47 protein-coding genes and 2 pseudogenes (1 of these 49 only partly in view) are annotated in these 56,370 nt (G+C 67.9%); 18 read left to right on the plus strand and 31 right to left on the minus strand.

Translation table 11 applies throughout. The annotated features are described in order from the left end of the window. The 8 genes and pseudogenes from tnpC to BLT64_RS17705 all read right to left on the minus strand — a co-directional run. Positions 1 to 1,043 (minus strand): annotated as a pseudogene (tnpC, locus tag BLT64_RS17670) (IS66 family transposase); the annotation flags it as partial. Between the two features lie 85 nt (positions 1,044 to 1,128). Beyond that, the gene (tnpB, locus tag BLT64_RS27740) at positions 1,129 to 1,293 is read right to left on the minus strand and encodes an IS66 family insertion sequence element accessory protein TnpB (RefSeq protein ID WP_081465046.1); all 165 of its coding nucleotides are present in this window, start codon (positions 1,291 to 1,293) and stop codon (positions 1,129 to 1,131) included. Between the two features lie 12 nt (positions 1,294 to 1,305). Then, positions 1,306 to 1,620, minus strand: a pseudogene (locus BLT64_RS17680) (transposase); the annotation flags it as partial. A gap of 223 nt (positions 1,621 to 1,843) precedes the next feature. Continuing rightward, on the minus strand, positions 1,844 to 2,944 hold the full coding sequence (locus tag BLT64_RS17685; protein ID WP_011748979.1) for a flagellar basal body P-ring protein FlgI: 1,101 nt from the start codon (positions 2,942 to 2,944) through the stop codon (positions 1,844 to 1,846). Continuing rightward, positions 2,941 to 3,960, minus strand: a complete 1,020-nt coding sequence (locus BLT64_RS17690; protein WP_011748978.1) for a flagellin N-terminal helical domain-containing protein — start codon at positions 3,958 to 3,960, stop codon at positions 2,941 to 2,943. Before BLT64_RS17690 ends, BLT64_RS17685 begins: the two co-directional genes overlap by 4 nt. After that, the gene (gene flgK, locus BLT64_RS17695) at positions 3,957 to 5,417 is read right to left on the minus strand and encodes a flagellar hook-associated protein FlgK (protein WP_011748977.1); all 1,461 of its coding nucleotides are present in this window, start codon (positions 5,415 to 5,417) and stop codon (positions 3,957 to 3,959) included. The genes BLT64_RS17690 and flgK overlap by 4 nt, the downstream gene beginning before the upstream one ends. 55 nt (positions 5,418 to 5,472) lie before the next feature. Next, the gene (locus BLT64_RS17700; protein ID WP_011748976.1) at positions 5,473 to 6,813 is read right to left on the minus strand and encodes a flagellar hook protein FlgE; all 1,341 of its coding nucleotides are present in this window, start codon (positions 6,811 to 6,813) and stop codon (positions 5,473 to 5,475) included. Positions 6,814 to 6,900: 87 nt separating this feature from the next. Further along, the gene (locus BLT64_RS17705) at positions 6,901 to 7,701 is read right to left on the minus strand and encodes a flagellar motor protein MotB (protein WP_011748975.1); all 801 of its coding nucleotides are present in this window, start codon (positions 7,699 to 7,701) and stop codon (positions 6,901 to 6,903) included. Positions 7,702 to 7,963: 262 nt separating this feature from the next. Here BLT64_RS17705 and BLT64_RS17710 point away from each other — a divergent pair, with 262 nt between their 5' ends. The 5 genes from BLT64_RS17710 (at position 7,964) to BLT64_RS17730 (ending at position 12,570) form a co-directional block, all read left to right on the plus strand. Next, positions 7,964 to 8,644, plus strand: coding sequence for a paraquat-inducible protein A (locus BLT64_RS17710; protein WP_011748974.1), 681 nt, complete (start codon positions 7,964 to 7,966; stop codon positions 8,642 to 8,644). Then, positions 8,641 to 9,300 (plus strand): paraquat-inducible protein A, encoded by a 660-nt coding sequence (locus BLT64_RS17715; protein ID WP_011748973.1) that lies wholly within the window; start codon positions 8,641 to 8,643, stop codon positions 9,298 to 9,300. The genes BLT64_RS17710 and BLT64_RS17715 overlap by 4 nt, the downstream gene beginning before the upstream one ends. Continuing rightward, a complete protein-coding gene (locus BLT64_RS17720; protein ID WP_011748972.1) occupies positions 9,297 to 11,363 on the plus strand; it encodes a PqiB family protein in 2,067 nt (688 codons plus the stop codon). The genes BLT64_RS17715 and BLT64_RS17720 overlap by 4 nt, the downstream gene beginning before the upstream one ends. 1 nt (position 11,364) lies before the next feature. Further along, complete coding sequence (locus BLT64_RS17725; RefSeq protein WP_011748971.1) at positions 11,365 to 12,015, plus strand: PqiC family protein; 651 nt, start codon at positions 11,365 to 11,367, stop codon at positions 12,013 to 12,015. Positions 12,016 to 12,093: 78 nt separating this feature from the next. Beyond that, a complete protein-coding gene (locus BLT64_RS17730; protein ID WP_011748970.1) occupies positions 12,094 to 12,570 on the plus strand; it encodes a DUF2867 domain-containing protein in 477 nt (158 codons plus the stop codon). 6 nt (positions 12,571 to 12,576) lie between these two features. Here the strand turns inward: BLT64_RS17730 and ferA are convergent, their stop codons facing one another. From ferA to BLT64_RS17750, 4 genes are all read right to left on the minus strand, one after another. Continuing rightward, on the minus strand, positions 12,577 to 13,122 hold the full coding sequence (ferA, locus tag BLT64_RS17735; RefSeq protein WP_011748969.1) for a flavin reductase FerA: 546 nt from the start codon (positions 13,120 to 13,122) through the stop codon (positions 12,577 to 12,579). A 60-nt stretch (positions 13,123 to 13,182) separates the two neighbouring features. Further along, positions 13,183 to 14,004: a 3'(2'),5'-bisphosphate nucleotidase CysQ gene (locus tag BLT64_RS17740; protein WP_011748968.1), complete on the minus strand. Its 822-nt coding sequence runs from the start codon at positions 14,002 to 14,004 to the stop codon at positions 13,183 to 13,185. Further along, positions 13,991 to 15,343: a TldD/PmbA family protein gene (locus tag BLT64_RS17745; protein ID WP_011748967.1), complete on the minus strand. Its 1,353-nt coding sequence runs from the start codon at positions 15,341 to 15,343 to the stop codon at positions 13,991 to 13,993. The genes BLT64_RS17740 and BLT64_RS17745 overlap by 14 nt, the downstream gene beginning before the upstream one ends. A 95-nt stretch (positions 15,344 to 15,438) precedes the next feature. Continuing rightward, positions 15,439 to 16,989 (minus strand): DUF2125 domain-containing protein, encoded by a 1,551-nt coding sequence (locus BLT64_RS17750; protein ID WP_011748966.1) that lies wholly within the window; start codon positions 16,987 to 16,989, stop codon positions 15,439 to 15,441. An 86-nt stretch (positions 16,990 to 17,075) separates the two neighbouring features. Here BLT64_RS17750 and BLT64_RS17755 point away from each other — a divergent pair, with 86 nt between their 5' ends. After that, positions 17,076 to 17,693, plus strand: a complete 618-nt coding sequence (locus tag BLT64_RS17755; RefSeq protein WP_041530297.1) for an enoyl-CoA hydratase/isomerase family protein — start codon at positions 17,076 to 17,078, stop codon at positions 17,691 to 17,693. Positions 17,694 to 17,778: 85 nt separating this feature from the next. On the opposite strand, the gene BLT64_RS17760 is transcribed toward BLT64_RS17755, so the two are convergent. From BLT64_RS17760 to BLT64_RS17775, 4 genes are all read right to left on the minus strand, one after another. Continuing rightward, on the minus strand, positions 17,779 to 18,120 hold the full coding sequence (locus BLT64_RS17760) for a DUF2853 family protein (RefSeq protein WP_011748964.1): 342 nt from the start codon (positions 18,118 to 18,120) through the stop codon (positions 17,779 to 17,781). 77 nt (positions 18,121 to 18,197) lie between these two features. Further along, complete coding sequence (locus tag BLT64_RS17765) at positions 18,198 to 18,647, minus strand: HIT family protein (protein ID WP_011748963.1); 450 nt, start codon at positions 18,645 to 18,647, stop codon at positions 18,198 to 18,200. Between the two features lie 62 nt (positions 18,648 to 18,709). Further along, positions 18,710 to 20,101: an adenosylhomocysteinase gene (ahcY, locus tag BLT64_RS17770; protein WP_011748962.1), complete on the minus strand. Its 1,392-nt coding sequence runs from the start codon at positions 20,099 to 20,101 to the stop codon at positions 18,710 to 18,712. A gap of 69 nt (positions 20,102 to 20,170) precedes the next feature. Further along, entirely contained in the window at positions 20,171 to 20,614 is a 444-nt protein-coding gene (locus BLT64_RS17775) for a hypothetical protein (protein ID WP_011748961.1), read from the minus strand. A 165-nt stretch (positions 20,615 to 20,779) separates the two neighbouring features. On the opposite strand from BLT64_RS17775, the gene BLT64_RS17780 reads away from it, so the two are divergent. The 7 genes from BLT64_RS17780 (at position 20,780) to BLT64_RS17810 (ending at position 32,474) form a co-directional block, all read left to right on the plus strand. Further along, complete coding sequence (locus BLT64_RS17780; RefSeq protein ID WP_011748960.1) at positions 20,780 to 21,703, plus strand: glucokinase; 924 nt, start codon at positions 20,780 to 20,782, stop codon at positions 21,701 to 21,703. A gap of 91 nt (positions 21,704 to 21,794) precedes the next feature. Further along, positions 21,795 to 23,678 (plus strand): autotransporter assembly complex protein TamA, encoded by a 1,884-nt coding sequence (locus tag BLT64_RS17785; RefSeq protein ID WP_011748959.1) that lies wholly within the window; start codon positions 21,795 to 21,797, stop codon positions 23,676 to 23,678. Continuing rightward, the gene (locus tag BLT64_RS17790) at positions 23,678 to 28,183 is read left to right on the plus strand and encodes a translocation/assembly module TamB domain-containing protein (RefSeq protein WP_011748958.1); all 4,506 of its coding nucleotides are present in this window, start codon (positions 23,678 to 23,680) and stop codon (positions 28,181 to 28,183) included. The genes BLT64_RS17785 and BLT64_RS17790 overlap by 1 nt, the downstream gene beginning before the upstream one ends. A gap of 120 nt (positions 28,184 to 28,303) precedes the next feature. Next, positions 28,304 to 28,735, plus strand: coding sequence for a MarR family winged helix-turn-helix transcriptional regulator (locus BLT64_RS17795; protein ID WP_041529991.1), 432 nt, complete (start codon positions 28,304 to 28,306; stop codon positions 28,733 to 28,735). Beyond that, a complete protein-coding gene (locus BLT64_RS17800) occupies positions 28,732 to 30,393 on the plus strand; it encodes an efflux MFS transporter permease (RefSeq protein ID WP_011748956.1) in 1,662 nt (553 codons plus the stop codon). The genes BLT64_RS17795 and BLT64_RS17800 overlap by 4 nt, the downstream gene beginning before the upstream one ends. Further along, positions 30,390 to 31,472, plus strand: a complete 1,083-nt coding sequence (locus tag BLT64_RS17805) for an HlyD family secretion protein (RefSeq protein WP_011748955.1) — start codon at positions 30,390 to 30,392, stop codon at positions 31,470 to 31,472. The genes BLT64_RS17800 and BLT64_RS17805 overlap by 4 nt, the downstream gene beginning before the upstream one ends. 105 nt (positions 31,473 to 31,577) lie before the next feature. Further along, the gene (locus BLT64_RS17810) at positions 31,578 to 32,474 is read left to right on the plus strand and encodes an alpha/beta hydrolase (protein ID WP_011748954.1); all 897 of its coding nucleotides are present in this window, start codon (positions 31,578 to 31,580) and stop codon (positions 32,472 to 32,474) included. 69 nt (positions 32,475 to 32,543) lie between these two features. Here the strand turns inward: BLT64_RS17810 and BLT64_RS17815 are convergent, their stop codons facing one another. The 3 genes from BLT64_RS17815 to BLT64_RS17825 all read right to left on the minus strand — a co-directional run bounded on the left by BLT64_RS17815 (position 32,544) and on the right by BLT64_RS17825 (position 37,879). Then, positions 32,544 to 35,228 (minus strand): DNA translocase FtsK, encoded by a 2,685-nt coding sequence (locus tag BLT64_RS17815; RefSeq protein WP_011748953.1) that lies wholly within the window; start codon positions 35,226 to 35,228, stop codon positions 32,544 to 32,546. A 3-nt stretch (positions 35,229 to 35,231) separates the two neighbouring features. Further along, positions 35,232 to 36,425, minus strand: a complete 1,194-nt coding sequence (locus tag BLT64_RS17820; RefSeq protein WP_011748952.1) for an aminotransferase class I/II-fold pyridoxal phosphate-dependent enzyme — start codon at positions 36,423 to 36,425, stop codon at positions 35,232 to 35,234. A 128-nt stretch (positions 36,426 to 36,553) separates the two neighbouring features. After that, on the minus strand, positions 36,554 to 37,879 hold the full coding sequence (locus tag BLT64_RS17825; protein ID WP_011748951.1) for an amidase: 1,326 nt from the start codon (positions 37,877 to 37,879) through the stop codon (positions 36,554 to 36,556). Positions 37,880 to 37,972: 93 nt separating this feature from the next. On the opposite strand from BLT64_RS17825, the gene BLT64_RS17830 reads away from it, so the two are divergent. After that, positions 37,973 to 39,232: a UbiH/UbiF/VisC/COQ6 family ubiquinone biosynthesis hydroxylase gene (locus tag BLT64_RS17830; RefSeq protein ID WP_011748950.1), complete on the plus strand. Its 1,260-nt coding sequence runs from the start codon at positions 37,973 to 37,975 to the stop codon at positions 39,230 to 39,232. A gap of 89 nt (positions 39,233 to 39,321) precedes the next feature. Continuing rightward, positions 39,322 to 39,918: a LolA family protein gene (locus BLT64_RS17835; RefSeq protein WP_011748949.1), complete on the plus strand. Its 597-nt coding sequence runs from the start codon at positions 39,322 to 39,324 to the stop codon at positions 39,916 to 39,918. Between the two features lie 14 nt (positions 39,919 to 39,932). Here the strand turns inward: BLT64_RS17835 and BLT64_RS17840 are convergent, their stop codons facing one another. The 5 genes from BLT64_RS17840 to BLT64_RS17860 form a co-directional block, all read right to left on the minus strand. Continuing rightward, positions 39,933 to 40,511 (minus strand): transglycosylase SLT domain-containing protein, encoded by a 579-nt coding sequence (locus BLT64_RS17840; RefSeq protein WP_011748948.1) that lies wholly within the window; start codon positions 40,509 to 40,511, stop codon positions 39,933 to 39,935. Positions 40,512 to 40,585: 74 nt separating this feature from the next. Further along, complete coding sequence (gene modC / locus BLT64_RS17845) at positions 40,586 to 41,641, minus strand: molybdenum ABC transporter ATP-binding protein (protein WP_011748947.1); 1,056 nt, start codon at positions 41,639 to 41,641, stop codon at positions 40,586 to 40,588. After that, entirely contained in the window at positions 41,641 to 42,345 is a 705-nt protein-coding gene (gene modB / locus BLT64_RS17850; RefSeq protein WP_011748946.1) for a molybdate ABC transporter permease subunit, read from the minus strand. The genes modC and modB overlap by 1 nt, the downstream gene beginning before the upstream one ends. Further along, entirely contained in the window at positions 42,342 to 43,082 is a 741-nt protein-coding gene (modA, locus tag BLT64_RS17855) for a molybdate ABC transporter substrate-binding protein (protein ID WP_011748945.1), read from the minus strand. Before modA ends, modB begins: the two co-directional genes overlap by 4 nt. A 66-nt stretch (positions 43,083 to 43,148) precedes the next feature. Continuing rightward, positions 43,149 to 43,505, minus strand: a complete 357-nt coding sequence (locus BLT64_RS17860) for a winged helix-turn-helix domain-containing protein (protein ID WP_011748944.1) — start codon at positions 43,503 to 43,505, stop codon at positions 43,149 to 43,151. Positions 43,506 to 43,609: 104 nt separating this feature from the next. On the opposite strand from BLT64_RS17860, the gene BLT64_RS17865 reads away from it, so the two are divergent. Then, a complete protein-coding gene (locus tag BLT64_RS17865; RefSeq protein ID WP_011748943.1) occupies positions 43,610 to 44,791 on the plus strand; it encodes an acetyl-CoA C-acyltransferase family protein in 1,182 nt (393 codons plus the stop codon). A gap of 404 nt (positions 44,792 to 45,195) precedes the next feature. Here BLT64_RS17865 and BLT64_RS17870 read toward each other — a convergent pair whose 3' ends face one another. From BLT64_RS17870 to BLT64_RS17895, 6 genes are all read right to left on the minus strand, one after another. After that, positions 45,196 to 45,810 carry a queuosine precursor transporter gene (locus BLT64_RS17870; protein WP_011748942.1) on the minus strand — a complete coding sequence of 205 codons (615 nt, stop codon included), beginning with the start codon at positions 45,808 to 45,810 and terminating at the stop codon, positions 45,196 to 45,198. A 98-nt stretch (positions 45,811 to 45,908) separates the two neighbouring features. Next, a complete protein-coding gene (locus BLT64_RS17875) occupies positions 45,909 to 47,042 on the minus strand; it encodes a serine hydrolase domain-containing protein (protein WP_011748941.1) in 1,134 nt (377 codons plus the stop codon). Continuing rightward, the gene (locus tag BLT64_RS17880) at positions 47,039 to 48,007 is read right to left on the minus strand and encodes an esterase-like activity of phytase family protein (RefSeq protein WP_011748940.1); all 969 of its coding nucleotides are present in this window, start codon (positions 48,005 to 48,007) and stop codon (positions 47,039 to 47,041) included. The genes BLT64_RS17875 and BLT64_RS17880 overlap by 4 nt, the downstream gene beginning before the upstream one ends. Beyond that, entirely contained in the window at positions 47,980 to 48,852 is an 873-nt protein-coding gene (gene mepA / locus BLT64_RS17885; protein WP_011748939.1) for a penicillin-insensitive murein endopeptidase, read from the minus strand. The genes BLT64_RS17880 and mepA overlap by 28 nt, the downstream gene beginning before the upstream one ends. After that, on the minus strand, positions 48,849 to 50,207 hold the full coding sequence (locus BLT64_RS17890; protein ID WP_041530294.1) for an MFS transporter: 1,359 nt from the start codon (positions 50,205 to 50,207) through the stop codon (positions 48,849 to 48,851). The genes mepA and BLT64_RS17890 overlap by 4 nt, the downstream gene beginning before the upstream one ends. 66 nt (positions 50,208 to 50,273) lie before the next feature. After that, positions 50,274 to 50,846: an acyl-CoA thioesterase gene (locus BLT64_RS17895; RefSeq protein ID WP_011748937.1), complete on the minus strand. Its 573-nt coding sequence runs from the start codon at positions 50,844 to 50,846 to the stop codon at positions 50,274 to 50,276. Between the two features lie 142 nt (positions 50,847 to 50,988). Here BLT64_RS17895 and BLT64_RS17900 point away from each other — a divergent pair, with 142 nt between their 5' ends. Together BLT64_RS17900 and recQ are read left to right on the plus strand one after the other, a co-directional pair. Continuing rightward, the gene (locus tag BLT64_RS17900; RefSeq protein WP_024842699.1) at positions 50,989 to 51,282 is read left to right on the plus strand and encodes a YggT family protein; all 294 of its coding nucleotides are present in this window, start codon (positions 50,989 to 50,991) and stop codon (positions 51,280 to 51,282) included. Between the two features lie 2 nt (positions 51,283 to 51,284). Continuing rightward, positions 51,285 to 53,318, plus strand: coding sequence for a DNA helicase RecQ (gene recQ / locus BLT64_RS17905; RefSeq protein WP_041529990.1), 2,034 nt, complete (start codon positions 51,285 to 51,287; stop codon positions 53,316 to 53,318). A gap of 107 nt (positions 53,319 to 53,425) precedes the next feature. Here recQ and BLT64_RS17910 read toward each other — a convergent pair whose 3' ends face one another. After that, positions 53,426 to 56,370, minus strand: the 3' portion of a protein-coding gene (locus tag BLT64_RS17910; protein WP_011748935.1) for an efflux RND transporter permease subunit. 151 nt of this gene lie beyond the right edge of the window; 2,945 of the gene's 3,096 nt are visible here — the last part of the coding sequence; its start codon lies off the right edge, out of view; the stop codon is at positions 53,426 to 53,428.

Here is a 56,370-nt window from a genome sequence, read left to right on the forward strand (position 1 = left end):
CGGCAAGGCTCGGGCCAGCATTGCCCCCGTCCTTGCGGACGAGTTGGTTGTAGGCGGCGTAGCCGTCCACCTGGAGGATGCCGCCATAGCCGCCGAGATGCCGGCGCACGCATTCTCCGGATCGGCTGTCCTCAAACCGATAGGGCACCATGGGCGGTCCGCTGCCGCCGAAGGTGCTGTCGTCGCGGGCATAGGCCCAGAGCCAGGCCTTGTTCACGGTGCCGGTTCCGGGCGCGAGGGTCGGAAGGCCGGTCTCATCGGCGAAGACGCGCGGACCCTTCAGAATTTCGCCCACCACATGCGCAGCGAGGATCTCCAGCTCGAAGCTGACCCTGCCTATCCACTGCGCCATCAGCCGCCGGTCGATCTCCACCTGGTCGCGAGCATAGATCCCTTCCTGCCGGAACAGCGGCAGGCCATCGGCGTATCTGGAGACCGCAATCTGCGCCAGCAGCGCCTCGGTCGGCAGGCCGCTTTCGATGATGTGGGCCGGGGGCGCGCGCTTGGATGACGCCATCCGCGCCGTTGAACGCATATTTCGGGCGGCGGGTAACGATTACACAGAACCTGGCCGGGGTGACGTCCAGCCGCTCCGAGATGTCTTCGCCGATCAGCACCTTCTGCTTGCCCGCATGTTCCGGCTGGACCTCGGGTTCGATTACCACCTCGACCCGCTCGAGATGGGGCGGAAAGCCCTTGCGCGGCCGCGGAGCCCGCTTCTCGCCCGAGGCCCGGTCTTGGCCTGTCTGCGCCTTCAGCACCGCGATGCCGGTCTCGATTTCCTCGAAGACGAAAGCGTGCTGCGCCTCTTCGTCAGCACCGACCCCGACGACGCCCAGCTTCTCGGAGCGCCGCCCGAACCGGGCGCGGTCATAGGCTTTCAGGATCTGCATCAGCCGCTTGATCCGCGCGTCGGCATCGAGGCTGCGGGCCTTCAGGGCCGCATTCTCTTCCTCCAGCACGGTCGTCTTGTCCGCCATGGCGCGGACCATGGCCTTGAGCAGGTCCATGTCATTGGGCAGGGAAAGATCATCGGTGCGCATGCTGCACAGGATAGCACATCCCGCCTTGCCGCACCTCGGGTGATCCACGTTCGGAGCGGGGGTGATTTACTTTGCCGCAGTCTGGTTATCCAGCAAATACAGGCGCTTTCACCACCACTGGACGCACCCGCTTCCAGTCCAGGCCCTCCAGCAGCGCCATCAGTTGGGCGTGGTTGAGCTGCACCCGGACAGGCCCGATCCGCGGCCAGCAGAACGAGGATTGCTCGAGCCGCTTGGCAAAGAGGCAGATCCCGCTGCCATCCTACCAGACAATCTTGACCCGGTCCGCCCGCTTCGCCCGGAACACGTAAAGCGCCCCGCTGAACGGATCAGCACGCCAATCCGGTGGCATGGCTGGATGAATTGCGCATAAGTTTGCGGATAGCCGGCCGCTATCGCGCCGGACATCGACAACGGTCTTGTGGGCGGGCGTCAGCCTGCCGATCAGCCACATCACTTCGACATTCCCGCTGATCTTACGCTCCGGTCCGCGATTGGACGGGATCCGGTTCAGGTGGCCATAGATGAGCAGCTTGAGCAGCACTGCCGGGCGATAACCGAGCTGACCGGTTTTGGCAGAGCTGACTGCATGAAACCCTGCAGATCCAGTTCACGTGCGAGCAGATCGACCATCCGAACCGGATGATCATCGCCAATCCAGTCCTCCACCCGATCCGGTAACAGTGCCATTTGGTCGCGCCGAGCGACATCGAAGAAACGACCATGGCACCCCTCCTGATTTCGCGGAATCGTAGTATGGCAACAAGTCTTGATACCCCTCCTGCCGCTCCGTTTTGGTTTCAGTTCACGATGAATTCGGCATGCAGCGCCCCGGCGGCATGCACTGCCTTCAGGATATCGATCATATCACGGGGTCTGATGCCTAGCGCATTGAGCCCCGCGACCACGTCCGACAAAGATGATTCGCCGGTTATTTCGGCAAAGCCGATTCCTGGCTCCTGCGTGATTTCGGCCTGCGTCCTAGGCAGGGTTACGGTCTCTCCCGGTGCGAAGGGGTTGGGCTGTGACACGACGGGAGTTTCGCGGACCCGCAGCGTCAGGTTGCCCTGTGAGACGGCCACGCGCGAGATGCGCACGTCCTCGCCCATGACGATCGTGCCGGATTTATGGTCGATGACGACTCGTGCGGCCATCTCGGGCTCGACAGTAATATTCTCGATTTGCCCCATCAGACGTGCCGGATTCACCCGGCCCAGAACGGTGGAGTCGATCACGATGGTTCCCGAATCGACAAGTTCGGCCAGTCCACGCCCCAGCTTGCGGTTTATCGCGGCCTCCACACGTGCAGCGGTGGTGAAGTCGGGGTTTCTCAGCGCCAGGCGCAGATTCGTCATCTGGGAGAAATCGAAGGCGACCTCTCGTTCTATCCTGGCGCCAGAAGGAATCGCACCGGTCGTGGGAACGCCCTGAACGACCGAAGCGGCTTTGCCAGAAGCCTCGGCGCCCCCCGCCAGAACCGAACCCTGCGCAACGGCGTATATTTCACCGTCCGCCGCGTTCAGCGGCGTCATGACCAGCGTGCCGCCCAACAGGCTTTTTGCGTCGCCTATCGCCGCGACGCTGACATCAATCTGCGAACCGGAGCGTGCAAATGGCGGCAGGGTTGCGGTGACGATCACTGCCGCGACGTTCTTGGGACGAAATGCTTCGTCGGTGACGTTCACGCCCAGCCTCTCGAGCAAGCCGGCCATGATTTCTTCGGTAAAGGGCGAGTTCCGCAGGCTGTCGCCCGAGCCGTTGAGCCCGACCACCAGACCATAACCGACCAGGTCGTTGCCCCGAACACCGTCGATATTGGCAAGATCCTTGATGCGCACCGGGGCGGTAAGACCCGGACTGGCAAGGCTGAACAGTATCAGGATAAGGCAGAGAAACCTCATGACAGGTAATCCGTCAGGTTAAGGCGGGAAAGCCGGGCCGTGATGGCATACAGGCTTTGAATTTTTGCTTCGGTCTCCTCCAGGGTGGTCACGGTTTCAAAAGGATCGGCGCCGATCAGGTTCGTACGTGCGATCGAAAGCGCCGCCGTTTCTGCTGAGTTTCTGGTTTGCGCTTGGGTGACGATCGCTTGCTGTCGGCCCAGGTCGGCCTGGGCGCTGATCAACCCGGCGGCACCCTTGAGCAGCCGTGTTCCGGCCTCGGAAAAGAGATCCCGCAAGGTTGCCGTGTCGATTGCCGCGCCTGCTTCGGATGCATAGGCGATGATCGCCATTCCCTTCAGCGTATCGCGCAGTGCCGTCGAATTCGCTGTCAGGGATTTGTCGATCTGGCGATCCGGTGAGATCGAAAACCGGGTGCTGCCATTGTCGTCGCCTTGATAGATCCTGTCGGCAAAACCTCCCATCCCGGCGGGTGCGTCGAACCACGCATCAATGCGATCTGCGATATCTGCAGCCGTAGTGACACCTGCGACCGTGCTGGTCAGTTCCGCGAGCATCACGTCGAAACTGCCAAGCGGTGCACTGTCGGTTCGGCTGCCTGCAAACAGATATTGCCCACCGATACTGGTGTTCAAGACGCTGAACATCGACCGGAAATCCTGCTTGGTACTGTCGGCGCGCGCTCTCAGATCGTGCTCGCCAGAGATGTTGGGCTCACTCAGCAGTCGAGGGCCCAAATCGTCCACGACGCCATACACCTGCTCAAGTGCCGCCTGCATCGTGGTGAGCCGGTTCTGTGCTTCCGACGCGTTTTGCTGGAAGGTGGTCAGAAGCTGCAATCGCGATTCAATATGCGAAATTCCAGCCAAATCGCCGCCAAGTGCCTTGGGAATATCCGATTTGACCCCGGAGATCATCTCTTGGGTCAAGCGGTCCAGCTTGGTCCTGAGCCCGTTCTGGCCAAGCCGGAGTTGATAGGAGCGGGACAGATCGCCGATGGAATGAAACGAAGTCATGTCAGCCTCAGAATAGCGTCGAGCATATCGTTTGCGGTCTGAAAGACCTTGGCATTGGCGGCATAGGCGCGCTCCAGGGCGAGCAGGCTTTCCATTTCCTTGTCGCTGTCGACCCCTTCTGCGAGGAGGGCCGCCTTGAGACCGGACTGGTGCGAGCTGCTTTGCAGCGCGCTGGCTTCGGAACGAATGCGATTCGTGGCTGCGCCCGAAGACAGCTCTGCGGAAAGTGTCTGCAAGCTACGCGGTGCGTTGGAAAGATGGGCGGAAGCCGGAAAGCGCGAGGCCGAGATTGCCGAGCTTAGACGGTCAAGCAATGCGCTTTCCCCCGAATTGCCGGGGTCGGGCGCGTTGATACCGGCGCGAATCCGCCACAGCTGTCCGCCCGTCTCAGGGCTCACCAGGAAAGTTACGGCGATACGGCCAGCGAAACCGGATTCGTTGGCGGGGTCGAAGGCGCCTTGTGCATCCGTGAACAGTCCCGGGCCGCCGGTATTCAGGGAAGAGTCGATCATGGGATCGGACAGCCGGTCATACAAATCGCGGGCGAAAGCGTCGATCTGCTGCTGATAGGCAGGAGCGATCTGGTCGCGAATGGCGAAATTCGCACCCAGGCTTCCGCCGCTCAGCATGGTCTGCTGCTGCGGGCCGGTAAGCGGCTTGCCGTTGAGGGTCAACGCAGAAAGGGCACTGCTGCCGATGGACATCTCGGCGGTGATGCCAGGGACGGCGCTGAACTCGATCCTCGCCGGCTCGGTTCCGTCCAGCAGAATGGCTCCGTCGGGTGTGAACAGGGCGATCCTGCCGTTCTCGCGCGGCACCTCCTTGATCGGCAGGATATCCGAGATACCGTCTATCGCCGCCTGGCGGGCATCGACCAGCGAGGAAGCATCCTTGCTCTGCGCTGTGATCGTAACGATCTGTGCATTCAGTTTCGCCACCTGCTGCAACGCCGCATTGAGCCGTGAAACGTCGCTTTCGATGGCCTGTTCGGCCTTGCTGCGCTCCGCCTGGATCGTTGTGGATATGTCGTTGATCTTCTTTGCCAAGGCGGTGGCGGTGTCGAGCACATTCGATAGGCGCATATCGCTGTCGGGTCGTGATGCCGCACTGGTCAGGGCGGATTCGAAATCCGTCAGGCTTTGCCCGAGCGAGGAGATCCCGGTCCCGGTGCCGAAGGCTTTTTCCATGGCCGCGTGGAATGCGGCGACGGTTCGGGACGAGCCGACACCCGCCTCGGCCAGCCGATTGTCTGCAATCAGTCCGGCGGTGAATATCCGGCTGACACCATCGATGTTTACGCCGCCACCGTGCTCGGACGGGCGCGACGACAGGTCGAGTTCCCGGCGCGCATGGCCGGGCGTCAGGGCGTTTGCGATATTGGAGGATACGATCTCGATGCCCCGCGAGGCTGCGGTCAGGCCCGAAACGGCGTTGGAGATGGCGGACGAAATGCTCATGGACAAGCTCCGGTTTCTGGGCGCGGGGTGCGGTCTGGATCAACCCCGATCAAGGTCAGCGTTTGAGATTGGCCGTTTCCTGCAGCATCTCATCGACGGTCTGGATGACCTTGGCGTTTGACGTATAGGCGCGCTGGGTCTGGATGAGGTCGGTCAGCTCGGCCGCGACATCGGTCGTCGATGCTTCGCGTGCATAGCCCGCGACGGCTCCGGTGGGGCCATCGCCGGCATTCCAGAGATAGAACGCGCCGGATCGGGGCGAGATCTTGTAGGTCTGGTTGTCCATTGCGATCAGGCCGTTCGGATTGGGAACATCCACCAGCGGCACCTGATACAGGGTCCGTGTGAAGCCCGTGTCGTAGGTGGCCTGGAGATAGCCGTTCTCGTCGATCTCAAGCGCGGTCAGGTTGCCGACGGGTGAGCCGTTCTTGCTGACATTGGTGGGGGAAAAGCTGGCGCTGAGCTGCGTGATCCCCTGGTTGTCGCCATATCGGCCCAGATTGATGGTCATGGGGCCGTTCGCGCCGGGAACCGTCAGCAGGCCTGTTGCCGCGCTATAGGCGCCACCGGCCGCCGTCGTGACATTCGCAAGGGTGCCGCCGCCGGCCTGGCTGTTGTCGAATTCCAGCGTATAGATGCCAATCAGGGATTCGTCGGCGGGCGTGGCCGGATCGTTGATGATCGCCGAGTCGCGGATTTCCATCGTCCAGCGATTCGTCTGAGCCCCGGCAGCGCCGGTGATGTCCGGCCTGAAGGTGACGGTCATTCTTTCGGAATTGCCGAGATTGCCGAAATATTCGACCTCCATCTCGCGTTCGGTGCCGGTGGCACCGCCGACCGCTTCGCCGGCGGGCAGGTTCACGCGCAGGTTGATCCGGGTCGTCGGGTCTGCCGCGGTTTGGCTGGGACTGATCATGATCGGTTGCAGGCCGGTCGTGGAATCTCGCGGTTGGCTGGGAATCGTGCCGTCGGAGTTGGCCGGCCAGCCCATCAGCACCAGACCGGAATCGGTGCGCAGGTAGCCCTGGTCGTCGGTGCGAAACGAGCCGGTTCTGGTCATCACCAGGTCGCTTGACGTGGCCGTCCCTGAATCCAGGGATGCGGAATATATGACCGGAAGCATCCCCCGCCCTGAAATCGCAATGTCCAGCGGATGCGAGGTGGGAACCAGGTTGCCGCGCTCATCGACTATCCGGCTGGTGGCGGCGCGGACCCCGTTGGCGGTATAAAGCCCGCCGCCGCGGCCCTGGTTGATCACCATGCTTTCAAAACTGGTGTCCACCCGCTTGTAGCCATAGGTGCCGGAGTTCGCGATATTGTCGGAGATGGTGGCCAGGCGCGTCGAATTGGCGGCGAGCCCGGACACCCCGGCGCTGAGGGCAGATGAGATCGACATTTTATTGTCACCCCTGTGTGAGTCGTTTCGCGTGAAGTTTGGCGACCGGGGGTTAACATGCCGCTAACGGCGCCCTGCCGCGGCGGGTCATCTCAGTAAAATCACTTCGATCCTGTTGTTGTCCGGGTCCATTGGGTTGACCGATCGGTTGCGCCTGTCGGCGAATGCGGTGACGCGCTGGATACGCGTGGTGTCGAAACCCGCGCCCTCCAGCAGGTTGCGCAGGGCATGGGCACGGGCGTCGGACAGCGCCCAGACCGGGGATTGGATCAGCATCTCGGGGTAGGCGCGGACATGGCCGGTCAGGGCGATCTCGTTTCTGACGCGCCCCAGCACGCCCGAGAGAATACCGGCCAATTCCTTCATGGCGGGGGTCGGCTGGGCGCTGTCCCCGACGAAAAGCGGCTCGTCCATCAGGTCGGTCAGTTCGATGACCAGCCCTTCGTCCGTCATGCGGGTCACGACGTGGCGCAGCAGGTTGACCTTTTGCAGGGATTCCGCGCCGCTGCCCGTCAACTGGTCCTGGATGTGGCGAGCCATGTCCTCGAAGCCGGTATCACGCCCGTCCTGGGTGCGGGCGGCCAAACTGTCGCGCGAGGCGCCGGCACCCTTGCCGGAATTGGTCTCGGCATCCTGCACCTCGCCCCCGAAGGGACCGTCATGGCCGCTGCGGGTCGATTGGATCAGCGTCGGGTTGAAATAATCCGCCAGCCCCTGTCGCTGCTTTTCGGTGGTTGCGTTCAACAGCCACATGAGCAGGAAAAAGGCCATCATCGCAGTCACGAAATCGGCATAGGCAACCTTCCAGGCGCCGCCGTGATGGCCGGCGTCGCCCCCGCCCTGAACCTTTTTGATGATGATCGGGGCGCTGCCGCCGTTCCCGGCCATGAGCCATTCCTTTCGCTGCCTGCACGCAAGGTCAGGTGCGGGGCGGTGAAATTCCAGTTAATGGCTCAAATGCCGGCTATTTCCCTTGGGTGCTCCTGTCAGGCGGAGTTTTTATGAAGGGATATCAATCCCATCTCCGGCCGGCATCGCCGTGCGCGATGAAGTAGCCGCCGGCCGGAGCCGTGCGGAATCGTCCAAGGCCGACGAATCGGCCGCCGCCGTGGCATCTTGCGCCGGCCCCGCGCCCCTATATTCTGCCCCGATGCAGACCGAGGGCGAATATGATCTGTCCACCGGCGCGGGGCTGATCGCCTGTCCGCGCTGCGACGCGTTGCATGTCGAGCGCGAGCTGGAACCGGGCGAAACCGCCCGCTGCGTGCGCTGCAACACCGTTCTGGCCAGCCCCCGCGCCGGCGCCTTTACCCGGATCATCGCGCTGTCCCTTGCCTCGCTGGTGCTGATGGTGGGGGCGGTGTTCTTTCCCTTCCTGGAGATCTCGCGCATGGGGTTCGGCAACGAGACCTCGCTTTTCGGGGTGGCGCTGGCCTTTTCGCACGGGGCCCTGATGCCGCTGACCGTGGCGGTTCTGGGCATGATCGTCGGCCTGCCGGTGCTGCGGGCGGTGCTGCTGGTCTATACGCTGCTGCCCCTGTCGCGGAACCGGGCGCCCTATGCCCATGCCGTCCCGGCCTTTCGCCTGTCCGAGGCGCTGCGGCCCTGGTCCATGGCCGAGATATTCGTCATCGGCACCGCCATTGCGCTGGTCAAGGTCGCGGGGCTGGCGAATATCAGCCTGGGCCCGGCATTCTGGGCCTTTTGCGGGCTGATCCTGGTCAACGCCGCCAGCAACGCCTTTACCAGCGCCACCACGATCTGGGACGCCATCGAGGATGCAGGGATGGCCACCGATGGGCGCGAGATCGTGCCGGAGACGCGGGCATGAGCGCGCCCCAAGCCCCGGCGCCGGTGCTGACCGCGCATCGCGCCGGGCTGGTCGGCTGTCGCAGCTGCGGCCGGGTCTGGCCCGAATCCGAAACCACATGCCGCCGCTGCGGCGGCGCGCTGGTGCCGCCCGACCGGCGCTGCCTGAACGCGGTCTGGGCCTGGCTGGCGGCGGGGTTCGTCTTCTATATCCCGGCGAACCTGTTTCCGATGCTAAAGACCTCGACCTTCGGCGGGCTGCGCGGCAACAGCGAATCCACCATCCTCGGCGGCGTGGTCGAGCTGATGCACTATGGCAATTACGGCGTCGCGGCGATCGTCTTCCTGGCCTCGATCGTGGTGCCGATCGGCAAGTTCATCGCCATCAGCTGGCTGGCGCTGGTCGCGGGGCGCCCTGCGACCGTCCGGGCCGCGCATAAGCGCCTGCATCTTTACGAAGTGGTCGAGTTCATCGGCCGCTGGTCGATGATCGACGTGTTCATCGTGGCGATCCTGTCGGCGCTGGTGCAGCTGGGCTTCGTCGCCTCGATCCATCCGGGGCCTGCCGCGGTGTCCTTTGCGCTGTCGGTTGCCTTCACCATGCTTTCCGCGCAAAGCTTCGATCCGAGATTGATCTGGCGCGGCCTTCCGCTGCGCAGCCGCAAGGACCACGAATGACCGACAGGCCCTCGCCCGAGCGCAGCGACGCCCCCCTGAAACCCGCAGAACCCGCCCGCAAGCCCGCGGCCCGCGCCGTGCGGGCCGGGCTGCCGCTGATCTGGCTGGTGCCCATCGTGGCGCTGATCGTGACGTTGGGCGTGGGCTGGAACGCCATCGCCAGCCGTGGCACGCTGATCTCGGTCGCCTTCAAGGACGCGACCGGCATCACGCCCGGAGAGACGGCGCTGAAATTCCGCGAGATCACCGTGGGCAAGGTGGAATCGGTCCGCTTCACCGAGGATCTGCAACAGGTCGAGGTGAACATGCGCGTGGACAAGGACCTTGCGCCCTATATCGACAAGGATGCGCAGTTCTGGATCGTGCGGCCGCAGGTTTCGGCCCAGGGCATCTCGCGGCTGGATACCGTTCTGACCGGCTCTTTCGTCGAGGGTTACTGGGACAACCAGGTGGACGGTCCGCAGACCAGGTTCCAGGGCCTCGACAAGCCGCCGCTGACGAGTTTCGGCGAGAAGGGCACCTGGATCGTGCTGGCGGCCGAACGCTCGCGCGGCATGACCGAGGGCGCGCCGGTGCTGTTCCGTGGCCTGCCGGTGGGGCGGATGCAGAACCTGCGGCTTTCCGAAACCGACGAGGGCGTGCTGACCGACGTCTTCATCGCCGCGCCCTATGACGAGTTGCTGACCACGAACACGGTGTTCTGGGACACTTCGGGCTTTTCGGTCTCGCTGGGCGCGCAGGGGGTTTCGCTGAACGTGAACTCGCTGGCCTCGGTGCTTCAGGGCGGTGCGGAATTCGCCACGCTGACCTCGGGCGGGGCGCCGGTCGAGAACGGGCACGTCTTTTCCCTGCAACCCGACCGCAGCGCGGCCGAGGCGAACCTGTTTGCCGACGAAAGCAGGGCGCTGCGCTTGACCATGCTGATCGACGAGTCGGTGAAGGGGCTGGAGACCGGCGCCGACGTGCAGTTCATGGGCCTGACCGTCGGGCGCGTCACCAGGCTGGCCGCGCGTATCGTCCAGGATGCGGACGATCAGGACCGGGTCGAGCAGGAAGTGACGCTGGCCCTTACGCCCGAGCGGTTGGGCCTGTCCGGCGACGTGACGCCGGAGCAGGCGCTGGACTTCATGGCCGGCCAGGTCCGGGGCGGCCTGCGCGCCCGCCTGGCCAGCGCCGGCTTCTTCGGCACCTCGCTTCAGGTCGAGTTGGTCGAATTGCCCGATGCCGAACCGGCCGAGCTGGACCGCGAGGGCAGGCCCCATCCGATCATCCCCTCGGTTCCCGGCGACATTTCCGATTTCAGCGAGACCGCGCAGGGCTTCCTGACCCGCGTCGGCAACCTGCCCATCGAGGAAGCGCTGAAATCCGTCACCGACATGATGAACAGCGTCACCGCCATCGCCAGCAGCGAGGACACCCGCGCCATCCCCGGCGCCCTGCGCGGCACGCTGGAGGATGCGCAGGCCGCTGCCGGCGAGATCCGCCAAGTCACCACCGAACTGCGCGAATCCGGTGCCGTGGGGCAGTTGCGCCGCATGGTGGACGAGGCCGCCGCCGCAGCCGAGGCGGTCAAGCTTGCCGCCGCCGACGTGCCGGCGATGGTCGACCAGATCGATGCCGCCGCGGTCAAGATCGAGGCGGTGGATTACGCCGCCATCGGCACCGAGGCCGAGGGCATCCTCAGGGATGTGCGTGCGCTTCTGGGCACGGAGGATGCCGAGCAACTGCCCAGGAACCTGTCCGAGACGCTGAAATCCGCCTCCGGCCTGCTCAACGACCTGCGCGACGGCAATGCGGCGGGCAGCCTCAACAACGCGCTCGCCTCGGCCAGCACCGCGGCGCAGGATGTCTCGGATGCGGCGAAGCGCCTGCCGCAGCTTTCCGCGCGGCTCGAGGCGCTGGCGGCACGGGCCGATGCGGTGATCGCCGCCTATGGCGACCGCTCCAGCTTCAACAACGAGACCATCAACCTGATGCGCGAGATGCGCCGCGCCGCCAATGCCTTCGGCAGCCTTGCGCGGACCATCGAACGCAATCCGCAAGCCTTCATCCTGGGACGATAAGATGCGCCTGATCCTTGCCTCTGCCGCCTGTCTTGCCCTGCTCGGCGCCTGCTCGAACGGCGAAAAGACCGCGCGCTACCTGATCGACCCGCCGGCCACGGGCGAGCGGGTCGCCGACCGGCTGGGCACGGCGGAGCTCAAGGACGTGTCCTTGCCGGAATACGCCTCGGGCGGCGAGGTCAGCTGGCAGACCGGGGACGGGGCCGTGCGCTCGAACACGAAACAGCTCTGGGCGGACGATCCGCAGCGGGCCTTTACCCTGACGCTGGCGCGGGCGATCTCGGACCTCTCGGGCGCCACGGTGATCGCCGAGCCCTGGCCGCTGGCCGAGCCGCCGCGGCGGCGGCTGGAGGTGCGCGTCGAAAAGGCGCTGGCGCAGGCCGATGGGCTTTATCGCCTGACCGGGCGCTATTTCGTCTCGGACGAGGGGGCGGGCGGCGCCAACCAGGCGCGCAGCTTCGACATTTCCGTGCCGCTTGCCGACCAGAACCCCGCCGCCATCGCCCGCGCGCAGTCGCAGGCCATCGCCCAGCTTGCCCGCCAGATCGCCACGCTGTCCGGGCCGGGCCGGTCGATCCGCACCAGCACCGCGCCGGTGCCGCGGATCGACGACATCTTCTCGCAGCCGCTGCCGCCGCTGGAGGGCAGCTGAGCCCGGCTGCGACAGTTTGACGGCTTTCCGCAGCACCGTCCCCGCCTAGACTGCGCCCATACCGGCGGCGGAGGGCCAATGCGGACCGATCAGATCCAAGGGGTGCCGCTGCTGGCACCGCCCGGGCGGCTGAACTATCTCGACCGACAGGCGGTGCTGCTGCCCGCGCCGATCACCCCGCTGGAGGCGTGGAACCGCATTCGCAGCCAGCCCTTGCCCCTGCTGGGCCTGGCCTTTCGCATTCGCGACGCGGTGTCGGCGCGGTTCGGGGTGCGGCGCATCGGCGGGCTGGGCAAGGCGCCCAGCGATAGCGTGCGCGCCGGTCAGCGCCTGGATTTCTTTTTGGTCGAACATGCCGCGCCCGACCTGCTGGTGCTGACCGAGCGCGACCGGCACCTGGACGTGATGACCTGCATTTCGACCCAAGGGGCGGAACTGGCGATCACCTCCTCGGTGGTGACGCATAACCGTTTTGGCCGGGCCTATATGCTGGTGGTGGGACCGGCGCATCGGCTGATCGTGCGCGCCATGCTGCGCCGGCTGATGCGCGGCTAGCCCGGCCTAGCCGGCATCCGGCTCGAACTGGCCGAAGCGGCCGGCGGCAAAGACCAGCGGGTGATCGCCCGGCCCCGCCACGGTCACGCGCAGCACCCGCCCGATCAGCACCGAATGGTCGCCCGCTTCGTGCGCCGCATGGGCGGCACAGTCGAAACGCGCCGCCACGCCTGGGATCACCGGCACGCCCTCGGGGGTCAGCACCGTGTCCAGCCCCTCGAACTGGCGACCGCCGCGGGTAAAGCGCAGGCAGGTCTCCAACTGCTCCGAGCCCAGGACATGCACCGACCAGGCCCCGGCCTCGGCAAAGGCCGCGTGGCGGGCCGAGGTGCGGGCCGGGCACCACAGCACCAGCGGCGGCTCCAGCGAGACGCTGGAAAAGCTGTTCACGGTCATGCCCAGCGGTCCCTGCGGTCCGGCGGTGGTGACCACGGTGACGCCGGTGGCGAACCGCCCCAGCGCCTCGCGCAGCAGCCGTGCCTCGGCCGTGGCGGGATGGAAGGTGATCTCGTCGGCCAGCCGGTCGCGGGTCGCGGGGGGAAGACGGCTCATGTTCGCGCCCTGTCGTCGTCTGCGGGACTAGACCAGAGCGGCTCCGGCCTTTTCCCCTTTCTAGCCGCCGCGCGGCGGGGCATCAAGCTGGCTGGCGGTGCGCAGCCTGTGCGGGGTCATCGCCGCAAGCAACTGATCGTGCAGGGCGGGTGGTGCCACCACCAGCCCGTCGGCCAGCGGCCGGGCCGCGTTGAAGCGCATCGGCGCGCCGGTAAGGTCGCTTGCCACGCAGCCGGCACGGGCGGCGATCAGGCTGCCCGCCGCCACGTCCCATTCCCAGGCCGGCCGGGTGGACAGCGTGGCGTCGAACTGCCCGTCCGCCACCAGGCACAGCCGCCAGGCCAGCGAGGGGCGGAAGCCGCGCTTGAGCGGCGGCGCCACGCCGCGCCAATGCACGGGGTCGAGGCTCGGCTTGCCGGTCAGCACATGCGCGCCCTCGAACCCATGCGCCGAGGGTGCGATGGGTTTGCCGTCGCGCAGGGCCGGCCCCTCGGCCGAGGCGGCATAGGTGGTGCGCTGCGCCGGCAGATGCACCACGCCCGCGACCACCCGGTCGCCGCGCGCGATCGCCAGCGCATTGGAAAAGCCGACCTGCCCGTCGATAAAGGCGCGGGTGCCGTCGATCGGGTCGATGATGAAGCAATGCTCGGCCTGAAGCCGGGCCGGATCGTCGGCGCTTTCCTCGCTGAGCCAGCCGTAATCGGGGCGGGCGGTGCGCAGCAGGCGCTCCAGATGTGCGTTGACGGCCAGGTCGGCCTCGGTCACCGGGCCGGCGCCGTTGCCCTTGTCCCAGACCCGGGGATCGCGCCGCCAGTAGCGCAGCGCGATCTCGCCCGCCTCATGCGCGGCCTGTTCCAGCAGGGCAAGGTCACTCGCCGGCAACGGTCATTCCCTCGACCAGCAGGCTGGGCACGCGCATTGCCCGCCAATCGGGCAGGTCGCTGGCGGCGGTCATGCGCAGCAGCATGTCGCGCAGGTTGCCGGCGATGGTGCATTCGTTGACGGCATAGGCGATCTCGCCGTTCTCGACCCAGAAGCCGCCGGCGCCGCGCGAGTAATCCCCGGTCGTGCTGTTGATCGAGGCACCCAGCATCGAGGTCACGACCAGCCCGCGCCCCATCTCGCGGATCAGCTCCTCGCGCGATTTCTCGCCCGGGGTCAGCTCCAGGTTGGTCACGCCGGGCGAGGGCGGGCTGCCGGCCCCGCGCATGGCGTTGGCGGTCGATTCCATGCCCAGCTTGCGGGCGGTGGCCAGGTCCAGCGTCCAGCCCTGCAAGACGCCATCCGCCACCATCAGCCGCGGCGCGGTCGCCAGCCCCTCGCCGTCGAACAGGCGCGAGGAACCATAGCGCGGCCGGTGCGGATCCTCGCGCAGGTCGAACCCCTTGGGCAGCACCTGCTCCCCCAGCGCATCGCGCAGCCAGCTGGCGCCGCGCGCGACCGAGGCGCCGTTCACCGCCGCAACTAGATGGCCGATCAGCCCCGAGGCGACGCGCTCGTCGTAAAGGATCGGAAAGGCGCCGGTCGGGGGCTTCCTTGCGCCGCGGCGGGCGACGGTGCGAAGGGCGGCAAGCCGGCCGATCTCTTCGGGCGAGGGCATGTCGGCGGCATGGACACGGCTTTCGCCGGCCCAGTCGCGCTCCATCCCCAGCCCCTCGCCGGTGATGGCGACGGTGGACAGGCTGTGGCCGCTGCGTCCGTAGCCGGCCGAGAAGCCGTTCGTCGCCGCCAGCCACATATGCCGCTGAGAATGGCTGGCGCCGGCGGATTCGATCTGCGAGACGCCCTCGACCGCCAGCGCCGCCGCCTCGGCCCGCAGGGCCACATCCTGCAATGCTTCGGGCGTGGGCTCGGGGCTGGAATCGTAAAGGCCCAGCCGGCCGCTGTCGGTGTCGCGGGCCAGTTGCTCGGGCTCGGCAAGGCCCAGCGTGTCGTCCACCGGCGCCTCGCGCGCCATGGCGACGGCGCGGGCGGCCATTTCCTCGATGGTGCGGGCCGAGCGGTCCGAGGCCGAGACGCAGGCCTGCCGCCCGCCGACCAGAACCCGCAGCCCGATCTCGACCCCCTCGGCGCGCTCGGCATGCTCCAGATGGCCGGCCCGCACATCCACCGAGACGGCGGCGGCTTCCAGCGCCACGGCATCGGCCTGGTCGGCGCCCGCCTTGCGCGCCGCCGCCAGAAGCTGCTGCGCCAGGGCCTCGAGTCGATGGTATTCGGACATGCGGTTCACCTTCGATAAGCGCGGGGGCCGCGACGACAACGCCCGGCCCCCGCAATGCGATCCGTCAGGGCGCACCGGGCGCCGCGCCGGACGGATTACTTGATCTGCTGGCCGTTGGCAAAGATCGAGCCGTCTTCCTTGAACTCGAGCCTGGTTTCCAGCTTGTCCTCGCCCTCGGCGACCGGCTTGGCGAACATGGCCATCATCATGCGCACGCCCATGATCTGGTCCTCGGGGATCAGGCCCATGGCGCCCAGCTTGTCGATCAGCCCGTTCACGCCCTCGTAGCTGGCGTTGACCTCGCCGACCGGGGTGGTCATGTCGCCGCTTTCCGGTGCCTTCAGCGTGCCCTCGGCATTCACCTTGGCGCCAAGCGCGTTCAGCGCGAACTGGTTGATGGCGACCTCGACCGGCTCGAAGGGCTGCGGCGAGGCTTCCGCCGCGTCCATATCCTCGCTGCCGTCCTCGGGTGCCTCGTCGGCGGCGGGCGCCATGCTGGCCGGGTCGAAGATGTCCTTGGTCACCTTGATCTGCCCGGTCACGTCGATGTCCAGCGAGGCCGGGTCGCGCGGCAGCTGGCCCTGCGCGTCGAACAGGTTCCAGATCGCATCGCCCAGCGTCAGGCCGGCCAGCGAATAGGCGAACTTGAAGGGCTGTGCCTCGTCGGACTGCATCACCGGCAGTTGCATGTCGAAGCTGCCGCTTTCGATCGCGTAGTTGATCGGGAAGGGCATGTCGCTGCTGGTCAGCTCGAAGCTGCCGGCGTCCGAGCCCGCCTGATAGGCCATGCCGTCCTGCGACAGCGCATAGCTCAGCTCGAAGCCCTTGCCGTCGTATTTGCCGGCGCCGCTGGTCGGCTGCTCGTTCTCGTCCGTGCCGGCAAAGTCGAAGTTGGCGACCAGCGCGCCGGATTTCAGCACGCCGCTCATGGCAAGCCCGGCCTTCAGCGCGGCGTTCATGTCCTCCTCGATCTTGGTGCCGTCGGGGACGGCCATCTCGCCGGTGGTTTCCAGATCGCTGAGGCTGCCCTCGAACTTGACGGTGCCGCCTTCCTCGCTGCTCACATCGCCCGAGAAGGTGATCGCGCCCGATTTCATCGCATAGTCGTATTTCGCGGGCGAGCCGGCGACGATGTGGAAGGTGCCGGTCGAATCCGCCACGCCGACCTTGATCGGCAGCGGGGTTTCCTTGTCGCCGCTCTTGATCGTGGTCAGGGTGAAATCCATCGTGGGATAGTCGAACTCATGCGTCATGTCCTCGGGCGCGCCCGAGGTGACGATGACGTTGCCCGGCATGTCCACGGTAAAGGGCAGGCTGTAGCTTTCCCCGTCGGGATCGGTGCCTTGCGCCTCGCCGGTCATCTGGTCGGCGAAGACGGTCTTGACCTTGCCGTCGCCGCTGTCGCTCAGCGTGACCTGGGGGATGCTGAAGCTGACCTGGCTGTCGGGCACGCCGCCGCTGATGGCGATGTCGCTGAGGGTCAGCGTATCGCCGGCCTTGTCGCGCTTGCCCTCGGTCACGGTATAGCCAAGCGATTGGTAGTAATCCACCCAGGACTGCCACACCTGTTCCGAAGTCACGTCGGCGAAGGCCGGGGCGGTCATCGCGGCAAGCGCCAGGGCAGAGCTTGTCAGTCGCAGGTTCATTTCATAACACCTTTTCGGCGAGAATTGCATAAGAAACACCAACCCGGCTTTTGCCACAGCCAGCGCGCGGGTCCAAGGAGGGAATGATGATCGCAAGGGAATTCGTCGGCGGAATCGGCCGCATCACCATTGCGCGCCCGGCCAAGGCGAACTCGCTGACCGGCGCCATGCTGGCCGACCTGACGGCGGCCTTCGACGCCCTTGCCGCCGAGCCCGGCCTGCGCGCCGTGATCCTGACCGGCGAGGGCGCGGTGTTTTCCGCCGGGGCCGATCTGGACGAGGCCCGTGCCGGGCTGGCCCTGTCCCCGGAATGGGAGCGGCTGTCCGCCCGCGTCGCCTCGATGCCCTGCCTGACCATCGCCGCGCTGAACGGCACGGCGGCGGGCGGATCGCTGGGCATGGTGCTGGCCTGCGATTTGCGGCTGGCGGTGCCGGGGGCGAAAATCTTCTATCCGGTCATGCGCTTGGGCTTCCTGCCCCAGCCCAGCGACCCGGTGCGGCTGCGCGCGCTGGTCGGGCCGTCGCGCGCCAGGATGATCCTGATGGCCGGCCAGAAGATCCCCGCCGAAGAGGCGCTGGCCTGGGGCCTGATCGACCGGCTGGTCGCGCCCGAGGCACTGCTGGACGAGGCCGCGGCACTGGCCGGCGACGCCTGCGCGGCCGATGCCGGCCACATCGCGGCGATCAAGCGGATGCTGGACTGACGCCTCCGCCTGGCGCCCGCCTGCAGCGCGGCGGGCGGGGATTCAGTCGCGAAATGCGGTGTGACGTTGCGTCACAGCACGGCCTTCAGGCATAGGCCGACTGTTTGCCGAAATGCGTGCAGAGCATGTAATAGACCACCGCGCGATACTTGTTGCGGTTCGAGCTGCCGTATTTCGCCACGACATCGTCGATGGCCGCGGAAAGCTCGGGGCCGTCCGGCAGGCCCAGTTTCTTCACCAGGTAGCTGGTCCTGATGCGCTCGAGTTCGGTCTTGTCCGACCCGGCCACGGTCTCGCCGTCGGCATTGTAGATCGAAGGCCCGCAGCCGATGACCACCTTGGTCAGCAACTCCATGTCGGGCGTGACGCCCAGCTTTTCCTTCATGTCGGCGGCGTATTTGGCGATCAGATCGTCGCGCTTGCTCATTGCTCTGTCCCCTTCGGATTGGTCATCCGAGGGAAAGCCTAGCGCCGGGCGGGCAAATATCAACTGAAACTGCGCACCTACGGCGCGGCATCCTGTCCTGCGAAGGCTGGGGCCAGCACCTGGGCGATCCGGGCGCCCTCTTCGGCCGGCAGTTGCGGCGGCGCCGAAAAGCTGCCGATGCCGTCCTGCAGATAGGCCTGGGACGAGACGTCGTGCACATGATGCATCGGGACGACATGCGCATGGGCATGGGCGACATGGATGCCGGTATAGAACAGCGCCACCCGCTCGACCGCGTAGATCGTCTTCATCTGCCGGGCGAGGCGCTGCGCCCAGGAGGTGATCCGGGTGGCAAGATCTTCGGGCAGGTCCTCGAACCAGGGATAATGCCGCTTGGGGATGATCAGGCAATGGCCGGGGCGGATGGGATGCAGATCCAGAAAGGCCAGGATCTCGTCGTCCTCATGGACCCGGTGCGCCGGCAATTCGCCGCGTGCGATGCGGCAGAACAGGCAATCGTCTGACATCTGGCAACCCTCTTGCCGCTATGCGGCGCAGGCCCCGGGGTGCCCGGGACCCGCGCAAATGCTCAGTAACGGTAATGCTCCGCCTTGAACGGCCCTTCCGGGGTCACGCCGATGTAATCGGCCTGTTCCCGGCTGAGCTTGGTCAGCTTGACGCCGATCTTGTCCAGATGCAGCCGGGCGACCTTTTCGTCCAGCGCCTTGGGCAGGATATAGACCCCCGGCGCATATTCGTCGTTCTTGGTCCACAGCTCGATCTGGGCCAGAACCTGGTTGGTGAAGCTTGCCGACATCACGAAGCTGGGATGCCCGGTCGCGTTGCCCAGGTTCAGCAGCCGGCCTTCGGACAGCAGGATGATGCGATTGCCCGAGGGCATCTCGATCATGTCCACCTGTTCCTTGACGTTGGTCCATTTGTGGTTGCGCAGCGCCGCGACCTGGATCTCGTTGTCGAAATGGCCGATATTGCCGACGATGGCCATGTCCTTCATCTCGCGCATGTGCTCGATGCGGATCACGTCCTTGTTGCCGGTGGTTGAGACGAAGATGTCGGCGGTTGCGACCACATCCTCCAGCAGCACCACCTCGAACCCGTCCATGGCGGCTTGCAGCGCGCAGATCGGATCGACCTCGGTCACCTTGACGCGTGCGCCGGCGCCGCGCAGCGACGCGGCCGAGCCCTTGCCCACGTCGCCATAGCCGCAGACCACCGCGACCTTGCCGGCCATCATCACGTCGGTGGCGCGGCGGATGCCGTCGACCAGCGATTCCTTGCAGCCGTACTTGTTGTCGAATTTCGACTTGGTGACGCTGTCGTTCACGTTGATCGCCGGGAAGGGCAAGAGCCCCTTCTTGTGCAGGTCGTAAAGCCGATGCACGCCGGTCGTGGTTTCCTCGCTGACGCCCCGGATCGCATCGCGCTGCCTGGTGAACCAGCCGGGCGAGGCTTCCAGCCGCTTGCGGATCTGGGCGAACAGCGCCTCTTCCTCCTCGCTGGTGGGCACGTCGATCAGCCCGGTTTCGCCGGCCTCGACGCGCGCGCCCAGCAGCACATACATGGTCGCGTCGCCGCCATCGTCCAGGATCATGTTCGCCGGACCTTCCGCGAACTGGAAGATCTGGTCGGTATAGGACCAGTATTCCGGCAGCGTCTCGCCCTTGACGGCAAAGACCGGGATGCCGGCTTTCGCAATGGCCGCCGCCGCATGGTCCTGGGTCGAGAAGATGTTGCAGGACGCCCAGCGGACCTCGGCCCCCAGCGCCACCAGCGTCTCGATCAGCACGGCGGTCTGCACCGTCATGTGCAGGCTGCCGGCGATGCGGGCGCCCTTCAGCGGCTTCGCCTCGCCGTATTCCGCGCGCAGCGCCATCAGGCCGGGCATCTCGGTTTCGGCGATGTCCAGTTCCTTGCGGCCGTAATCGGCCAGGGCGATGTCTCGGATGATGGAATCGGTCATGGGGCCCTCGCGCCTTGTGCTGTCGGCGCGGCCTTACCATTCCCGGCGCGGTCCTGCAAACCCAAGCGGTCAGCCGTTGAAACCCGCCTTGACGAAGAACACCTGCGGGCTGGTCGCATCGCTGAACCCGATCCCCGAGGCGATCACGCAGCTTGTCGCATCCGGCCGCTCGAACACCACCGTCCAGGTGCCCAGCACGTCCGAGCCCCACAGCGTGACGCCATCGGTCCCGGTGGCGATGCGGGCCTCGCCGAAATCATGGCTCAGGGTCTGCTCCAGATCGGCCTTGTGCTCGCACCAGGGCTGGTCGTCCACCGCGTCCTCGGACAGCGGCAGGGTGCGCGCCACCTCGCGGACGGCGCGCGGGTCCATGCCGGCGATGGCGGACCATCCGCGCGGATCGGCCATGTTCTCCTCGCGGGTCTGGATCGACGCCTGCGCGGATTGGCCGGGCAGGGCCAGCAGCACCGCCAGCAGGGCGGGTGCGATGCGGGGGGCCAGGGTCATGTTCATTGCCTCAACCTTTCGCTTGCGCGGGTGATCGACGGAAAAACCCGCGCCGACCCGCCGGGGTTCCCGAAAAGTTCTGGCAGGGATGCGAATGTGAGCGCTAGCAGGATCGTGCCGGATGGCTTAGAAGGGCCCGAACGAGGCTACGCGGCAAAGGGGGGGGAAGGCATGGCGATCCTGTTGGCGGATGTGGGCGGCACCAATGCGCGGATGGCGCTGGCGCGGGACGGCGCGCTTGCGTCCGGGACCATCACCCGGTTTCGCGGCGACGACCATGCCAGCTTCGACGAGGTGGTGACGAAGTTCCTGGCCCAGCAGGGCAGCCCGCGGATCGACGCGGTCTGCGTCGCCGTCGCCGGCCCGGTCTGGGGTGACGAGGCGCGGCTGACCAATCGCGACTGGACCTTTTCCGAGGCGCGGCTTTGCGCGCTGTCCGGCGCCCCGCGCGCCCGGCTGATCAACGACCTGACCGCCCTGGGCTATGCCACGCCCGCGCTGGACGGCGAGGCGGCGGGTTTCCTGCGCGCGGCGCCCGAGGGTGCGTTGTCGAACGGCCAGCGGCTGGTGGTGAATGCCGGCACCGGCTTCAACGTCTGCGCGGTCAAGGTGCTGCCGGACGGCGGGATCGCCTGCCTCGAGGCCGAGGAAGGCCATACCCGCCTGCCGCTTTCGGTGGCCGATCCGCTGGCCGAGGCACTGGGCGATGCCGGCCGTGCGATTGATTCGGTCGAGGAGCTGTTCGCCGGCCGCGGCCTTGCCCGGCTGCACGCGCTGCGCATGGGCACGCCGCAGGGCCGGGCCGAAACCGTGGTTGCCGCCGCCGCCGAAGGCGATGGCGCGGCCGAGGAAACGCTGGCGCTTTATGCCCGGCTGTTCGGGCTCCTCTGCCGCGAACTTGCCTTGCGATTCATGCCGATGGACGGGATGTTCCTGGCCGGCAGTGTCGCCCGCTCCTGTACCGATCGGTTCGAAATTTTCGAGCGCGCCTTCCTCTCCGACCCGCTGATGGCGCGGATTCCGCAGGCGGTCCCGGTCGGCGTGATCCGCGACGACATGGCCGCGCTGCATGGCTGTCTGGCCGCAATCCGCTGAAAATCGCCCGAATTCGGGCTGCTGCGCTGGATTTTGTTAACGCGGCCTGCGATGCTTCCGGCAAAACCGCCAGAAGCAGGGCAATCAGGCAATGAAAAGCTGGATCAAGGCAGGAACGGCTGCCGTAATCGTGCTGGGAACCGGCGCGGGCATGGTCTGGGCGCAGTCCTCGGGCTCGCCTTCCTCCTCGCCCTTTTCGGGCTGGTTCGGCAGGGACAGCAATGACGGCTCGCCCGTCAACCTGGATTTCCAGGTCGATGGCGGCGACGACGATCTGCTTCCGGCGATCCGGCAAACCTCGCTTCTGGTCAGCGCGCAGGACGAGGGGCGGGTGACCGGGCAGGACATCCTGGCTGCCGCGCGGGGCGATTACGCCCGCATCCTGGGCGTGCTTTACGATCAGGGCTATTATTCGGGCATCATCGACATCTCGCTGGACGGGGTCGAGGCGGCCAGCATCGCACCGCTGGACGCGCCGAAGGTGGTGCAGAAGGTGGTGGTCTCGGTCCAGCCGGGGCCGCGCTTTCGCTACAGCCGCGCCGAGATCGCGCCGGTGGCGCCGGGGACCGAGCTGCCGCGCGGCTATCGGCGGGGCGAGGTCGCCCGCACCGGCGACATGAAGAACGCCGCGACCTCGGGCGTTGCCGGCTGGCGCGATGTCGGCCATGCCAAGGCCGAGGTGGCCGAGACCGAGATCATCGCCGATCACGCCACCAACCTGATCGACAGCCGCATCCGCCTGGCGCCTGGCCCCGAACTGCGCTTCGGCCAGCTGACCATTCGCGGCTACCAGCGCATGGACCCGCGCCGGCTGCGCAAGATCGCCGGTTTCCCCGAGGGCGAGCGCTTCGATCCCGAAAAGCTCGACGACGTGCGCAAGCGCCTGCGCCGCTCGGGCGTGTTCTCGGCCATCACCCTGACCGAGGCCGACCAGATCGGCCCCGGCAATACGCTGGACGTCGACCTGCTGGTGGCCGAGCAAAAGCTGCGCCGGCTGGGCGCGGGTTTCGAATATTCCAACACCGACGGACTGTCGCTGACCGGCTACTGGATCAACCGCAACCTGTTCCGCGGCGGCGAGCGGCTGCGCGTCGATGCCAGCATCTCGGATATCGGCGGCGATACCGGGCGCGACTACAGCCTGGGGCTGCGCGTCGACCGGCCGGCCACCATCACCGCCGACACCACCGGATATGTGCTGGCCAAGGTCGAAAGCCTTCAGGAAGAGGATTACGACCTCAAGTCCGGCACCTTCGGCCTGGGGTTCACCTGGATTCCCAGCGACGAACTGACGGCCGACATCGCCCTGCAATACCGGGCGCTGCGCGTCGACGACGATAGCGGCCGCACCAATTTCCGGCTGTTCGCCCTGCCGACCCTGGTCACCTGGGACAAGCGGGACGAGCCGAACGACGCCAAGCGCGGCTATTGGCTGTCGGGGGGCATCACCCCCTTTGTCGGCCTGCAGGACGAGACCGGCTCGGGTGCGCAGATATTGGCCGAGGGTCGGGCCTATTACAGCTTCGGCACCGAGGACCGCTTCACGCTGGCCGGCCGGGCGCGGCTGGGCACCGTGGTCGGCCCAGAGATCGAGGAAACCCCGCGCGACTATCTGTTCTGGTCCGGCGGCGGCGGCACGGTGCGCGGCCATTCCTATGAATCGCTGGGCGTCGAGGTCATCCAGGGCCCCGACGGCCCGGTCAGGACCGGCGGCATGTCCATCGTCACCCTGACCGCCGAGGCCCGCATCCAGGTCCGCGAGCGTATCGGTCTGGCGCTTTTCGCCGATGCAGGCCGGGTCTGGGAGGACAGCAGCTGGTCCGGCGCCAGCGGCTGGCAGGCCGGGGCCGGCGCGGGCATCCGCTACAAGACCCCCATCGGCCCGATGCGCTTCGACATCGCCACCCCGGTCGGCGGCGGCGATGGCGACGAGGGCGGGGTGCAGGTCTATATCGGTCTGGGGCAGGCGTTCTGATGCGTGATCTGGCTTATCGTCTCGTTGTCGCACTCGGCCTGGCCTTGGCCGTTCCTCTGGCCGCGCTGGCGCAGGACACCGCTGCCGAGATCTCGCAGGAGGTCGAGGACGACCGCGGCTTCATCACCCGCTTCCTCGAGGAAAAGCTGTCCGGTGCCGGGCGGCAGGTGGTGATCGAGGGGTTCCGCGGCGCGCTTTCCTCGCGCGCGACCTTCGACCGCATGACCATCGCCGATGACGACGGGGTCTGGATCACGCTGGAAAACGGCGCGATGCAATGGACCCGCTCGGCGCTTTTGTCCCGGCGGGTCGAGATCAACGAGCTTTCGGCCGAGCGCATCATCCTGCCGCGCCTGCCGGGTGGCGGCGACAGCGCACCGCAGGCCGAGGCGCGGGAGTTTTCCCTGCCGCAACTGCCGGTGGGGGTGAACATCGATCGCATCGCCGTCGAACGGGTGGAACTGGGCCAGCCGATCATCGGGCAAGAGGCGGTGATCGCGATCGACGGCTCGATGAACCTGTCGGGCGGCGAGGGCGAGACCAAGCTGACCATCAACCGCGTGGACGGGCCGCGCGGCGAGTTTGCGCTGGATACGAGCTTTTCCAACGAAACGCGGGTTCTGCGCCTGGACCTCAAGCTGGACGAGGATCGCGACGGGCTGTTCGCCAATATCGTCAAGCTGCACGACCGACCCGCCGTCCGCGCCGAGATCGCGGGCGAAGGGCCGATGTCGGACTTCAACGCCAACATCCAGCTTGCGACCGACGGCCAGCCGCGCGTGACCGGCATCGTCTCGGTCGATGCGGCCGAGCGCGACGGCGCCCCCGGCACTGCCTTCCGCGCCGAACTTGGCGGCGACGTGGCCGCGCTTGTCCCGCCGCAGCATCGCGCCTTTTTCGGCACGCAATCCCAGCTTCTGGCCGAGGGCTGGCGCGGGCAGGACGGCCGGCTGGTCATCCCCTCGCTGCGGCTGGCGACCGAGGCGCTGCGGCTGGACGGCAACCTTGCCACCACCAGTCGCGGCGCGCCGGAAAGCGCGCATCTGACGCTGCTGCTGGGCGAGGACGCTGGCGCCACGCAATTGCCGGTGCGGCTGCCCTGGGCCGACCGGCCGACCACCGTGCGCTCGGGCAGCCTGCGGCTGGATTACGACGCGGCGCAGGGCTCGGGCTGGGTGCTCAAGGGCGTGGTGGGCGATATCGTTCGCGACGACGTTGCGCTTTCCGAATTGCGGATGGACGGGCGCGGCCGTATCGCGCTGACCCCCGAGCAGGCGCTGGAAGAGGTGCGCGGCTGGATCGCCTTCGGCATGGACGACCTGGCGCCGGCCGATCCGGGCATGGCGCAGGCCCTGGGCCGGACGCTGAACGGCGGCCTGAACTTTGCCTTCACCCCCGGCAATGCGCTGCAGCTTTGGGGCATGAACATCAACGGCGAGGATTTCGGCTTCAAGGGCGAGACGACCGTTTCGGGCCTGCGCTCGGGCATCACGCTGTCGGGCGACATCACCGCGCAGCATCGCAATGTCGGCCGCTTCTCGACCCTGGCCGGGCGCGAGCTTGGCGGCACCGCCGATGCCCATATCAAGGGCCGCTATGCGCTGCTGGGCAAGGGCTTCGATGTCGAGGCGCAGGTCCTGGGCAACGACATCCGCATCGGCCAGGACCATGCCGACCGCATGCTGGCCGGCCAGTCGCGCATCGAGCTCAGCGCCCGGCGTGACACCTCGGGCATCAACCTGCGCAAGCTGACGGTGAACGCCCAGAACCTGACGGCCGAGGCGCAGGGCCGGCTGGACAGCTATTCCAGCACCCTGACCGCAACCATCGCCATGCCCGACCTGTCTGTCGCCGACCCGGATTTTTCGGGCAGCGTCCGCACCGAGGCCCGCGTCACCGGCGCTGCCGGCACGCGCAAGATCACCCTGACCGGCAAGGCGCAGGACCTCGTCACCGGCATTGCCGAGCTCGACGGTGCGCTGAAGGGCGAAACCGACCTGCTGGTCGAGGCCGCCGAGGCGCAGGGCAGTTTCGAGGTGCAGACCTTCCGGCTGACCAATCCGCAGCTTGATGCGCAGGGCCGGGGCAATTTCGCCAAGGGTGCAATGGATGCCGCGCTGGACCTGTCGATGCCCGACCTTGCGGTGCTGGGGCGCGGCTTCTCGGGCGGGTTGACCGCCGAGGCGACGGCGGTGGAACAGGACGGCGTTCGCCGGATTGAGCTGACCGGGCGCGGCACCGAACTGCGCTTCGGCCAGCAGGACGTCGACGGCGCGCTGACCGGCGTGACCGACCTGCGCCTTTCGGCCGAGCAGCGCGGCGACGAGATCGCCGTGCATGATTTCAACCTGACCAACCAGCAGATGCTGGCGACTGCGCAGGGCCGCATCGCGCCCAGCGGCACCAACATGACCGGCCGGGTCGAGGTAAGGTCGCTGGCCAGCTTCGGCCGCGGCTGGCGCGGTGCGCTGAACGCGCAGGGCAGCTTCAAGGACGACGGTTCGGGCGCGCGGCGGCTGGACGTGACCGGCACCGGCACCGACCTGTCCTTTGGCCAGGCACAAGTCGATGGCGCGCTGGCGGGCGAGACCCGGCTGGCGCTGCACGGGGTCGAGCGCGACGGCGTGTTTTCCATCGAGACCGCCACGGTCGAGAACCCGCGCCTGAACATTGGCGCCGAGGGCCGCGTGGGCCAGGGCGCGACCGACCTGACCGCGACGCTGCGTGCGGACGACCTGCGCTTTCTTGGCCGCGGCTTCCGGGGCGCGGTCAGCGCCTCGGGCCATGTCGTGGACCAGCAGGGGGGCGGGCGTCAGATCACCGCCAACGGTTCGGCGCGCGGGCTGGGCGTGGGCAATCCGCAGGCCGATGCCGTGCTGGCGGGCGAGACCAGCTTCGACCTCGACGCCGCGCAGCGCCCCGATGGCAGCCTGACCGTCAGCCGGCTGCGCGCCGGCAACGGCCAGTTCAGCATTACCGGCGACGGCAACCCGACCGAGGGGCTGAACCTCGATGCCCGGCTGAACGACCTGGGCCTTGTGGTGCCGGGCTTTCCTGGGCCGGCCACCGTTGCCGGCACCATCCGCAACACCGGCCGCGCCTATGACGTGAACCTGACCGCGACCGGGCCGGGCAATACCCAGGCAAGGGTGACCGGCACGGCGGCGACGGATCTGTCCACTGCCGATATCACGGTCAGCGGCAGCAGCAATGCCGCCGCGGCGAATCCCTTCCTGCGCACCCGCTCGGTCGAGGGGCCGCTGAGCTTCGATCTGCGCCTGAACGGCCGGCCGGCGCTGGAATCGCTGTCGGGCCGGGTGGCGCTGACGAATGGCCGGCTGGCCGAGCCGCGCTTCGGCCTGGCTGTCGGCAGCCTGAACGCCAATGCCGATTTCAACGCCGGCCGCATCGCCGTCGATCTGCGCGGCGCGGTCGAGGCCGGAGGGACCATCACCGTCAGCGGTCCGGTCAGCCTGGTGGGCGACCGGCAGATGAACCTGGACGTGCGGCTGTCCGACGTGGTGCTGCGCGACCCGAACCTTTACCAGACGCTGGTGAACGGCGCGATCAACGTCGCGGGCACGGTGGGGCAGGGGCCGCTGGTCTCGGGCCGCATCGATGTCGGCCATACCGAATTGCGCATCCCCTCGACCGGGCTGGGCGGCGCCAAGGCGATCCCGGACATCATCCACCGTTCCGAACGCCCGCCGCAGCGCCAGACCCGCGCCAAGGCCGGGCTGCTGGAATATCCCAGCGAAGCCTCGCGCCAGGCCGGTATGGCCGCACCGCCGGCGACGCCGCCGGCCAATCCCGCGCGGTTCGACCTGCTGATCTCGGCCCCTTCGCAGGTCTTTGTCCGCGGTCGCGGCGTCGATGCCGAACTGGGCGGCGAGTTGCGCCTGACCGGCAATGCCCGCCAGCCCATTCCCATCGGCCAGCTGGAACTGATCCGCGGCCGGGTCGACCTGCTGGGCAAGCGCTTCGACATGACCGAGGGGCTGATCGAATTGCAGGGCAGCCTGATCCCGGTGATCCGGCTGGTGGCCGAGACGGTGCAGGACGGCATCACAACCCGCATCATCATCGACGGCGAGGCGCAGGATCCCGAGATCACCTTTGAATCCTCGCCCGAGATGCCGCAGGAAGAGGTGCTGTCGCAACTGCTCTTCGGCCGCGGCCTCGACAATATCAGCGCCTTGCAGGCCGCGCAGCTGGCCAGCGCCGTCGCGACGCTGGCCGGGCGCGGCGGCGAGGGGATCGTCGGGCGGCTGCGCGCCTCGACCGGGCTCGACGACCTGGACCTGGCCACGGACGATCAGGGCAACGTCTCGGTCCGGGCGGGCAAGTATCTATCCGAGAACCTCTATACCGACGTGCAGGTCGGCGGCGACGGCAAGACCAAGCTGAACCTGAACCTGGACATTTCCCAGACCCTGACCGCCCGTGGCTCGGTGGACAGCGAGGGCGAAAGCACCATCGGCCTGTTCTACGAACGCGACTACTGACCCCGGCCCCGCAAAGGCCGCAGCAATGGACCCCGCCCGCAGCCGCGCGGCGGGGTCTTGAATACCTGCGACAGTTTTATTAGCTAGCTAATGAAATTTGCGAAAACAGCGGAAGCACCCATGCCAGACCGTCCCTTCACGCTTGTGGAAACGCTGATCGAACTGACCCGGGCGCTGCGTGCGGCCTTTGAGCAGCGCGTCGAACGGCACGGGCTGACCTATGCGCGCGCCCGGTTGCTGACCACCATCGGCCGCCACGAGGGCGCAAGCCAAGCCGAACTGGCCGCGATTCTGGGTATCGAGACCCCGACGCTGAAGCGCCTTCTGGACGCGCTGGAGGACCAGGGTCTGGCCGAGCGCCGCCCGATCCCCGAGGACGCGCGCAAGCACGCCATCCATCTGACCGAGGCGGCGCGGATCGAGCCCCTGCTGGGCTTTCGCGCCGAGGTCGATACCGCGCTGGCCGAAGGCATCACGCCCGAGGATCTGGTGGTGACGCGCCGGACATTGGCGCGGATGGCGCAGAATGTGGACAGGCTGAGGCAGGCATGAGCCAATCCCCGGCCGGCCCCGCGGCGCCTGTGCCCGCGTCCGCAGCCCCGGCTGCGCCGCCCTTCGTGCCGATGTCCTGGCCGGCCACGCTGGGCTATATCGGCGCCTCGATCACCATCGGGCTGACGCAGGGACTGGCGCAAGGCTTCGTCAGCACCAATATCCCGCAGATCGCCGGGGATCTGGGCGCCACCACCACGCAGGCGACCTGGCTGATGGCGGCGTTCATGATCCCGCGCGCCTCGATGCCTCTTTTGCTGATCAAGATCCGCACGCAATTCGGCCTGCGCCGCTTTGCCGAGGTTGCCATCCTGGTCTATCTGGCGGTTTCGCTGGCGGCCTTTGCCATCTCGGACCTGCGCTCGGCGGTGGCGGTGCAGTTCTTTGCCGGCATGGCCTCGGCTCCGCTGTCCACGCTGGCCTTCATGTATATGCTCGAGCCGCTGCCGCCCCAGTGGAAGATGCGGCTGGGACTGCCCATGGTGCTGGCCACGGTCGCCACCGGGCCCATGCTGGCGCGGGTGATCTCGCCGGCGCTGATGGGCGATCACGGCTGGGACGGGCTGCATTTCATGGCGCTGGGGCTGGCGGCGGTCTCGCTGGGGCTGGTCTATGCCCTGCCGCTGACCTCGGCCCCGCGCGTCAAGGTGATCGCGGCCATGGACCTGGTCAGCTGGCTGCTGATCGCCACCGGATTCGGTGGGCTGACGGTCGCCTTCGTCATGGGCTCGCTTCATTGGTGGACGGATGCGGACTGGCTGGGCTGGGTTCTGGCGCTGGCCATCGTGGCGCTGACGCTGGCCGTGGTGATCGAGTTGCACCGCAAGGCGCCGCTTCTGGACATCCGCTGGCTCGTCAGCCCGGCCATGCTGCACCTGACGGCGACATTGCTGATCTTTCGGCTGGTGCTGTCCGAGCAAAGCTCGGGCGCACCGCGCATGTTCCAGGTGCTGGGCGTGACGCAGGACCAGCTGGTGCCGCTTTTCGCGCTGATCTCGGCCGCGACGGTGCTGGGCGGGCTGGCGCTGATCCCCTTCATGAAGCCCGAGCGCGTGCCGCTGTTCCATGTCATCGCGCTGGTGCTGATCGCCGCCGGCGCCTTCATGGACAGCCATGCCACCATGGACACCCGGCCGGCGCAGATGATGCTGAGCCAGGCGATGATCGCCTTTGCCGGCTCGTTCTTCCTGGCGCCGGCGATGATGCGCGGGCTACTTTCGGCCCTGGCGCGCGGGCCGAACTACATCCTGTCCTTCGTCATCGTCTTTCTGTCCACGCAATCGCTGGGCGGGGCCATCGGCTCGGGCCTGTTCTCGACCTTCATCAACCACCGGCAGGTGCTGCATCTGCAGGTGCTGCGCGAGGAACTGGTCGCTGCCGACCCGCTGACCGCGGCCGAGATCGCGCAGCGCAGCATGGCGCTGGCGCCGCAGATCGCCGATGTGGCGCAGCGCAACGCGCAGGCGGTGGCCCAGATCGCGCAGGATGCCGGCGTGCAGGCCTATGTCATGGCCTATAACGATGCCTATTTCCTGACCTTCCTGGTGGCGGCGGCGGCGCTTTGCGCGCTGCTCCTGCACCTGTTCCGCGACTGGCTGGCGGCGCGCATCAAGCCGCTCTCCTCCAGCACCCCAACCCATTCCGAGCCCAAGACATGACCAAGAACCACCTTATCCCGACGCTGATTGCCCTGGCGGCCGGCCTGGCCGGCCTGTTGATCGTGCTTTACGCCTGGCACCTGCCGCCATTCCGTCCGGCGCATCCGCAGACCGAGAACGCCTATATCCGCGGCCAGCTGACCACCATCGCGCCGCAGCTTTCCGGCTATGTCGCGGCAGTCGAGGTGCGGGACTTCCAGCCCGTGACCCGCGACCAGGTCATCGCCCGCATCGACGACCGGCAATATCGCCAGAAGCTTGCGCAGGCCCAGGCCGTGCAGCAAGGCGCCGAAGCGGCGCTGGAGATCCAGAGCCAGGGCGTCCATTCCGCCCGGGCCAGCCTGCAATCGGCCCAGGCCGCGCTGACGGCGGCACAGGCGGCGCGGGATACGGCGGGATCGACCTGGGACCGCGCGCAGGCCCTGCAATCGCGCGGCGTCACGGCGCAAAGCTCGGCCGACCAGACCGAGCTGGCGCTGCGTCAGGCCGAAGCCGCCGTCACCCAAGCCGAAAGCGCCATCGCGGTCGCACGCGAGAACGTCAAGGGCGCCGAGGTGGGGCTGGCCGCGAAACGCGCCGAGATCGCCTCGGCCAAGGCGGCGGTGGAACTGGCGCGGATCGACCTGGACAACACGGTGATCCGCGCGCCATCGGACGGCCGGCTGGGCCAGGTCGGCGTGCGCGTCGGCCAATATGTCACCGCCGGCACGGCGCTGGTCAGCCATGTCGGCCCCGAGGTCTGGGTCATCGCCAATTTCCGCGAGACCGAGTTGCACGGCATCCGCATCGGCGACCGCGCCACCTTCACCGTGGACGCCATGCAGCACCGCTCCTTCACCGGGCGGGTCGAGGCGTTCTCGCCTGCCACGGCCTCGGAATTCAGCCTGTTGTCCGCGTCCAATGCCACGGGCAACTTCACCAAGGTCGCGCAACGCCTGCCGGTGCGCATCGCGATCGATCCGGGGCAGGAGATGGCCGAGTATCTGGAGCCGGGCCTGTCGGTGGTGGTGACGGTGGACGAGGGTTCGGGCGCCGACCGTTCGGCCCAGGCCCGGCCGATCATGGGGCATGAGGGCTGATTCAGCCCGACGGAAGCGGCCTTGCGCCCGCCCGCCTTGCCCGCTACCCGTTGCGGGCAAGGGCAAGCCCGCTTCCGCCAGCCCATCGACGGACCGGAGGCGACGATGCAGATTCCCCTTTCCCGACGCAGCCTTCTGGCGGCATCGCTGATCGCCATGGCCGGCGGCATGGCGCGGGCGCAGGATCGCCGGCCGCGCGGGCTGGAGCCGGCCGAGCGGATCGACCATCCCCGTGCCAGCCATTTCGACCTTGGCCCGGCCAAGGCGCCCTGGCGCATCTTTCTGGGCCTGCCGCAGGCCCCGGCGCCGCAGGGCGGCTATTCCGCGATTCTGGCGCTGGACGGCAACGCAACCTTTCCGATCCTGTGGCATCTGCGCGAAAGGCTGGCGCCCGAGGCGCCGGTGGCGCTGGTCGGCATCGGCTATCCGGTCGAGACCCGCTTCGATCCCGCCCGCCGCTGGTTCGACCTGACCTCGCCCGGCAAGCAGCCGGTGCCGGCGCAAGACGGGTTGCGCGGCCCCGGTGATCGTCCGACCGGCGGACAGGACGCCTTTCTCCAGATGATCGCGGCGCAACTGCTGCCCGAACTCGGCCGCCGCCTGCCGCTGGATGCCGGCGACCTGACGCTGTTCGGCCATTCTTTGGGCGGGTTGTTCGTGCTGAATGCGCTGTTCACCCAACCAGGGCTTTTCGCCCGCTATGCCGCTGCCGATCCCTCGACCTGGTGGAACGCCGGCGAGCCCCTGCGCGAGGCCCGCGCCTTTCGCGGCGGCATCATGGCGGCGGGCGGGCGGCTGGAGCCGGCGGTGCCGCTGCTGATCGCCAATTCGGCCGGGCGCGCCTCGGCCCCGGCCGTGCCGCCGCCGATCGTGACCCTGCTGTCGGGCATTCCGGGGCTCGACCTCATCCACCGGCCCCATCCTGCGGAAAACCACGGCTCGCTCATCGGCCCCGCGGCGCGCGAGGCGCTGGAACTGCATCTGGGCAGGCCGGCCGGCTAGGCCGCAGCGGGGCGCGCAACGAAAAAGGCCGGGCGCAACGGCCCGGCCCTTGGTTCCGATGCGGCCGACCTAGACCTCCGGCACCAGCACCTCGCGCTTGCCGACATGGTTCGCCGGGGTGACGACGCCCTGTTCCTCCATCTGCTCGACCAGCCGCGCGGCCTTGTTGTAGCCGATGGCCAGCTTGCGCTGGATATAAGAGGTCGAGCATTTGCGGTCCTTGGCCACGATGGCGACGGCCATGTCGTAAAGCTCGGCATCGCCGCCTTCGCCGGTGGACAGGCCCAGCACCTGGTCGATGCTGTCGGCGCGCTCTTCGTCCGGCCCCTCGACCACGCCGGCCATATAGGACGGCGGGCCAAAGGATTTCAGGTGGTTCACCACCTCCTCGACCTCTTCGTCGCTGACGAAGGGCCCATGGACACGGGTGATGCGCGAGCCGCCGGCCATGTAGAGCATGTCGCCCTGGCCCAGCAATTGCTCGGCACCCTGCTCGCCCAGGATGGTGCGGCTGTCGATCTTGGACGTGACCTGGAAGCTGATCCGGGTCGGGAAGTTCGCCTTGATCGTGCCGGTGATGACATCGACCGAGGGCCGCTGCGTCGCCATGATCAGGTGGATCCCCGAGGCGCGGGCCATCTGCGCAAGGCGCTGGATGCAGGCCTCGATCTCCTTGCCCGCCACCATCATCAGGTCGGCCATCTCGTCCACGATGACGACGATATAGGGGAAGGTCTCGGGCTGGAATTCCTCGGTCTCGAAGACGGGCTCGCCGGTATCCTCGTCAAAGCCGGTCTGGACGGTGCGCTTGAACAGCTCGCCCTTGTCCAGCGCCTCGCGCACGCGGCCGTTATAGCCCTCGATGTTGCGCACGCCCATCTTGGACATCTTGCGATAGCGTTCCTCCATCTCGCCCACGACCCATTTCAGCGCGACGACGGCCTTCTTGGGATCGGTGACGACGGGGGAAAGCAGATGCGGGATGCCGTCATAGACCGACAGTTCCAGCATCTTGGGGTCGATCATGATCAGCCGGCACTCCTCGGGCGAGAGCTTGTAGAGCAGCGACAGGATCATGGTGTTGATCGCCACCGACTTGCCCGAGCCGGTGGTCCCGGCGATCAAGAGGTGCGGCATCTTGGCCAGGTTCGCCACCACCGGCCCGCCGCCGATATCCTTGCCAAGCGCCAGCGGCAAAGGCTGGGTGCCGTCGCCGTAAGCCTTGGATGCCAGGATCTCGCGCAGCACCACCTTTTCGCGCCGGGCATTGGGCAGCTCGATGCCGATCACCGACCGGCCGGGCACGGTCGAGACGCGCGCCGACAGCGCCGACATCGACCGCGCGATGTCGTCGGCCAGGCCGATCACCCGGCTGGCCTTCAGCCCCGGCGCGGGCTCCAGTTCGTAAAGCGTGACCACGGGGCCGGGGCGGACCTCGGTGATCTGGCCCTTGACGCCGTAATCGTCCAGCACCGCTTCGAGCATGCGGGCGTTCTCCATCAGCGCCTCTTGCGAAAGCTGGTGGCGCTCGACGGTGGTCGGTGCGGTCAGAAGCGACAGCGGCGGGTGTTCGTATTGGCTGGCGGCCTCGTCGAAGCGCAGTGCCGGTTGCGCCTCGGATTGCGCCTGGCGCGAGGGGACGGGCTTTTTCGGCGGCACCACCACGCGCGGCGTCCCGGCGCCGAAGGGTGCGGCGGTGACGGGTTCGGCGAAATCCTCGTCCTCATCCTCGTCGGCGCTCAGCGGCGGCTCATGGCGGTCAGGCGCGGCGCGGCCACCGGTCAGGCGCGCGGTGACTGCCGACAGCAGGCCCCTGCCTTCCGAACGGGCGCCCTCCGAACGGGTGCGGATCGCGTCGGTGATGCGGGCGCTGATCGCGGCGTTCGAGGGCGGCTCGTCATCGTCGGCGTAATGCGTCTCGGGGTCGATCAGTTCGGGCTCGGGCGCAAAATCGCGGTCCTCGGCCAGAGGTGCCGGGGCGGGGCGCAGGCCCGGCAGGCCGCTGCGGGGTGCCTGCGGCAGCGCGGCAGAACCGGCGCGGCCGACACGCTCGCGACGGGCCTCGGCGCGGGACTTGAGCCCGTGCGCAGCACCCGAGGACAACCGCGCCCCGCGATCCACCGCATGCAGCGCCAGGACGCGGGCGGTGGCCAGCCCTTCGCGCAGGAAGGTGCCGATGGTCGTCAGCTCCTTGCGGTCGAAGCCCAGCACGAAGGCCAGGAAGGCCACGGCGCCGATGGCGGTCAGCAGCGCCAGCAGCTTGATCGCGATGGACGCCTTCATCGGCATCGCCGAAAGCATGCCCCCCATCAGCATGTCGCCCAGATGCCCGCCAAGGCCGAAGCTTTGCGTCCATTCCGGGGGCGGCGCCATCGAGGTGGCATAGATCGACACCAGCACCATGGCGATGGGCAGGAAGATGCCGCGCATCAGCCGCTCTTCGCCCCGGTGCAGCATCAGCCGCAGGCCCCAGACGACCGCGCCGACCACCAGGACCCAGGTGCCGTAGCCGGTGATCATGAACAGCGCCGAGGCGACATAGGCGCCGAAGCGGCCCAGATAGTTCTGCGCCGGCTGGTCGGTCGCCGACATGAAGCTGGGATCGTCGGGGGAATAGCTGACCAGCATCAGCGCGATCAGCACGCCCAGGATGACCAGGCCCGCGCCCAGCAGTTCCTTGCCGCGCCGTTCCAGTGCTGCCTGCGTGCTCTGGTCAAACAACGGATCGCGATGTTTCGCCTGCCAGCTCGCCATGCGTCAACCCCCTTGATACAAACAGTTTTTCAGGCGGTTCAGGGCCGCCTCGGTCTGGTCCGCCGCTGCGACCAGCGCCACGCGGATGAAATTCCGGCCCGGATTGCCGCCGGCCGTGTCGCGGGCCAGATAGGCGCCGGGCAGCACCTGGATTCCGGCCTCGGCCCACAGCTTCTTGGCGGCGTCCTCGCTGTCGCCGACGCTCTCGGGCACCGGCAGCCACAGGAAAAAGCCGCCCTGCACCGGCTGATAGCCCGGCACGTTGCCCAGCACCCGGTCGGCGATGGCGTATTTCTGCTGGTAAAGCGCACGGCTTGCATCCACATGCGCCTCGTCCGTCCAGGCCATGGTGCTGACGCGCTGCACCGGCAGCGGCAGCGGTGCGCCGGCATAGTTGCGCAATTGCCGCAACTGGGCGATCTGCGCCGCGCCGCCTGCCGCAAAGCCCGAACGCAACCCCGGCAGGTTCGAGCGCTTCGACAGCGAGTTGAACATCACCACCCGGTCGGGCAGGCCCATGCGCGTGGCCACCGCCAGCGCGCCCGGCGGCGGCGTGTCGCGCCAGATCTCGGAATAGCACTCGTCGGCGAAGATCAGGAAATCGTGCCGGTCGGCCAGCGCGATCAGCTCTTCCAGGTAATCCTCCGACGCGATGCTGCCCTGCGGATTGGCCGGCGAGCACAGATAGGCCACGGTGGCACGGTCCAGCACCTCGGCCGGCAGGCCGGAAAAGCGCGGCAGGTGGCCGGTCTCCGGCACGGCGGGGACAAAGACCGGCTCGGCGCCCACCGCCGCCGCGGCGACCGCATAGACCTGATAGAACGGGTTCGGGATCAGGATCGCGGGCTGCTGGCCGTTCTTGCGTTCCGGCGCCAGTGCCAAGGCGGCGTTGAACAGCCCCTCGCGCGTGCCGTTCAGCGCCATGATGCGCTCGGGCGCGACATCCAGCCCGTGCCGGCGCTGGAGCCAGCCCGAGATCGCGGCCAGCAGTTCGGCCGTTCCCTCGTTCGAGGGGTATTTGCCGAAATCGGCGATGCTTTCGGCCATGACCGGGCCGACGAAATCCGGCAGCGCATGGCGCGGCTCGCCGATGGTCAGGATCAGGGGATCGCCCCCGGGCTCGATGCCCGCGAGCAGTTTCCGCAGGCGCGGAAATGCGTAATCCGGCAGGTTCGAGAACCGCTCGGGAATTGCCATGGCTGCCTCTCAGTCGGGGTCGTCGCGCCCCGTTTTGCGGCAAGATTACCGGCAATCCCCCCATGCGTCCAGAGTTTCACGGCCAGATTGCGCCCGCCCGTGCCGGATTTGCCCGGAAAATCCGCGGCTCAGCGCAATGCCGCCTCGGCTGCGGCGGCCGCCGCCAGCAGGGCGCGGTCCCCGCCGGTGCGGCCCATCAGCATGATGCCGCAGCCCGGATGGCCGGTCGGCAGGCTGATCGAGGGCAGGTCCAGCAGGTTGCCGATGCGGGTGTTGCGCAGCGTCAGCAGGTTCTCGCGTGCGAAGAATTCCTCCTCGGCCAGCAGCCGGTCGACCGGCGGCGGCAGGATCGGCGCCGTGGGCAGGATCACCGCATCGAAGCCGGCGACCAGCCGCGCCCAGTTGGCGCGCAGCCGGCCAAGTTCTTCCCAGGCGGCGACGTAATCGGCCGCCAGCACGAACTGGCCGCCGCGAAAGCGCTCCAGGATCGGCGGATACATCAGTTCGGGCGCCGCCTCGATCTGCTCGCGCCAGATGCCGTAGGCCTCGGGGGCGAACAGCAGCGGCGCCAGCACCATGGCCTCGGCCACGCAGGGCGGCGCGGCATGCGTGATGCGGGCGCCGGCGCGGGACAGGCGGCTCACCGCATCCTCGAAACCGGCGACGGGCTCCTTGCGCGCCTCGTCGAAGGGCACGCCGTCCAGCACCATCAGCCGCAGTCCGCGCGGGCCGGCATCCGTCAGGTCGGGCGCGGTTTCGCCGCGCAGCACGGCGAAAAGCTCGGCGCAGTCCTCGACCGTGCGGGCGATGGGGCCGGCCACGTCGAAGCGGCGGCACAGCGGCACGATGCCCGTGCCGCTGACCGCGTCGGTGGTCGGCTTGAAGCCCACGAGCCCGTTCCAGGCCGCCGGCACCCGGATCGAGCCGCCGGTATCCGAGCCGATGGCCGCCGCCGCCAGTCCCAGCGCGACCGAAACCGCCGCGCCCGAGCTCGATCCGCCCGGGGCCAGTTCCTGGTCGATGCTGTTCGGCGGCGTCGCCGTCATCGGGTTCACGCCCAGCCCGGAAAAGGCCAGCTCGGTCATATGCGTCTTGCCCAGGCAGACCAGCCCGTCCAGCGTGGCTCCGGCCAGGATCGCGGCGTCCTGCCTTGGCGTGCGGCCTTGCAGCAGGCGCGAGCCGGCCTCGGTCGCGATGCCGGCGCTGTCGATATTGTCCTTCCAGTTGATCGCCACCCCGTCCAGCAGCCCGCGGCGCAGCCCGGCGCGGGCGCGGTCATGGGCGGCGATGGCTTCGGCCCGGGCGCGTTCCGGCGTCAGCCTGGCATAGATGCGGTCGCCATAGGGGTGGCGGGCCGCGGCGTCCAGATAGGCCTCGGCCTGCTCGACAGGGCTGATCAGACCGGCCAGGATCGCCCGTCCCTGTTCCGCCGCAGATGCCCTGAGCCAATCCATGCCCTTCCCCCGACCAATGTCCAAATGCCAAATAAGATACAGGCTATCCCGGCGCGGGCAGGCCCGCAATGCGCTTGGTGGCGGCTGTGCCGCATGGACATTGCCCGGCCGAAGGTCATATTGCGCAGCATGAGGACCGATTTCGACATCCTGATCGCGGGCGGCGGGCTGAACGGCCCGGCCCTTGCCCTGGCGCTGGCCGATGCCGGCCTGTCGGTGGCCGTCGCCGATGCCCGCCCGGCCGACGCCCGTGCCGGCGACGCCTTCGACGGCCGCGCCTATGCGCTGGCGCTGGCCTCGCAGCGGCTGCTGTCGGCGCTGGGGCTGTGGCGCGACCTGGCCCCGAACGCGCAGGAGATCCGCAAGGTCGAGGCGACGCAGGGCGTGCCGGGCGAAGGCGCCGGCCCCTTCGGCCTGCATTTCGACGGCGCCGAGATTGAAGAGGGCCGTCTGGGCTATATGCTCGAGGATCGGTTCCTTTACCGCGCGCTTCTGGCCGCGATGCAGGGGCGGGTCACGCATCTGCCGGGCCTGTCCGTCACCGGGCAGGAGGCCGAGGGCGCGGCGATCCGCGCCAGCCTGTCGGACGGGCGCAGCATCACCGCCCGGCTGCTAGTCGGTGCCGACGGACGGCAATCGGGCGTGGCGGCGCGGGCCGGCATCCGACGCATCGGCCACGACTACGGCCAGATCGCGTTGGTCGCGGCGGTCGATCACGAATTGCCGCATCACGGCACTGCGCATCAGTATTTCATGCCGACCGGCCCGCTGGCGATCCTGCCGCTGCCGGGCAACCGCAGTTCGATCGTCTGGTCCGAGGCCGAGGCCAGCGCCCGTGCCATCATCGAGCTGCCCGACGCGGATTTCCTGGCCGTCCTGCGCCCGCGCTTCGGCGATTTCCTGGGCGAGATCCGGCTGGCCGGCCCCCGATTCTCGTATCCGCTGAACCTGACGCTGGCCGAGCGTTACGTCGCCCCGCGCGTCGCGCTGGTCGGCGATGCGGCGCATGGCGTGCATCCCATCGCCGGGCAGGGGCTGAACCTGGGCCTGCGTGACGTGGCGGTGCTGGCCGAAGTGATCGTCGCCGCCCGCCGCCGGGGCGAGGATATCGGCGCCGATACGGTGCTGGCCCGCTATCAGGACTGGAGGCGGCCGGACGCGACGGCGCTGGCGCTGGGCATGGACGGGGTGAACGCGCTGTTTTCCAATGCCAACCCGTTGCTGCGCACCGCGCGCGAACTGGGCATGGGGCTGGTCGATGCCATCCCGCCGCTGCGGCGCGGCTTCATGCGGCAGGCGGCGGGGCTGAGCCTTGATCCGATGCCGCGCCTGCTGACCGGGCAGCGGCTTTAGGGAACGCTCACGCCGCCGTCAGCGTTGGCCCCGCGCGCATCCAGCGAACGTGATGTGCATGTCTTTGGAGGATCGGTATCATTCCGCTCATGAAACTGAAAACGCTCGCCCTTGCGCCCGTCCTGTGCCTGGCCATGGCCTTTCCCGCCCTGGCCGAAAAGATCTCGCTGAACGAGATCTCGCGCTATCTCAACAGCCTGAAGACCGCCAAGGCGGATTTCACCCAGGTGAATGCCGACGGCTCGATCTCGACCGGGATCGTCTATATCCAGCGCCCGCAGCGGGTGCGCTTCGAATACAAGGGCGACCGCACGCTGGTCATGGCCTCGGCCGGGAACGTCGCGGTGTTCGACGGCAAGACGCGCGGCGCGCCGCAGCAATATCCGCTGTCCAAGACGCCGCTGTCGCTGATCCTGGCGCCGAATATCGACCTGAGCCGCGCGCGCATGGTCACCGGCTATACCGAGAAGAAGAACACCACCGTCGTCACGGCGCAGGATCCCCAGCACCCGGAATACGGCAATATCCAGATGGTCTTTACCGCCAACCCGACGCAGCTGCGGCAATGGGTGGTGACCGACGACACCGGCAAGCGCACCACGGTGATCCTGGGCGACATGCAGACGGGAATGTCCTTCCCGGCCTCGACCTTCGCCATCCAGAACGAGATCGCCCGCCGGAAATAGGCGGGCGAGCGCGATCAGCGGCAGGAGGCGAGCTGGCTGCGATAGGCCTCGGAGCGGGTCTGGACCTTGCCGGCCACGTTCATCAGCCAGGGCTTCGAATTGTGCGAGCCCCTGGCAAAGCCCGAGCGGCCTTCGTGATAGGCCAGGTATTGCGAGGCGGCGTCCCATTTGGAAATACCCAGCACCCGCGCCGAATCGTTCATGTACCAGCCCATGAAGTCGGTGGCGTCGCGGATGTTGTCGCGCCGGGCGCGGCGATTGCCGGTCTGCTTGCGGTAATCGTCCCAGGTGCTGTCCAGCGCCTGGCTGTAGCCATAGGCCGAGCTTTGCCGCCCGATCGGAATCAGCCCCAGCGCATATTGATGCGGCGTGCGGGCATTGCCGATGAATTTCGATTCCTGGTGGATCGTCGCCATCTGGACATGGACCGGAACGCCCCAGCGCCGCTCGGTCGCCTTCATCGCGCGCATATAGGCGGGCCGCTCGGCCGCGATGGCGCAGGCGTTGTCCAGATTGCGCGGCGCCTTGTAGTTCCCGCCTCCTCCGCAAGAGGCCACCAGCCCGACGATGGCGAGCTTGAGAAACCTGTTCATACTGCCCTCATATTTTTTGCAGGCAGGATAAGCGAAATTGCCGGGGCCGCGCAAATGACAAAGGCTCGACCCGGTTAGCTGGGCAGGACCGAGACCGATTTCACGATGGCATGGCAGGCGGTTCCCGGCTGCAATTCCAGTGCCTTGACCGAGCGCGGCGTGACCTGCGCAAGCATCCGCTCATGCTGCGCGCCATGACCCAGCGCCAGTTGCACCAGCCCGCCCTCGATGCGCGTCACCGCGACCGGCAGCGCGTTCAGCGCCGAAAGGCCGCGCGGCGCCTCGCGTGCCAGAATGACCTCATGCGCCAGGATTCGCAGCCGCAGCACCCGGCCGGGGGCCAGATCCAGCTCGGGCAGCAGCATCGGGCCGCCCGCGGTCGCGACCCGGGTCAGGCCGTCGGCCTCGCGTGCCTCGACCGTGGCGCGGATCAGCGCGCCGGCCTCGCGCGCGCCCAGTTGCGGGGCAAGCTCGGGATCGGCCAGGATGTCCGCCAGGGCGCCGGAATGGGTGACGCGGCCCTGCCGCATCAGCACCACCGTGGTCGCCAGCCGCAGCACCTCGGGCACCGAATGGCTGACATAGAGGATCGGCAGCCGGATCTGGTCCCGCAGCCGCTCCAGCCAGGGCATGATCTCGGCCTTGCGCGCCTCGTCCAGCGCCGCCAGCGGCTCGTCCATGACCAGTAGCGCCGGGTCCGACAGCAGCGCCCGGCCGATGGCGACGCGCTGGCGCTCGCCTCCCGACAGCGTGCCGGGGCGGCGATGCAGCAGCGGCCCCAGCGCCAGCATCTCGGTGATGCGGTCGAAATCGCGCGCCGCGCCGCGTCGCCAGCGCGAGGGATAGCGCAGGTTCGCCGCCACCGTCATATGCGGGAACAACCGTGCGTCCTGGAACACGCAACCGATGCGCCGCGCCTGCGGCGAAAGGTTCGTCGCACCGTCGAAAAGCACCCGCCCATCCAGCGCGATCCGGCCCTGGTCGGGGCGCAGCAGCCCGGCGATGGCGTTGATCGCCGTGCTCTTGCCGCAGCCCGAGGGGCCGAACAGCGCCGTCACCCCGCCCGGCGCCTGGAATGCGACCTCCAGCGAAAGTCCGGGAAAGCGGTGGCGAAAGGCGACCTCCAGCATCAGCGCCGCGCCTCGATGCGCTCTGCCATGCGCCGGGCCAGCCATTCCGAGACCAGCACCGCCCCCATGGCGATCACCACCGAGACCAGCACCAGCCGCAGCGCCGCCGCATCGCCCGAGGGCACCTGCAACAGCGCATAGATGGCCGAGGGCAGGGTCTGGGTCTGGCCGGGAATGTTCGAGACGAAGGTGATGGTGGCGCCGAACTCGCCCATCGCCTTGGCAAAGCCCAGCGTGGCGCCCGCCAGGATCGCGGGCATGATCAGCGGCAGGGTGACGGTCAGGAAGATCCAGGCGCGCGGCGCGCCAAGGGTGGCGGCGGCCTGTTCAAGCTTGGGGTCCACGGCCTCGAAGCCCAGCCTAATGGCGCGGACCATCAGCGGAAAGCTCATGATCCCGCAGGCCAGCGCCGCGCCGGTCCAGCGAAAGGCAAAGACGATGCCCAGCGGTTTCAGCAGGCTGCCCACGGGGCCCTGCGTGCCGAAGGTGACCAGCAGCAGGTAGCCGGTCACCACCGGCGGCAGGATCAGCGGCAGGTGCACGATGCCGCTGACCAGCCCATGCCCCGGAAAGCGCCGCCGCGCCAGCAGCCATGCCACCGCGACGGCCAGCGGCAGGCTGGCCAGCGTGGCGACGGCGGCCACCCGCAGGGAAAGGCGCACGGCCTGCCATTCCTGAGGGCCAAGCCAGTCGGTCGGGATCATTGCGTGACGGTAAAGCCTTGCGATTCAAAGACCGACTTTGCCGGGTCTTGCGACAGGCTGTCAAGGAAGGCGGCGGCCTGCGCCGTGTCGGCGACCTTGGTCACGGCGGCGGGATAGGTGATCTCTTCATGGCTGTCGGCCGGGAAGGTCGCGACCACGCCAACGCCCGGCTCGGCCACGGCGTCGCTGCCATAGACGATGCCCAGCGGCGCCTCGCCGGTCGCGACCAGCTTCAGCGCGGCGCGGACGTTGTCGGCCTGGGCCACCTGGCTTTCCACCTGGTCCCAAAGGCCCAGCGAGGTCAGCGCCTCTTTCCCGTATTGCCCGGCGGGCACGGAATCGACCAGCGCCATGGCCAGCTTACCCTCGCCCAGCAGCGCAGGCAGTTCGGTCACGGGCGCTTCGGCCGGCGTGCCGGTGCCGACCAGCACCAGCGTATTGCCCAGAAGATCGCGGCGGCTCTCCGGGTCGATGTCGCCGGACTCCTGCACCGCATCCATCCACGCGGTCGAGGCCGAGATGAACAGGTCGGCCGGCGCGCCCTCCTGGATCTGCTTGGCAAGCTGTGAACTGCCCGCATAGGAGATCACTACCATATCGTCATGGTTCTTCTGCCAATCGGCGGCGATCTCGTCCAGCGCGTCCTTGAGGCTGGCGGCGGCGAAGATGGTGATCTCGTCTGCCTGCGCGGCGGGGGCAAATGCGATCAAGGCGGCGGCAAGGTAAGACAGGCGCATCGGATTGGTCCATTCATTATGTTCAAACGGACATAACCAAGCGGCGGCGCGGCTGGCAACCGTTATTTACGACGAAGCAGAACGCTGGCTGCCGCGAAGCCGCGCCAGCAGGCCGGCGCCCTGGTCGCGCAGCAATGCCTCAAGCGCGCGATAATCGGACAGCGCCTGCCGGCCCCGTTCGGTCAGCTGGGCGCCGCCGCCCTTGGCGCCGCCGCGGCTGCTGTCCACGAGGGGCGTGGCAAAATGCAGGTTCATCTCTTCGACCAGCGACCAGGCGCGGCGATAGCTCATCCCCATCCGCCGCCCGGCGGCCGAGATCGAGCCTTCTTCGTCAATGGCTTGCAGGAGGTCGGCCTTGCCGCGACCAAAGGTAAGGCCGGATTCGAAATGCAGGCGCAGGCTGATGCGTGGATCGTTCATCATGGCCGTATCTTGCCCGGTTTCCGTTACGTTGCAAGAGGTCGGGTCTTTTCCGTTCGCCGTGGCGCGACTACGAGTAATAAAATTCCAGCATGACCGGAGGAATCATGTCAGAGAACGAAATCGTCATCCTGTCGGGGGCGCGCACGGCCATCGGCACCTTCGGCGGCAGCCTCGCGGGGGTGCCTCCGATCCAGCTTGCCGCGACGGTCACCCGTGCGGCGATCGAGCGCGCGGGGATCGGCCCCGAGCGCATCGGCACCGTGGTCTTCGGCCATGTGCTGAACACCGAGCCGCGCGACATGTATCTGTCGCGCGTGGCGATGCTGGACGCCGGCGTGCCCGATACCACGCCGGCGATGAACGTGAACAGGCTCTGCGGTTCGGGGGCGCAGGCCATCGTCTCGGCCACGCAGGCGCTGATACTGGGGGATGCCGACTTTGCCGTGGCGGGCGGTGCGGAATCGATGAGCCGCGCGCCCTATGCCGTGCCGGCGGCCCGGTTCGGCGCCAAGATGGGCGACGTGCAGATGCTCGACATGATGGTCGGCGCGCTGACCTGCCCGATGGGCACCGGCCATATGGGCGTGACGGCCGAGAATGTTGCGCGCGAACATGACATCTCACGCCAGGCGCAGGACGAATTCGCGCTGGAAAGCCAGAAGCGCGCTGCGGCCGCCATCGCCGAGGGCCGCTTCAAGGAGCAGATCGTTCCCATCGAGATCAAGACCCGCAAGGGCATGGTGGCCTTCGATACCGACGAGCACCCGAAAGCGACCGATCTGGAGAAGCTGGCGGGACTGAAGGCGGTTTTCCAGAAGGATGGCACGGTCACCGCCGGCAACGCCTCGGGCATCAACGACGGCGCGGCGGCTCTGGTGCTGGCGCGCGCGGACGCGGCCAGGGCGGCGGGCGCCAAGCCGCTGTTCCGGGTGCTCGGCTATGCCGTGGCGGGCGTGCGTCCCGAGGTCATGGGCATCGGCCCGGTCCCGGCGGTCGAGGCGTTGCTCAAGAGCACCGGCCTGAAGATCGGCGAGTTCGACGTGATCGAGTCGAACGAGGCTTTCGCCGCGCAGGCTTTGGCGGTGAACAAGGGGCTCGGCCTCGATCCGGCGAAGGTGAACCCGAACGGCGGCGCCATCGCCTTGGGCCATCCGGTCGGCGCGACCGGCGCCCTCGTCACGGTCAAGGCGATGTATGAATTGATGCGGACCGGCGGCAGCAAGGGGCTGATCACCATGTGCATCGGCGGCGGCCAGGGCATCGCGCTGGCTATCGAGCGCATCTGATCCCGCTTCGACCCGGCTTCTTATCGGGGCCGGGTTTTCTGCCTGCCATGCAGCATGAGTATTTGGGGAACGAAGAAGCGCCGGTTTGGCTTCTTCGTTCCAAAAATACTCAAGGGGCCTTTCAAGCTTTACCGAGCTTGCCGGTCGCGAACCGATCTGCAAGGACAGGCGGCTGAAATGGAACGGGCCGCTCTGCTGGAGAACGGCCCGCGAGATCCACGGAGATGGTCCGGTTAGGGTTGGTGCCCACCGTCCCAGCCAGGGTTTACGACCCTTGGGGCTGCCCTCAGGCCACGGCCCCCCTGACTGTCCCGACACCTCTCTCCAATATCACTCTCGACACTGGACCACCTCCTTTCAATAAGTTGCCGTATGGGTTCAGCCTGCCACAGAACCTCCGACAGTCAATTAGTTTGCGCGCGACGCTGGATCAAATTTCCGACGACGATGCGGAAGGGCACGAGCGCCAGGACCGCCTGCGCAAGCTTCACCCCGCAATCGGCGACCGCCAGCGATACCCACAGCGGCTGCACGGGGCCGTGGCCGAGCAGCGGAACCAGTTCATTTGCCCAGGAAACATCGTCTGCCGGGAAGATCGGCGTCAGCTGCGAGGCGAAGGCGATGGTGAAGAAAACGGTGGTGTCGAGGATCGAACCGGCGACGCTTGCCGCCAGGGGTGGTAGCCACCAGTTGTATTTTCGCAACTGGTTGAAGACCGAGATGTCCATCAACTGCGCCGAAAGGAAGGCCGCGCCCGAGGCGACGGCGATGCGCAGCGTGGTCTTGTCCATGCCGGCGGCGACGAGCGAGCACAGCACGCCGGTCACGAAACCGGCATAGACCACCTTGCGTGCGGCGGTCGGGCCATAGACCCGGTTCATGATGTCGGTCACCAGGAAGGCGACCGGATAGGTCAGCGCCCCCCAGGTCAGCCAGGAGCCCAGCAGGTGCTGGACCAGGATGTTCGAGGCCACCACGACTGCGGCCATGGCGATGACGCCGGGAAGAATACGGGGCATGTCTGGTTTTCCGTTTTGGCAAGGTCGCGGAGACTCGGCCCCGTCCGGGGCAAGGCCCGATAAGGCCGGCCGGGGTTTCTGTCAACCGTCACGCGCGGTCATAGCGCGGCTGCGGCGGCGATTTCCACCGCAAAGGCGCCGTTCATGCCTTCGACCGCGGTATTGGTCAGCGCGACCAGGCTGCGGCGGCGGGCGGGATCGACGATCCAGCTGTGGCCGTAGATGCCGCCCCAGCTGAGGCAGCCTTGCGGCAGGCCGATACCGGCCGCTTCGGCATCGGTGATGACCGCGCCCGCCCAGGCATGGCCCCAGCCGGGCCCGCGCAGCGGGTGACGCTGGCGGATGCGGTTGCGTTGCGCCTCGGCACGCAGGCTTTCGCCCAGGAAAGAGCCGTCGCGCAGGGTTTCCAGCAGCGCCAGCGCGGCCTTGGCCGTGCCCGCCATGCCACCGCCGCCCGAGGGATAGGCCAAGGGGTCGCGGATGCGCTCGGGCAGGTAGGCATAGCTCTGCTCGGGCTGCAGCGGGTTCCTGACCCGGGTCGGGCCGCGCATCCGCTGCGGCTGGGGGCGGGCATCGGCGTAGTTCGCGGCCAGGTCGGCGGAGTCCGGGGCGTGAAAACCGGCCTCGATGCCCAGGGGGTCGGTCACCAACTCGGCCATGGCCTGGGGCAGCGGCATGTCGGCCGCCGACTGGATCACTGCGCCCAGCACGTCGGTCGCTACCGAATAGCGCCAGCGCGTGCCGGGCGGCCGGTCCAGCGGCACCGAGGCGATGCGGCGCAGGTTCTCGGCCAGCGAGATGCCGCTGTCGCCGATCCCGTCCGAGACCCCGGCGCGGGCATAGGGGCCGTCCTCGGGCTGGTTGAAGCCATAGTCCAGCCCCGCCAGATGCGACATCAGCTGGTCCACGGTGATCGCGGGGCGGCTGCCGTCGGGCAGCGCGGGGGTGAAATCCGGCAGCCAGCGCGTCACCGGATCCTCGGGCGCGAGCCGGCCCGCCTGCATCAGCCGTAGCGCCGCGACCGTGGTGAAGGGCTTTGAGACCGAGGCATAGCGCAGCCAGGTGTTCTGGGCCATCGGCCGGCCTGCCTCGCGGTCGGCAAGGCCCTCGGCGCGGGCATGGACCAGCCGGCCATCCTCGGCCAGCAGCACCACGCAGCCGACGATCCGCCGCTCGGACAGTGCATTGTCGACGGCACGGTCCAGCGCGGCAATGCTGACAGAGAGGCTCATTCCGTCACCCGATACTCGACCAGTTCGGTGCGTTGCAGCCATCCGAAATTGTCATCCGAAATCATGGTGATGCGGATGCCCTGCCCGTCATGCCAGACCGAGATCCCCTCAAGGTTGTCATATTGCAGCGGCCGCGATTCCAGCAGCACCCGTTCGTTCGAGACACCGCTTTCCGACAAGTCGAAGCGCCGGACGCGCGCGCGAAAGCCCAGCAGCCCCTTGAAATCGCGTTCCAGCAGGTAGAAGCGGCCGTCCGGGCCGATATCGGCGCCGACCGCCAGCCAGTCGCCTGAGCGCGGGATCGAGAAGGGCTGGTCCCATTTGCCGTCCCGCCAGCGCCAGACCGGAAAGGGCCGGGTCAGGGCGCCCGACCGTTCGGGCAGGGTCAGCAGCGTGCCATCGGGCAGGATCGCCAGCGCCTCCAGCGAGGAATTGCGCTGCATCGCCTTGAATTCGGGCGGCCGGGGCAGGGGCTTGGCCGGGCTGTCGGGCGTGTCGTAGCGGGCGACGCGGGTCAGCCCCTCGAAGCTGATCCAGATCGTGCCGTCGGGGGCGATGGCCAGCCCCTCGCTGTCGCCCTGCCAGCCGGGTTTCAGCGGCTTGCCGGCGCTGTCGCGCAACTGGGCGCGGCCGGCCAGTTCCAGCCCGCGGATACGGCCCTGCGCGTCGCGTTCGACACTACCCCAGCGGATCGTGGCGCGATCGGAAAGCGCGGTGAAACGGTCGCCGTCGGCGCTGATCTCGATGCCCGAGAAGCCGCCGAAAGACTCGTCCTCCATCCGCCAGACATAGGTGGCGACGTAGTCCACGCGCGGCGCCGGTTGCGGCGCCGGATCGGCCGCGCAGGCCGAGGAGGCAGAGAGAAGCAACAGCGACAGCGCAAGGCCCGGCAGGCGGCGGGGCCGTCCTGCCGCGCCGCCGGCCCTGCCGCCGCGCCTTAGCGGGCGGTGGCGACGACCTGGCATTGACGGGGCATCTCGCTCAGCCGGAAGCTGCGGGGGTGGCGATAGTTCGGATCGGGCGGCACCGGCTTGACCCGGCCGGGATCGATGCGGTTCTTGATCCACTCTGCCGCCTCGGCGCAGCCGTCCCCGGGCGGGGGCGCGTCCTGCTGCTGGCAGATCGAGCCCGCCGGACAGGCCATTCGGACGTGGAAGTGATAGTCGTGGCCGTTCAGCGGGCGCACCTTGCGCAGCCAGGTGCGGTCTCCGGTCTCCATCTGGCACATCGCCACCTTGGCGACCGGATCGACGAAGATGCGCTCGACCCGCGGGTCGCGGGCGGCGGCGCGCATGATCGCCATGTGTCCGCCGCTCCACAGGCCCGAGGGCGCAGTGCCGGCCTTGTTCACCACCGATTGCGACGAGATCTTCTCGCGTTGCGCCGCGCTCAGTTGCAGGCTTTGGGGCGGCAGCATCCAGATGTCGGCATCGAGGCCGGACTGGTGGCTGGCATGCCCCGAGGTCATAGGGCCGCCGCGCGGCTGGCCCATGTCGCCGATGTAAAGCCCTTGCCAGCCGACCTGACGGGCGGCCTGCGACAGGCCGATCAGGAAGCCGACCAGTTCGGGATGGCCCCAGTTGCGGTTCCTCGACAGGCGCATGGCCTGCCAGGTCGGGCCGGATTCGGGCAGCTGCACGGCGCCCGAGACGCAGCCCTTGGAATAGAACCCGATCGAGACGGGGGCGCCCCCCGTCGGGCCGGGAACGGCGCCGAAGACGCTGCGGGCCAGCGGGTCGGCCCCGGCAGGCTGGACCAGGCCAAGCCCGGTCAGCGCCAGCACGGCGGCGGTCAGGAATTTGCGGATCACTGCTCGGCCTCTCCTTTTGCTTTGACCCAAATTAGCAGAACCAGCGCCAGAAGGAACATCACGATGAGCGGAGAGATGCCGAGCCGTTGGTTGCCGGTCACATCCGTCACCGTGGCGATCAGGAGCGGCGCGAGGAAAGCCGTCGCCTTGCCCGAAAGCGCGTAGAGGCCGAAGGCCTCGGTGGCGCGCTCGGCCGTGGCGTGGCGCACCATCATCGTGCGGCTGGCCGATTGCAGGGCGCCGCCGGCACCGCCGATCAGCGCGCCGCACAGGAAGAACAGCGCATCGGGCAGGCGCGAGCCCTCGGCCAGCGGCAGGCCCAGGACCTGCTGGCGGCTCATGCCGATGACGAGGATGCAGACGCCGATCAGCACCAGCGTGCAGGCGACGATCACCGGCTTCGGCCCCCAGCGCCGGTCGGCGCGGCCGCCGATCCAGCTGATGACGGCGGCCGAGACGGCGCTGACCACGCCGAAGACCCCGGCCAGGAAGACCGGCCAGCCCAGCACCGTGCCGGCATAGACCCCGCCAAAGGCGTAAAGCGCGTTCAGCGCATCGCGCGAGAACATGGACGAGGCCAGCCAAGCCGCCAGCGAATGCCGGTGCCGCAGGCTGGCGAGCAGCCGGCCCAGTTCCGCCATGGCCGCGCCCAGATGCAGCGGTCGGCGCGGCCCCGGCGTCTCGGGCACCCAAAGCGCGAAGGGGATCATGAAGACCAGATACCACAGCGCCGTGAACGGCCCCACGGCCCGCGTGCCCTCGCGCAGCGCCGGATCGAGGCCCAGCACCGGAGGGATGCCCAGCATGGTGCGCCCGGTCTGGGCGTTCTCGGCCAGAAGCAGCAGCACCGCGGCCAGCGCGATGACGCCGCCGAGATAGCCGAAGGCGAAGCCCGAGCCCGAGATGCGGCCGATTTCCCGATGCGGCGCCAACCCCGGCAACAGGGCATTGGTGAAGATGGTGGCGAACTCCATGCCGATCAGCCCGATGCCGAAGGACAGGATCGCCAGATGCAGGTTCGGCTGGTCGGGCATCAGGAACCACAGTCCCCATGACCCCGCCATGTAGAAGACGGAAAAGACCCAGACCCAGACCAGCCGGCGGCCGGTATTGTCGGCGATGGCGCCCAGCACCGGGGCGAGCACCGCGATGATGACCCCGCAGATGCCCAGCCCGTAGCCCCACAGCGATTGCGCCGCCGCGCCCGCCGCCTCGGGCGTCATGCCCTGCGCGGTATAGTGCTGGCGGGCGATCTCGGCGTAATAGACCGGGAAGATGAAGGTCATCAGCAGCGTCGCAAAGGGCTGGCTGGCCCAGTCGAAGAACCACCAGCCCCAGATGCGTTTGCGTTCCATGCCGCGCCCCTCTTGCCCCCGGGCCGTGCCTGTTCCGCAGCCCGGGCGCATAAGGCCCCAGCGGGTTCAGGCTGGCAAGTCCGGATTGCGCTCGGCAGGCAGGATGGGCGGCAGCACCGGCGGCCAGGGCCGCTGGGCATCCGCCGCGATCCAGGATTGCACCCAGCCCGGCAGTTCCGGGCTGACCGGGTCGCGCCCCGCCGCCTGCATCAGCCGCGCCGGCGCCACGATGCCCTGGTCCGAGGTGATGGCGCCGCGCAGCAGCATGTGGTTGCAGCACTCGCCCGCCCGCCACATGCTTTGCTCCATGTAAAGGAAGCGTTCGTCCCAACCGAGGGTGCGCGAAACCATGGTGAAGCGGTTGAAGGCCTTGATCCGGCGGCGATAGCGCACCGTGTTGCCCGCCACCGTGATGCCCCAGCGGTTCTGCCGCATCGTGTCGATGATCCCGGTCCTGACCGCCATCGGCAGCCGCCCGAGGTCGTAGAGCGTGAGCGTGCGGCCGTTGTTCAGCTCGATCCAGGGGTCCAGGTCCCAGGGCCAGCAGCGATGGGTCGAGACATGCGCCTCCAGCACGCCGATGCGGGGGCTGCGGCGGAACTTCAGCATCTCCTTGGCAAAGCGGAGCATGGGATACATCGGCGGCTTCTCCTGCCTTGGGCACCGAAGCGGGCTAGCCCTGGCCGGCACGGGCGTCAATCGGAACGCTGCGGCCAAGCTGTGCCTTGCGCAACGCGGATGCCTGCCTTACCTGTCCACGGAACAGCCGGAAGGGAATGGAATGGGCACGCTCTACGAAGCCTTGATGCTGATACTCGACGTCGTCTGGTTCGTGATGATCGCCCATATCATCATGTCATGGCTGATCAACTTCCAGGTGCTGAACCTGCGCCAGCCGCTGATCTGGCAGGTCTGGAACGGGCTCAACCGCCTGCTGGAGCCGATCTACGGCCCCGTCCGCTCGATCCTGCCGAACACGGGCGGGCTGGACCTGGCGCCGCTGGTCGTCTTTATCGGCATCATCATCCTGCAACGCGCGCTCGCCAACAACGCGGCCTGGTTCTACGGCTTCTAGGCATGTCGGCCGCGCCCCTATTGCGGCAGGTCTTCGGCTTCGACGCCTTTCGGCCGGGGCAGGAAGAGATCGTCGATGCCGTGGCCGCCGGCCGCGACGTGCTGGCGATCATGCCGACCGGCGGGGGCAAGTCGCTGTGCTACCAGCTGCCGGCGCTGATGCGGGACGGGCTGACGGTGGTCATATCGCCGCTGATCGCCCTGATGCGCGACCAGGTCCGGGCGCTGACCGAGGCGGGCGTCGCCGCCGCCGCCCTGACCAGCGGCAATTCGGACGAGGAAAACAGCGAGGTTCTGCGGGCGCTGAACGCACGGGAATTGCGGCTGCTCTACATGGCGCCCGAGCGGCTGGCCTCGGGTGCGACCATTCCGATGCTGCGCCGCGCGGGCGTCCAGGCCATCGCCGTGGACGAGGCGCATTGCGTCAGCCAATGGGGCCATGACTTCCGTCCCGATTACCTGCGCGTGGGCGAGTTGCGCCGGACGCTTTCCGTGCCGCTGGCCGCCTTTACCGCCACCGCCGATGCCGAGACCCGCGAGGAAATCGTCAAGCGCTTGTTCGACGGTGCGCAGCCGCAAAGCTTCCTGCGCGGTTTCGACCGGCCGAACATCCACCTGGCCTTCCAGCCCAAGGACGGGCCGCGCCGGCAGATCCTGGATTTCGCCGCCGCGCGCCGGGGCCAGTCGGGCATCGTCTATTGCGGCACCCGCGCCAAGACCGAGACGCTGGCCGGTGCGCTGAACGAGGCCGGGCTTGCCGCCGTCGCCTATCACGGCGGCATGGAGCCCGACCAGCGCCGCAAGGTCGAGGCGCGGTTCCAGCGCGAGGACGGGCTGATCGTGGTGGCGACCGTGGCCTTCGGCATGGGCATCGACAAGCCCGACATCCGCTGGGTCGCCCATGCCGACCTGCCGAAATCCATCGAGGCCTATTACCAAGAGATCGGCCGCGGCGGCCGCGACGGTGCCCCGGCCGAGACGCTGACGCTTTACGGCCCTGACGACATCCGCCTGCGCCGCGGCCAGATCGACGAGGGGCTGGCCCCGCCCGAGCGCAAGGCCGCCGACCATGCCCGGCTGAACGCCCTGCTGGGCCTGGCCGAGGCGACGGCCTGCCGCCGTGTCGCCCTGCTGCGCTATTTCGGCGAAGAGGCCGCGGCCTGCGGCAATTGCGACATCTGCGACAACCCGCCCGAATGCTTCGACGCGACCGAGGCGGCGCAAAAGGTGCTGTCGGCCGTGCTGCGCACCGGCCAGACCTATGGCGCGGGTCATGTCATCGACGTGCTGACCGGCACCATGACCGACCGCATACGCCAGCGCGGCCATGACCGGCTGCCGACCTTTGGCGTCGGGCGCGACATGGCCAAGCCGCAATGGCAGGCGGTCATCCGGCAGATGCTGGGCCGCGACCTGATCCGCCCCGATCCCGAGCGTCACGGCGGCCTGGCCATCACCGCCGCCGCCCATCCGGTGCTGCGCGGCGAAGAGCGTATCACCCTGCGTCGCGATGCCATGACACGCGCACGCCCCGCCGTGGTGGTTCGCACGCAGGTCGATGAAGAGGACGCGCCGCTGCTTTCCGCGCTCAAGGCCAAGCGCCGCGCGCTGGCCGAGGCGGCGCGGGTGCCGGCCTATGTCATCTTTCCCGACCGCACGCTGATCGAGATGGCCCAAAGCCGCCCCCGCACGCTGGACGAGATGGCCCGGGTGAACGGCGTCGGCGCCAAGAAGCTGGAAAGCTATGGCGAGGAGTTCCTGCGCGTCATCGCCGGCGAGGTGGCGCCGATGCATCCCGCGCGCCGTGCGCTTGCCGGCCGCGCCTCGGGCGATCTGTTCGACCGGCTGGCCGAGGCGCAGGCCCGGCTGATGCGAGGCGAGGACGGCACGGAAAAGCCACTATCCGTCAGTAACTCCGCCCTGCGCCGCATTGCCGAGGACCGACCACGCGACCTGGCGCGCTATCTGGACGCGGCGCGGCTGGACCGTTTCGGCGCCGCCTTCGCCGCCGAGATCGCCGCCGACCCCGAGGGCTGAGCGCCCTTGCGGCCCGGTGCAGATCTGGCGGCTGCCGCAGGTGCGCCTCCCAAGCGGCGCGGCAATCGACCGCCCCGCTTTTGTCGGCGGATAGGCCCTTGGCGGCCTTATTCCTGCGCGGCGGCGCGGGCGCGGTCCTCGGCGCTGGGCATCGGGTCGCCCTTGGGCGGGCGGACGCCGAATACCGCGCAGTAAAGCGCCGGGACGAAGATCAGCGTCACCAGCGTGCCGGCGATGATGCCGCCCATCATGGCAAAGGCCATCGGCCCCCAGAACACCTGGCGCGAGATCGGGATCAGTGCCAGGCTGGCCGCCGCCGCCGTCAGCAGGATCGGGCGGGCGCGGCTGTCGGATGCCTCGAAGACCGCGTCCCATTTCGCATGGCCCTTGGCGATCAGCTCCTGGATTTCGTGCACCAGGATGACCGAGTTGCGGATCAGGATGCCGATCAGCGCCAGGATGCCGAGGATGGCGACGAAGCCCATCGGCACCCCGAAGGGCAAGAGTGCCGCGACCACGCCGATCAGCCCCAGCGGTGCGGCGGCAAAGACGATGAAGGACAGCCGGAAGCCCTGCATCTGCACCATCACCAGCGAGGCCATGATCAGCAGCATGATCGGCACCACGGCGGCGATGGGCTCCTGGCTTTCGGCCGAGGTCTCGACCGTGCCGCCGACCACGACCTTGACCCCTGGCGGCAATCCGGCCTGGAAGCGCGCAACCTTGTCGGCCAGCGCCTCGACCAGCGTGGCGGGCTGGTCCTTGCTGGCGATATCGGCCTTGACGGTGACGGTCGGCAACCCGTCGCGCTGCATGATCAGCGGTTGCTCGGTATCGTATTCCAGCTTGGCCAGCGAGGCGAGCGGGATCGGCGTGCCGGTCGGCGTCGCCAGTTGCAGGTTCTGGATCGAGGCCAGCGATTCGCGATCCTCCTGCGAGCCGCGGGCGGTGACGTTGATCAGGAAGATGCCGTCGCGCAACTGGGTGATCGTGCGGCCGCTGAAGGTTCCCGACAGCGCCCCCGAAATATCCTCGTTGGTCAGGCCCAGCCGGCGGGCCTGGTCCTGGTTCACCTGCAACCGCACCACGCGCGCGGGCTCGTTCCAGTCCAGCGCGATGTCGCGCAGCCGCGGCTCGGTCGCCAGCACCGCGGCAAGCTCGCGCGCCGCGTCGCGCGCCTGGTCCAGGTCGGGCGACGAGACGCGATACTGCACCGGCTTGCCGACCGGCGGCCCGATTTCAAGGTTCTTGACATAGATGTCGGTGCCGATCAGTTCGCGCCCGGCGAATTCGATCAGCCGCGCCTTGAGCCTGTCGCGCGCCGCCAGATCGGGGGTCTGGATCACGATCTGGCCCATATAGGGGCCGGGCGTGGGCACATCCATCGAGAGAACGAACCGCGGCGCGCCGCGGCCGACATAGGTGGTCCAGAATAGCGCGTCCCGTTCCTCGGCCAGCATCGCCTCGATCCTGGCCATGTCGGCATCGGTCTTGGCGATCGAGGCATTGGCGCGCTCGGTCACGTCCACGATGATCTCTGTCCGGTCCGAAGTCGGAAAGAACTGCTGCTCGACGAAGCGCATTCCCACCACCGAAATCGCGAACACGGCCAGGGTGACGGCGATGGTCAGCCATTTGTGGTGCATGCCCCACAGGAGCAGGCCGTGGAACCGCCGGCGCAGCCAACTCGGCCGCTCGGATTTATGCACCATGGTCGCGGGCAGCATGGTGACGCCCAGAAGCGGCGCAAACAGCACGGCGACGATCCAGCTGACGATCAGCGAGACGGCGATCACCACGAAAAGCGAAAAGGTAAACTCGCCCGCTGCCGAACTGTTCAGCCCGATGGGGATGAAGCCCGCCACCGTCACCAGCGTGCCGGTCAGCATCGGGAAGGCGATGGAACTCCAGGCATGGCTGGCGGCGCGTTCCAGGCTGTCGCCGACCTCCAGCCGCGAGATCATCGTCTCGATGGCGATCATCGCGTCGTCGACCAGCAGTCCCAGGGCGATGATCAGCGCCCCGAGCGAGATCCGCTGCAACGTGATGCCATAGATGTCCAGGATCACGAAGGTGATCGCCAGAACCAGCGGGATGGTCAGCGTCACCACGAAGCCGGCGCGCAGGCCCAGGCTGACAAAGCTGACCAGCAGCACGATGGCCACCGCTTCGGCGAGGGCCTGGACGAAATGGCCGACGGCCTCGTCCACCACATGCGGCTGGTCGGCGAACTTCGCCATCTCGATCCCGATGGGCAGGCCGCGCGCCACCTCGGCCATCAGCGCATCGACGTGCTGGCCGAATTCCAGGATGTTGCCGCCCTCGCGCATGCCGATCTGAAGGCCGACGGCCTCCTTGCCGTTATAGCGGAACAGCGCGCTTGGCGGGTCTTCGTAGCCGCGGGTGACGGTGGCCACGTCGCCGATGTTGAAGAAACGGTCGCCGACCCGCAGGTTCACCGCCGCGATCGATTGGGCGTCGTCGAACTGCCCGCCCACGCGCACCAGCACCTGTTCCGGCCCGGCCTGCACGATGCCTGAGGGAGAGATCGCGTTTTGCAGCGCCAGTGTCTGCACCACCTGGTTGTGGTTCAGCCCCAGAGCCGCCAGCCGCGCCGAGGAGAATTCCAGGTAGATCTGTTCCTTGCGCACCCCCAGAAGCTGGGTCTTGCCTGCCATCGGCAGCGCCTGGACCTGTTTGCGGATATCCTCGACCCGGTCGCGCAATTCGCGCTGGGTAAAGCCGTCCGAGGTGAAGGCATAGATATTGCCGAACACGTCGCCGAAATCGTCGTTGAACTGGAAGCCCTGGAATTCCTGCGGAAATTCCGGGCGGATGTCCGACATCATGTTGCGCACGCGCTTCCAGACCTCGGGCACCTGCGGGCCGCGGATCGTCGGGTCAAGCTCCAGGTAGACCACCGACTGGCCCGGCATGGTGACCGAGCGGGTGAATTTCAGCTCGTCTAGTTCCTCAAGCTTGGTCTCGATCCGCGTGGTAACCTGGTTCAGCGTGTCCTCGATGGTGGCGCCGGGCAGCGAGGCGCTGATCA

Origin of the sequence: Paracoccus denitrificans, assembly GCF_900100045.1 — a bacterium.
In the GTDB taxonomy this organism is placed as follows: Bacteria; Pseudomonadota; Alphaproteobacteria; order Rhodobacterales; family Rhodobacteraceae; genus Paracoccus; species Paracoccus denitrificans.

What these genes read in the sequence shown, in the direction of transcription:
- BLT64_RS17685 (WP_011748979.1), bottom strand. Translation starts at nt 2,944, where the DNA reads ATGAGGTTTCTCTGCCTTATCCTGATACTGTTCAGCCTTGCCAGTCCG.
- BLT64_RS17690 (WP_011748978.1), bottom strand. Translation starts at nt 3,960, where the DNA reads ATGACTTCGTTTCATTCCATCGGCGATCTGTCCCGCTCCTATCAACTC.
- flgK (WP_011748977.1), bottom strand. Translation starts at nt 5,417, where the DNA reads ATGAGCATTTCGTCCGCCATCTCCAACGCCGTTTCGGGCCTGACCGCA.
- BLT64_RS17700 (WP_011748976.1), bottom strand. Translation starts at nt 6,813, where the DNA reads ATGTCGATCTCATCTGCCCTCAGCGCCGGGGTGTCCGGGCTCGCCGCC.
- BLT64_RS17705 (WP_011748975.1), bottom strand. Translation starts at nt 7,701, where the DNA reads ATGGCCGGGAACGGCGGCAGCGCCCCGATCATCATCAAAAAGGTTCAG.
- BLT64_RS17710 (WP_011748974.1), top strand. Translation starts at nt 7,964, where the DNA reads ATGCAGACCGAGGGCGAATATGATCTGTCCACCGGCGCGGGGCTGATC.
- BLT64_RS17715 (WP_011748973.1), top strand. Translation starts at nt 8,641, where the DNA reads ATGAGCGCGCCCCAAGCCCCGGCGCCGGTGCTGACCGCGCATCGCGCC.
- BLT64_RS17720 (WP_011748972.1), top strand. Translation starts at nt 9,297, where the DNA reads ATGACCGACAGGCCCTCGCCCGAGCGCAGCGACGCCCCCCTGAAACCC.
- BLT64_RS17725 (WP_011748971.1), top strand. Translation starts at nt 11,365, where the DNA reads ATGCGCCTGATCCTTGCCTCTGCCGCCTGTCTTGCCCTGCTCGGCGCC.
- BLT64_RS17730 (WP_011748970.1), top strand. Translation starts at nt 12,094, where the DNA reads ATGCGGACCGATCAGATCCAAGGGGTGCCGCTGCTGGCACCGCCCGGG.
- ferA (WP_011748969.1), bottom strand. Translation starts at nt 13,122, where the DNA reads ATGAGCCGTCTTCCCCCCGCGACCCGCGACCGGCTGGCCGACGAGATC.
- BLT64_RS17745 (WP_011748967.1), bottom strand. Translation starts at nt 15,343, where the DNA reads ATGTCCGAATACCATCGACTCGAGGCCCTGGCGCAGCAGCTTCTGGCG.
- BLT64_RS17750 (WP_011748966.1), bottom strand. Translation starts at nt 16,989, where the DNA reads ATGAACCTGCGACTGACAAGCTCTGCCCTGGCGCTTGCCGCGATGACC.
- BLT64_RS17755 (WP_041530297.1), top strand. Translation starts at nt 17,076, where the DNA reads ATGATCGCAAGGGAATTCGTCGGCGGAATCGGCCGCATCACCATTGCG.
- BLT64_RS17760 (WP_011748964.1), bottom strand. Translation starts at nt 18,120, where the DNA reads ATGAGCAAGCGCGACGATCTGATCGCCAAATACGCCGCCGACATGAAG.
- BLT64_RS17765 (WP_011748963.1), bottom strand. Translation starts at nt 18,647, where the DNA reads ATGTCAGACGATTGCCTGTTCTGCCGCATCGCACGCGGCGAATTGCCG.
- ahcY (WP_011748962.1), bottom strand. Translation starts at nt 20,101, where the DNA reads ATGACCGATTCCATCATCCGAGACATCGCCCTGGCCGATTACGGCCGC.
- BLT64_RS17775 (WP_011748961.1), bottom strand. Translation starts at nt 20,614, where the DNA reads ATGAACATGACCCTGGCCCCCCGCATCGCACCCGCCCTGCTGGCGGTG.
- BLT64_RS17780 (WP_011748960.1), top strand. Translation starts at nt 20,780, where the DNA reads ATGGCGATCCTGTTGGCGGATGTGGGCGGCACCAATGCGCGGATGGCG.
- BLT64_RS17785 (WP_011748959.1), top strand. Translation starts at nt 21,795, where the DNA reads ATGAAAAGCTGGATCAAGGCAGGAACGGCTGCCGTAATCGTGCTGGGA.
- BLT64_RS17790 (WP_011748958.1), top strand. Translation starts at nt 23,678, where the DNA reads ATGCGTGATCTGGCTTATCGTCTCGTTGTCGCACTCGGCCTGGCCTTG.
- BLT64_RS17795 (WP_041529991.1), top strand. Translation starts at nt 28,304, where the DNA reads ATGCCAGACCGTCCCTTCACGCTTGTGGAAACGCTGATCGAACTGACC.
- BLT64_RS17800 (WP_011748956.1), top strand. Translation starts at nt 28,732, where the DNA reads ATGAGCCAATCCCCGGCCGGCCCCGCGGCGCCTGTGCCCGCGTCCGCA.
- BLT64_RS17805 (WP_011748955.1), top strand. Translation starts at nt 30,390, where the DNA reads ATGACCAAGAACCACCTTATCCCGACGCTGATTGCCCTGGCGGCCGGC.
- BLT64_RS17810 (WP_011748954.1), top strand. Translation starts at nt 31,578, where the DNA reads ATGCAGATTCCCCTTTCCCGACGCAGCCTTCTGGCGGCATCGCTGATC.
- BLT64_RS17815 (WP_011748953.1), bottom strand. Translation starts at nt 35,228, where the DNA reads ATGGCGAGCTGGCAGGCGAAACATCGCGATCCGTTGTTTGACCAGAGC.
- BLT64_RS17820 (WP_011748952.1), bottom strand. Translation starts at nt 36,425, where the DNA reads ATGGCAATTCCCGAGCGGTTCTCGAACCTGCCGGATTACGCATTTCCG.
- BLT64_RS17825 (WP_011748951.1), bottom strand. Translation starts at nt 37,879, where the DNA reads ATGGATTGGCTCAGGGCATCTGCGGCGGAACAGGGACGGGCGATCCTG.
- BLT64_RS17830 (WP_011748950.1), top strand. Translation starts at nt 37,973, where the DNA reads ATGGACATTGCCCGGCCGAAGGTCATATTGCGCAGCATGAGGACCGAT.
- BLT64_RS17835 (WP_011748949.1), top strand. Translation starts at nt 39,322, where the DNA reads ATGAAACTGAAAACGCTCGCCCTTGCGCCCGTCCTGTGCCTGGCCATG.
- BLT64_RS17840 (WP_011748948.1), bottom strand. Translation starts at nt 40,511, where the DNA reads ATGAACAGGTTTCTCAAGCTCGCCATCGTCGGGCTGGTGGCCTCTTGC.
- modC (WP_011748947.1), bottom strand. Translation starts at nt 41,641, where the DNA reads ATGCTGGAGGTCGCCTTTCGCCACCGCTTTCCCGGACTTTCGCTGGAG.
- modB (WP_011748946.1), bottom strand. Translation starts at nt 42,345, where the DNA reads ATGATCCCGACCGACTGGCTTGGCCCTCAGGAATGGCAGGCCGTGCGC.
- modA (WP_011748945.1), bottom strand. Translation starts at nt 43,082, where the DNA reads ATGCGCCTGTCTTACCTTGCCGCCGCCTTGATCGCATTTGCCCCCGCC.
- BLT64_RS17860 (WP_011748944.1), bottom strand. Translation starts at nt 43,505, where the DNA reads ATGATGAACGATCCACGCATCAGCCTGCGCCTGCATTTCGAATCCGGC.
- BLT64_RS17865 (WP_011748943.1), top strand. Translation starts at nt 43,610, where the DNA reads ATGTCAGAGAACGAAATCGTCATCCTGTCGGGGGCGCGCACGGCCATC.
- BLT64_RS17870 (WP_011748942.1), bottom strand. Translation starts at nt 45,810, where the DNA reads ATGCCCCGTATTCTTCCCGGCGTCATCGCCATGGCCGCAGTCGTGGTG.
- BLT64_RS17875 (WP_011748941.1), bottom strand. Translation starts at nt 47,042, where the DNA reads ATGAGCCTCTCTGTCAGCATTGCCGCGCTGGACCGTGCCGTCGACAAT.
- BLT64_RS17880 (WP_011748940.1), bottom strand. Translation starts at nt 48,007, where the DNA reads ATGCCAGGTCGTCGCCACCGCCCGCTAAGGCGCGGCGGCAGGGCCGGC.
- BLT64_RS17890 (WP_041530294.1), bottom strand. Translation starts at nt 50,207, where the DNA reads ATGGAACGCAAACGCATCTGGGGCTGGTGGTTCTTCGACTGGGCCAGC.
- BLT64_RS17895 (WP_011748937.1), bottom strand. Translation starts at nt 50,846, where the DNA reads ATGTATCCCATGCTCCGCTTTGCCAAGGAGATGCTGAAGTTCCGCCGC.
- BLT64_RS17900 (WP_024842699.1), top strand. Translation starts at nt 50,989, where the DNA reads ATGGGCACGCTCTACGAAGCCTTGATGCTGATACTCGACGTCGTCTGG.
- recQ (WP_041529990.1), top strand. Translation starts at nt 51,285, where the DNA reads ATGTCGGCCGCGCCCCTATTGCGGCAGGTCTTCGGCTTCGACGCCTTT.